Origin of the sequence: Streptomyces sp. WM4235 (assembly GCF_001279725.1) — a bacterium.
In the GTDB taxonomy this organism is placed as follows: Bacteria; Actinomycetota; Actinomycetes; order Streptomycetales; family Streptomycetaceae; genus Streptomyces.
Window position 1 is genome coordinate 1 of the sequence record NZ_LGDE01000249.1, and the last position, 54,260, is coordinate 54,260.

The following is a 54,260-nucleotide window of genomic DNA, read 5'->3' on the forward strand; positions in this document are numbered from 1 at the left end:
GGGGAGGGGGGCGTGCGCGTCGGACCGGAGCCGCGCGTCCCGGTGGGCTCGGCCGAGTCCGGGGTGTAGGGCGAAGGGCTCATCGGGGGGTCTCGGCTTCCGGGGTGAGGAGGTCCGCGATGTCCAGGACGTGGTAGCCCCGCATCGAGGGGAGGCAGCTGCCCCGGACCGGGCCGATCGCCGCCGCCCAGTCGGCGGGGATGGAGGGGATGCCGGACATGGCGCCGGCCAGGGCGCCCGCCACGGCGGCCGTGGTGTCGGCGTCCCGGCCCATGTTCACGGCCGTCAGGACGGAACCGGGGAAGTCCCCGCGGCAGGCGGCGAAGGCGCCGAACGCCAGCCCCACCGCCTCGGGGGCCAGGTCCGTCCACGGGTAGCCGCCGATGACCACCGCCGAGCGCACCGCCCGTTCGCCGCGCGGGGCGGCGGTGACGGCCCGGCGCAACGAGCGGGCCGTCCAGGAGTCGGAGGGGATGACGGACAGGGCCGCCGAGACCACGGAGGCGGGCGAGCCCCCGGCCATGGCCGCCGCGACGCCCGCGGCGACTGCCTGGCCCCCGTAGATGCCCTCCCCGTCATGGCTGACGGAGCCGTCGATGGCCACCAGTCGGGCGGCCTCCGCGGGCCGGCCCGCGGCGAAGACGCCGAACGGGGCGGCCCGCATGGCCAGTCCGTCGGACCAGGCGTGGCGGTGCTGCGCCGAGATGGGGGCCGCGAGTCCCCGGCGGAGGTTCTCCAGCGTGCCGCGTTCCGAGAAGCCGGCCCCCCGGAACGGGCCCTCGTCCAGGTCGGCGATCCAGTGGTGCCACGCCCGCTCGACGTGGGCCACGGTCAGCGCGGAACCGTGCCGGGCCAGCAGCAGGCCCGAGAAGATCGCGTACTCGGTGTCGTCCGTGCCCGCCGGGTCCTCGGACACGAAGCCCTCGATCCGACCCCACTTCGCCCGGATCTGCGAAGGCTTCATGTTCTCCGCCGGGGCTCCCAGCGCGTCACCCACCGCGAGCCCCAGAAGAGCGCCCCGGGCTCGTTCGAGGAGGACCTGCGGATTGCATGCAATCAGCTCCATGGCGCGCCTCTCCACTTGATGGGACTCATGATGAGCCCTTGGGGGATTTGTGCCATGGCATGTGGTTTGTCGCTTGCCGCGAAACACCACCCGAACGCTCCCGTCACCCGGTCGCCGATCCACGAAACCGCAGGTAAGTACGGCCTTCCTTGCCGGCGGAGAGCGAAAATCGTGCGTAGGTTCGAGGTGTTCAGGGGGAGTGGGTTTCTGCGCGTCGCCTTCGCGCGCCCATTCGCAGGAAAAGGGGAGATACGCCGCATGTCCATCATCGACACCGAAGCACCGCTGCACACCGCCCACCGCGACAACCACACCCACCGTGACGTCAACGGCGGATGGCTGCGGCCGGCCGTGTTCGGGGCGATGGACGGACTGGTCTCCAACATCGCCCTGATGACCGGAGTGGCGGGCGGCGCGGTCGCGCCGCAGACTATCGTCATCACCGGCCTCGCCGGTCTGGCCGCAGGCGCCTTCTCGATGGCCGCCGGCGAATACACCTCGGTCGCCTCGCAGCGCGAACTGGTCCTGGCGGAGCTGGACGTGGAGCGTCAGCAGCTGCGCAAGCACCCGATCGACGAGATGGAGGAGTTGGCCGAGCTCTACGTCTCGCGCGGCGTCGCCCCCGCCCTGGCCCGCGAGGTGGCGATGCAGCTGTCCCGCGACCCGGAGCAGGCGCTGGAGATACACGCCCGCGAGGAGCTGGGCATCGACCCCGACGACCTGCCGTCGCCGCTGGTCGCGGCCGTGTCGTCCTTCGGCTCGTTCGCCCTGGGCGCGCTGCTTCCCGTACTGCCCTACCTGCTCGGCGCCACCGCCCTGTGGCCGGCCGTCCTGCTCGCGCTGATCGGACTCTTCGCCTGCGGTGCGGTCGTCGCCCGGGTCACCGCCCGCTCCTGGTGGTACAGCGGACTGCGGCAGCTCGTCCTGGGTGGTGCGGCCGCCGGTGTGACGTACATCCTGGGAACCTGGATCGGCGGCGCCGTAGGCTAACCGGCGCGGGAGTGAGACACTATGCGGTACACAACATAAGTAGTCCGTTACCCGGCGGTTTCGATTCCGTGTCCGCGGGGCATCAGGACAGGGCGTCGGGCAATGGTGCCCGCTCCGTGCCGGGACAGCCGCGGCCCGTGACGCGTCCGCAGATGTTCATGAGATCCAAGGGACCTCCCGGCAGGCCCCTTCTCCCCCTTCGGGCATGTCCGCATGTTGGAATGCGATATCCGCTTCTCGGGATTGCCGTCATCATGTAACCTGCACGAAATTTTGCAGAGGGCCAACGTCGTCCCTCGGCCATGCACATATGCCACGACGACGACGGGAGAGCCGATGCGTTCCGCATCCACGCACTCCGCGACCGGCCTCAGCACCACCGCCTGGTCGCCCATGGACGGTCGCCCCGCCCAGCAGGGCATGTACGACCCGCGCAACGAGCACGACGCCTGCGGCGTCGGCTTTGTGGCCAACCTCAGCGGCGAGGCCAGTCACACGCTGGTCGAGCAGGCGCTGACCGTATTGCGGAACCTCGAACACCGCGGCGCCACCGGCTCCGAGCCCGACTCGGGCGACGGTGCCGGAATCCTGTCCCAGGTGCCGGACGCCTTCCTGCGCGAGGTGGCCGGTTTCGAGCTCCCCGAGGCCGGCGCGTACGCCGTCGGCATCGCCTTCCTCCCCGCCGACGGCACCGCACGGGCCGTCGCCGTGGAACGCATCGAGGCCATCGCCGTCGAGGAGAACCTCACGGTCCTCGGCTGGCGCGAGGTCCCGGTCACCCCGGACCTGCTCGGCAACGGCGCCCGCGCCACCATGCCCGCCTTCTCGCAGCTGTTCGTGAGCAACGGGGCGAGCGGCATCGAGCTGGACCGCAAGGCGTTCGTGCTGCGCAAGCGCGCCGAGCGCGAGGCCGGCGTGTACTTCCCGTCGCTCTCCGCCCGCACCATCGTCTACAAGGGCATGCTGACCACCGGCCAGCTGGAGCCCTTCTTCCCCGACCTGTCCGACCGTCGCTTCGCGTCGACGCTCGCCCTGGTCCACTCCCGGTTCTCGACGAACACCTTCCCGTCCTGGCCGCTCGCCCACCCGTACCGCTTCGTCGCGCACAACGGCGAGATCAACACGGTCAAGGGCAACCGGAACTGGATGAAGGCCCGCGAGTCCCAGCTCGCCTCGGACGTCTTCGGCGAGGGCGACCTCGACCGGATCTTCCCGATCTGCACCCCCGACGCCTCCGACTCGGCCTCCTTCGACGAGGTCCTGGAGCTGCTCCACCTCGGCGGCCGGTCGCTCCCGCACAGCGTGCTGATGATGATCCCGGAGGCGTGGGAGAACCACGCGTCCATGGACCCGGACCGCCGCGCCTTCTACCAGTACCACTCCACGATGATGGAGCCCTGGGACGGCCCGGCCTGCGTCACCTTCACCGACGGCACCCAGGTCGGCGCGGTCCTCGACCGCAACGGTCTGCGCCCCGGCCGCTACTGGGTCACCGACGACGGCCTCGTCGTCCTCGGCTCCGAGGTCGGCGTGCTCGACATCGACCCGGCCAAGGTCGTCCGCAAGGGCCGCCTGCAGCCCGGCAAGATGTTCCTCGTCGACACCGCCCAGAAGCGGATCATCGAGGACGACGAGATCAAGGCCGAACTGGCCGGCGCCGCCCCCTACGCCGAATGGCTGGAAACCGGCGAGATCGAGCTCGAAGACCTTCCCGAGCGCGAGCACATCGTCCACACCCACGCCTCGGTCACCCGCCGCCAGCAGACCTTCGGCTACACCGAGGAAGAGCTGCGCATCATCCTCGCGCCGATGGCCCGCACCGCCGGCGAGCCGCTCGGCTCCATGGGCACGGACTCCCCGATCGCGGCCCTGTCCGAGCGCCCCCGGCTGCTCTTCGACTACTTCACTCAGCTCTTCGCGCAGGTCACCAACCCACCGCTGGACGCCATCCGCGAGGAGCTCGTCACCTCGCTGCTGTCCTCGGTGGGCCCGCAGGGCAACCTGCTGGAGCCGACCGCCGCCTCCTGTCGCAGCGTCACCCTGCCCTTCCCGGTGATCGACAACGACGAGCTGGCCAAGCTGATACACGTCAACGCCGACGGCGACATGCCGGGCATGAAGGCCGCCACGCTCTCCGGCCTCTACCGGGTCTCCGGCGGTGGCGAGGCACTCGCCGCCCGCCTGGAGGACATCCGCGGCGAGGTCGACGCGGCCATCGAGAACGGCGCCCACCTGATCGTCCTCTCGGACCGTCACTCGGACGCCGAGCACGCGCCGATCCCGTCGCTGCTGCTCACCGCCGCCGTGCACCACCACCTCATCGCCACCAAGCAGCGCACCCAGGTCGGCCTGCTGGTCGAGGCCGGCGACGTCCGCGAGGTCCACCACGTCGCGCTGCTCATCGGCTACGGCGCCGCCGCCGTCAACCCGTACCTCGCCATGGAGTCCGTCGAGGACCTGCTGCGCGCCGGTACCTTCCTGTCCGGCCTGGAGCCGGAGCAGGCCATCAAGAACCTGATCTACGCGCTCGGCAAGGGCGTCCTGAAGGTCATGTCCAAGATGGGCATCTCCACGGTCGCCTCCTACCGCGGCGCCCAGGTCTTCGAGGCCGTCGGCCTCGACCAGGAGTTCGTCGACACCTACTTCGGCGGCACCGCCACCAAGATCGGCGGCGCCGGCCTCGACGTCGTCGCCAAGGAGGTGGCCGCGCGCCACGCCAAGGCGTACCCGGTCTCCGGCATCGCCGCCACGCACCGCGCGCTGGAGATCGGCGGCGAGTACCAGTGGCGCCGCGAGGGCGAGCCGCACCTGTTCGACCCGGACACGGTCTTCCGTCTCCAGCACGCCACGCGCAACCGCCGGTACGACATCTTCAAGCAGTACACCGACCGGGTGAACGAGCAGTCCGAGCGCCTGATGACGCTCCGCGGACTCTTCGGGTTCAAGACCGGCGAGGCGGGCGACCGGCCGTCGATCCCCGTCGAGGAGGTCGAGTCCGTCGCCGACATCGTCAAGCGCTTCTCCACCGGCGCCATGTCGTACGGCTCCATCTCCAAGGAGGCGCACGAGACCCTCGCCATCGCCATGAACCAGTTGGGCGGCAAGTCCAACACCGGTGAGGGCGGCGAGGACCCGGACCGCCTGTACGACCCGGCGCGCCGCTCGTCCATCAAGCAGGTCGCCTCCGGCCGCTTCGGTGTCACCAGCGAGTACCTGGTCAACGCGGACGACATCCAGATCAAGATGGCGCAGGGCGCCAAGCCCGGCGAGGGCGGCCAGCTGCCCGGCCACAAGGTCTACCCGTGGGTCGCCAAGACCCGGCACTCCACCCCGGGCGTCGGCCTGATCTCCCCGCCCCCGCACCACGACATCTACTCCATCGAGGACCTGGCTCAGCTGATCCACGACCTCAAGAACGCCAACCCGGCGGCCCGCATCCACGTGAAGCTGGTCTCCGAGGTCGGCGTCGGAACGGTCGCCGCGGGCGTCTCCAAGGCCCACGCGGACGTCGTCCTCATCTCCGGCCACGACGGCGGAACGGGCGCCTCGCCGCTCACCTCGCTCAAGCACGCGGGCGGCCCCTGGGAGCTCGGCCTCGCCGAGACCCAGCAGACCCTGCTGCTCAACGGGCTGCGCGACCGCATCGTGGTCCAGACGGACGGCCAGCTCAAGACCGGCCGCGACGTCGTCATCGCCGCGCTGCTCGGCGCCGAGGAGTTCGGTTTCGCGACCGCGCCGCTCGTCGTCTCCGGCTGCGTCATGATGCGCGTCTGCCACCTGGACACCTGCCCCGTCGGCATCGCCACCCAGAACCCGGTCCTGCGCGAGCGCTTCTCCGGCAAGCCCGAGTTCGTCGTCAACTTCTTCGAGTTCATCGCGGAGGAGGTGCGCGAGATCCTCGCCGAGCTGGGCTTCCGCACCATCGAGGAGGCCGTCGGCCACGCCGAACTCCTCGACACCAGCAAGGCCGTCACGCACTGGAAGGCCCAGGGCCTCGACCTGGAGCCCCTCTTCCACGTGCCCGAGCTTCCCGAGGGCGCGGTCCGCCACGCCCTGATCGAGCAGGACCACGGCCTGGAGAAGGCGCTCGACAACGAGCTGATCAAGCTCGCCGGCGACGCCCTGAACGCCGCCACGGCCGAAGCCGCCCAGCCGGTCCGCGCCCAGGTCGCGATCCGCAACATCAACCGGACCGTCGGCACCATGCTCGGCCACGAGGTCACCAAGAAGTTCGGTGGAGCGGGCCTGCCCGACAACACCATCGACCTGACCTTCACCGGTTCGGCCGGCCAGTCCTTCGGCGCCTTCCTGCCGCACGGCGTGACGCTGCGCCTGGAGGGCGACGCCAACGACTACGTCGGCAAGGGCCTCTCCGGCGGCCGTGTCGTGGTCCGCCCGGACCGCGGCGCCGACCACCTCGCCGAGTACTCCACCATCGCCGGCAACACCATCGGCTACGGGGCCACCGGCGGCGAGATGTTCCTGCGCGGCCGTACCGGCGAACGCTTCTGCGTCCGCAACTCCGGCGCCCTCGTCGTCTCGGAGGGCGTGGGCGACCACGGCTGCGAGTACATGACCGGCGGCCAGGCCGTCGTCCTGGGCGAGACGGGCCGCAACTTCGCGGCCGGCATGTCGGGCGGCGTCGCGTACGTCATCGACCTCGACCCGAACAACGTCAACGTCGGCAACGCCGGCGCCGTCGAGACCACCCTCTCCGACACCGACAAGCAGTGGCTGCACGACGTGGTGCGTCGCCACGAGGAGGAGACCGGCTCGACCGTGGCCGCGAAGCTCCTCGCCGACTGGTCCGTCGCGGTGGACCGCTTCAGCAAGATCATCCCGACCACGTACAAGGCAGTGCTCGCCGCCAAGGACGCCGCCGAGCTGGCCGGACTCTCGGAGTCCGAGACCACCGAGAAGATGATGGAGGCGGCGATCAATGGCTGACCCGAAGGGCTTCCTCACCACCCCGCGCGAGACCGCCTGTTCCCGTCCCGTGGCCGACCGGCTCAAGGACTGGAACGAGGTCTACGTTCCGGGCTCGCTGCTCCCGATCATCAGCAAGCAGGCCGGCCGCTGCATGGACTGCGGCATCCCGTTCTGCCACAACGGCTGCCCCCTCGGGAACCTGATCCCGGAGTGGAACGACTTCGCGTACCGCGAGGACTGGTCGGCGGCGTCCGAGCGCCTGCACGCCACGAACAACTTCCCGGAGTTCACCGGGCGCCTGTGCCCGGCCCCGTGCGAGTCGGCGTGCGTCCTCGGCATCAACCAGCCCGCCGTCACGATCAAGAACGTCGAAGTCTCGATCATCGACAAGGCCTGGGACAACGGCAACGTCACCCCCCAGCCGCCCGAGCGGCTGTCCGGCAAGACGGCAGCCGTCATCGGCTCCGGCCCGGCGGGTCTCGCCGCGGCCCAGCAGCTGACCCGGGCGGGCCACACCGTGGTCGTGTACGAGCGCGCCGACCGCGTCGGCGGCCTGCTGCGCTACGGCATCCCCGAGTTCAAGATGGAGAAGGTGCACATCAACCGCCGCATCGAGCAGATGCGCGCGGAGGGCACCAAGTTCCGCACGGGCATCGAGGTCGGCCGCGACATCACGGCCACCGACCTGCGCAAGCGGTTCGACGCGGTCGTCATCGCGGCCGGCGCCACCGTCTCCCGCGACCTGCCGGTCCCCGGGCGCGAGCTCAAGGGCATCCACTTCGCGATGGAGTACCTGCCGCTCTCCAACAAGGTGCAGGAGGGCGACTTCGTCACCCCTCCGATCACCGCCGAGGGCAAGCACGTCGTCGTCATCGGCGGCGGCGACACCGGCGCGGACTGCGTCGGCACCGCCCACCGCCAGGGCGCGGCCTCGGTCACGCAGCTGGAGATCATGCCCAAGCCGGGCGAGGAGCGGAACCCCAACCAGCCCTGGCCGACCTTCCCGATGCTGTACAAGGTCACCTCGGCCCACGAGGAGGGCGGCGAGCGGGTCTACTCCGTCTCCACCACCCACTTCGAGGGCGACGAGGACGGCAACGTCCAGTCCCTGCACCTCGTCGAGGTCGCCTTCGAGGACGGCAAGCTCGTCCAGAAGGCGGGCACCGAACGCGTCCTCCCGGCGCAACTGGTCACCCTCGCCATGGGCTTCACCGGCACCGACCAGGAGAACGGTCTGGTCCAGCAGTTCGGCCTGGACCTCGACGCGCGCGGCAACATCGAGCGCGACGCCTCGTACGCGACCAACGTGGGCGGCGTCTTCGTCGCCGGCGACGCCGGCCGCGGCCAGTCGCTCATCGTGTGGGCCATCGCGGAGGGCCGCTCGGCCGCCCGCGGCGTGGACCGCTTCCTGACGGGCGCCAGCGCCCTGCCGTACCCGGTCAAGCCGACGGACCGTTCCATCACCGTGTAGTACCGACGGTGCACCCTCCCCCGGGCCTTCCGGGGGAGGACCCCTCATACGGCCCGTACAACGACGTACGGAAACCCGACACCGCGCCCGCCATGTCCCCGACCAGGGATGGCGGGCGCGGTGGCGTTCCCGGCAGGCCGGCGGCCTCAGCGGGGCGTCGAGCGGACCGTCAGGGCTGCCAGGGCCGAGCGGCTGGTGACGCCCGTCTTGTGGAAGATGTGCGACAGGTGGGTGTCGACCGTGCGCGGGCTCAGCCGCAGGCGCGCTGCGATCACCGGGGTGGTGAGGCCCTCCGCGACCAGGGCGGCGATCTGCTGTTCGCGCCGGGTCAGGGCGGGGAACCCGGACCCCCCGGCGGGCGTGGCCGCGGGTGACCCCGGGGCCCGGGCAGGGCCCGCCGCGGGCGTCGGCGTGGCCGGGTCGGGTGCCGCCGCGGGTGCCGGCGGCGGTTCGGGGGTCGGGGGGCGGGCGAGGTCCGCGAGGCCCGTCAACAGCCCGGCCCCGCCCGCCGCGGCCAGCCGGTGGCCCTGCTCCCACAGCGGCGCGGCCGCCGCCGCGTCGGCCGTCAGGGAGGCCCCGAACAGCAGCGACAGGGCCTCCCACAGGGTGGCGCCCGAGCGCCCCGCCTCCTCGGCCGCCTCCACGAACCGACGCGCCGCCCCGGCCGTGTCGCCCCGGGCCGCCAGGAGCTGACCCTCGCCGCGCAGTGCCGCCGCCCGCTGGGCGGGCAGGTCGAGCAGGTCCGCGTCCCGGCGGGCCCGGGCGGCCCACGCCTCGGCGGCGGGCAGGTCGCCGTCGGCGACGGCGGCGGTGACCAGGGCCTCCAGGAACAGGGGCCGCATGGACGGCTGGAGTGCGGCCAGGTCCGGTCCGCCACCGGCTCGCAGCATCGCGGACCGGGCCCGCCGGGGATCGCCCCCGTGCAGCGCGGCGTAACTGAGGACGCACCACGCGAGGGAGGCCCACCAACTGGTTCGGGGGCCGGCCGCGGCGACGGCCTCCTCGGCGACGGTCAGCGAGGTCCGGTCGCCGGGCGGCAGCGCGGCGATCAACACCTGCGCCTTGTTCGACAGGACGAGCGCGAGCAGTTCGTCGCTCCCGATCCCGCGGGCGATGCTCTCGGCCTCGTCGGTCAGTTCCAGTGCCGACCCCAGCCGGCAGGTGTTCATGTGGACGATGGCCTTGCAGAGCAGCAGGTGCGGCAGCAGGTGCAGGGGGCCGCTGCGCCGGGCGATGGCCAGCCCCCGGTCGGCGTGCCGTTCCGCGTCGGTGTACCGCTCCAGGTAGAACTCGGCCCAGCCCAGCCGGGCCAACGGTTCGCACAGGTCGGCGAGGTCCCGGTCGGTGAGCGCGTCCACCCGGGCACCGGCGCGGTCGGTGAACTCCCGGGCGGACGCCAGATTCCCCTCGTACGCCTCGCCGAGCGCCGCGACGGCCAGCGCCGTGGCCGCGGCCGGCTCGTTGCCGAGGGTCCGGGCCAGCTCGAAGGTGCGCTGTACGTCGGCCCGTACGGTCGGGTAGGCCGAGGCGTGCGGGGCGGACGAGCCGAGCTCCAGGCCGAGGGCCACCGCGTCGGCCGGTCCGGGCGCGGGGGTGCGGGACAGCTCGCGCCGCAGCAGCGACACGGCGGCCGGGTAGTGCCCGAGGTGGCGTTCCATCGAGGCGCACAGGGTGACGGCCGCCGCGCGCACCCCGCCGTCGTCGCTCTCGGGCACCTCGGCGATCACCTCGTGCAGCAGGTCCCGGCTCTCCCGCAACGCGCCGCAGACGCTCAACGCCCGGGCCCGCCGCAGCCGCAGCTCCCGCCGCCGCACGGCGTTGTCGGGCGTGTCCGGGAGGACCCGCAGCACCACCTCCAGCCAGTGCGCGCAGCTCGCGGGGGCCGTTGTCGCGGACTGCTCGGCCGCGTCGAGCAGCACGGCCGCGAGGTCGGGGTCCCAGCGGGCGGCGAGGGCCCGTTCCACGTGGTGGGCCCGGACGGCGGCCGAGGCACCGGCCCCGGCCAGCGCCTCGGCCGCCCGCCGGTGCATGCCGGTACGGCGCCGGTGCTCGGTGTTCTCGTGGATCACCGTCCGCAGCACGGGATGGCGCAGCGACCAGCTGTCGCCGGGCCCGGGCCGCAGCAGGTCACGGCGGGCCAGCACGGCCAGGTCGGCGTCGAGCCGGGCCATGTCGGGTACGGCCGCCGTCAACGCCAGCAACGGCGCCGTGGCCTGGTCCCCGAGCACGGCGACGGCCTCGGCGGTACGCCGCTGCGCGGTGGTGAGCGGGGTCAGTTCGTCGAGGAGCAGCGCGGCGAGCCCGCCGTCGGGGACGGCCGCGCCGGCCTGTCCCTGGAGCAGGGTCAGGAAGTACAGCGGGTTGCCCTCGCTGGCGGCGTACAGCCGGGCGGCCCGGGCGGGGGGCAGGCCGGGCACGAGGTCGGGCGCGAGCCGGGCGACGCAGGCCTCCTCGGGGAGCGGTCCGAGGTCCAGGCGCAGGACGGCGGCGGTGTCCACGCCCCGGGTGAGCGCGGCGGTGAGCGAGGGCGAGGTCTGCCGGTCCCGCCGGGCCACGGCGATGATCACCGGGGTGCGCGGGGGATGCCGTACGAGGTGGTCGAGCAGCTCCAGCGAGGCCGGGTCCGCCCAGTGGAGGTCGTCGAGGGCGATGAGCAGGCCCGGTCCGCCGCGGCCCAGGCGGGTGAGCAGACGCCCCGTCGCCCGGTGCACGGCGAACCGTTCGGCGTCCGCGCCGATCCCGCCCGCGTCCACCCCGTACAGGACGGGGGCGGCCGCCGCGGCGTCCGGCCCGTCCGGCGGCCCCGCGTCGAGGTCGGTGAAGGCGTCGGTGAACACCCCGAAGGGGATGTGCCGCTCGAACTCGGCCGCCCGGCCGCGCAGTACGGTCATGCCCCGGTCGGCGGCCCGCGCGCACAGTTCCGTCAGCAGGCGGCTCTTGCCGATTCCCGCGGCGCCCGTGAGGTCGACGACGGCGGGGGCGCCGCCGTCGAGCACCTCGACCAGGTGCCGGAGTTCGGCGGCCCTCCCGACCAGTGGAGTCCTGCGCATCATCAGCCCCCCGAGTCGGCGCCGGCCCGGACCGGTACACCCGGATTGTCTCCCGTACGCCCGGCCTACGTAGGTGGTTCCACGGATGTGGGACGGCAGGCGGGCTGTCACGCTCGGAATCGACTCCGGCTGTGTCTGACGAGGAGGCCGCATGCGTCGATTACGCGTACTCGTGGTTGCGTTCCTGACCGTTCCCGCGCTCGCGCTCGCGGGCTGCGGAGGGCATGGGGCGCCCCGGTCCCTGCCCTCCGATCCGCTCGTGCCGAGCACGACGACGTCCTCCGCCGCCGCACCGACGCCCACACCCTCCCCGACACCCACACCCACCCCGACCCCCTGGCCGACCCCGACGTGCACGGTCACCTCCGGCATGGGCCCGGACGAGAAGGCCGACTACCTCAAGGCCCTCAGGAGCAAGGACCGCCCCGACTACAGCGCCCTGTTCATGACGGACACCGGGGTCTACCTGAGCCTGAAGGACGGCAAACGCCCGTGCGAGGCGGTGGAGGTGAAGATCAGCCACTTCCGGGTCGACATGACCCGCGCCACGAGCAAGCCGGGCTACTCCCACTCCTACAAGCCGATCAACACGGTCGTCGTCAAGGTCGGGCCCCGCGACGGGTTCGCCCCGGGGAGCGTCCCCCCGCCACCGCAGGGATGCGGGGGAACGCTGTCCGTCCTGTACGTCGGTGACGAGATCACCGAGGACGACCTGCCGGACGAACTCCGGCTCCCGAGCACCGATTCCTCGATCGACTGGACGCTGGTCGTGCTCACCGCGGACCGCGCCCTCGACGGGGTCTTCCAGCCGCCGGCCGTCCTACAGAACTGCTGAGCCGGCCCGGCGGGACGGCGCGCCGTGGGGGTGTGCGTCGACCGCCGGGCCACGGGGCCGCTCCTCGGCGGGGGAGCGGGAAACACGACGGGCGGTACCGCTGGGGGGCGGTACCGCCCGTCGTGACGGGTCGTCACGGCGCCCGTCGTGACGGGGCCGGGCCCGGTTCGCTCGTGCGGGTGACGCGTCGCGGGAGCGGCGAGGGCGCCGGTTCCGCCCGACGAGGGCCGGACACCGGTCCGGGGTTCGGCGGGCCGGATCCGGGAGGGGGCGGGGGCCGCCGTCCTGGCGGGTCCGACCGTAGGCCGTACGGCCCATGTGCGGCGGATCGCGGCGCGGTTGAGGGCACCTGCCGTCTGGTAACTGTGGCCCCATGCCCTCCCGAATGCTGCTGCTGCGCTGTCTGCTGGGCGCCGCCCTGCTCATGCCCGCCCAGGCCGCGGTCGCCGTCACCGCCCCGGGCGGCGAAGGACGCACCGTCGACTACCGCGGGCTGCGGCTCACCGTCCCCGCCGACTGGCGGGTCGTCGACCTCGACCGGACCCCCGACGCCTGCCTGCGCCTCGACCGGCCCACGCTGTACCTCGGCCACGCCGGGACCCAGGCCGAATGCACCGGCCGGGCCGCCGTCAACCGCGCCGACACCCTGCACCTGGAGCCCCTCGACGGTGCCCCGCCGCGCGCCGACGTCCCCACCCTGAAGGCGAGCCCCGGGGCTCCGCTCCCGCGGACCGGGAGCGACAGCAACGAGCTGCGGTACGCGCTGCGCGGCTCCGGGGTGATGGCCACCGTCTCGTACGGCACCGGGCCCGACGCGGTACGCGGCCTCCTGGAGCGGGCCCGCCGCACGCCCGCCGGCGCCCCCGGGACGGTGGTTGACGTCGTGACCGCCGTCCTGCCGGCGCCCCGCAGCGCCCAGGAACCGTTCACCGGCCTCGGCTTCGACGCCTGCACCGCCCCGACCCAGACGGCGATGACCGCCTGGCGGCAGGGCTCGCCCTTCGGCGCCGTCGGCGTGTACATCGGCGGCCTGGCCCGGGCCTGCGCGCAGCCGCAACTGACCTCCGGCTGGATCCGCAGGCAGACCGGGGCGGGCTGGCACCTGATGCCGATCTGGGTGGGCCCGCAGCCCTGGCGCAGCAACACCACCGGGCTGTCCACCGACCCCTCCCGGGCCAACGAGCAGGGCATCGCCGCAGCCGAGGGCGCCGCCGACGCGGCACGGTCACTGGGCCTGGGCGCGGGCACGCTCCTCTACAACGACCTGGAGCACTACACCGATCGGGCCACCTGGGACGCCCCGGTCGTGGCCTACCTCACCGCCTGGACGGTGCGGTTGCACGAGCTGGGCTACAAGTCGGCGGCCTACGTGCACGCGGCCTCCGGGGTGCCGGCGCTGAGCGCGCACCACCACCAGGCGCCGCAGGCCATGCCGGACGTGCTGTGGGTGGCCCGCTGGAACCTCTCCGCGAGCGCCTCGGACGCCGACATGGGCCTGCCCACCGGGACGACCAAGTGGGCGGGCCCGCGCCGGGCCCACCAGTTCCGCGGCGGTCACGACGCCACGTACGGCGGGGTGACGATCAACATCGACCGCAGTTGGATCGACGTCGATCCCCGCCTCCTCGTCGTCCCCGGGGCGATCGGGCTCGGCCCCCTGGCCTGAGGGGCGTCTCAGCCGGCGGGGGAGTCCCCGGCCGGGTCCTCGCGCGGCGGTTCGTCGTCGTTGCCCCGGCGCAGGGTGTGGACGCCGCGCGCCGGGGTCCACGTCCGCACCACCAGGTCGTCGCCCTCGACGGTGATCCGCACGATCTCCGTCAGGTCGGCGTGGAAGAGGTGGAAGGGGTGCGGGGTCTCGGTCTCCTCCGCGTACCGGTGGAGCTCCGGCGGGTCCACGAGCTCCAGCGCCCGCCCGGAGATCCGGACGTCCCCGCCCTCCATCTCCTCGCCGGGGCCCGGGTTGGAGTGCAGCGCGAAACGGGGGTCGCGCTGGAGGTCCCTGGCCTTCATGGAACCGGCCATCATGCCGAGCCACAGTTCACCGCCGCGGATGTCCACGTTCAGCCCGGCCAGTCGGGGCGAGCCGTCCTTGCGGAGGGTGCCGAGGACGTGGTGCGGATACCGTGCGAAGCGGGCTCGGACGGCCGCCGCGAACTCCGGCTCCGCCGTCTCGAACACGGCCCAGTTGTTCGTCGTCGTCATCCCTCCATCCAAGCGCGGATCGCGCGCCGCCGCCGCTCAGACGCGCACGATGCCGGCCGCCCGGGCCGCCGCCAGCCAGGACGGGAACTCCGCGACCAGCCGGTCGTACAGCACGTCGTCCGGGACCCGGCGCGGATCCTCGCCGGCGTGGAAGTAGCCCGCGTTGTCGACGACCCGCTTCGCGGGGACGGGCAGTTCGTCGAGGCGGCGCAGGAAGTCGAACTGGGTGCTGCGGGTGTTGCCGAAGCCGACGAACTGCCAGAACAGCGGCAGCCGGGCGGCCTTGCAGAGGTAGCGCTCCGCCGCGAGCTTGTTGATCGGGCCGCCGTCCGTCTGGAAGACCACCAGGGCCGGGGCCGAGGAGCCCGAGTCGAGGTAGTGGTCGATGACCGCGTCCATCGCCAGGTGGTAGGCCGTCTTGCCCATGTGGCCCAGGCCGGCGGCGATCTCGGTGACCCGCCCGGCGTGGTCGGCCAGGGAGACCTCCGCGACCGCGTCCACCTCCGTGGAGAAGAACACGACGGGCACCCGGCCGTCGGTGTCCAGGTGGGCGGAGAGCCCCAGTACCCGATCGGCGAGGGACTGCACGCTGCCGTCCTGGTAGTACGGGCGCATCGACCCCGAGTAGTCCAGGACCAGGTACACGCAGGCCCGACCGCCCTCCATGCCGTGTTTGCGCAGCGACACCCCGGCGCTCTTGTACAGGTTCACCAACGCCGGAGCGGCTTCTTCCAACTTGCGGAGGTTTATCGCGCTACCCGTCATGGCGCCGAGCGTACGGCAGCCGGCGGCGCCGAAACCCGGTGTCGCGCCGGCCGCTCCCAGGCCCCCGTGCGATCGGATCATCCCGCCCGCGAGGCGCGTGCGGCCGGCTCCGAGCGGGTGGGCCCCGCCGTCGCGGGGCGTTCCGGCGTTCCGGCGGGCCTACGGCCGTGTGCCGCGCTCCGTCGCGAGTGCCTCGATGTCGTCGAGCATCGCGGCCGCCAGGTCGCGCTCGGAGGCGTAGTACCGTTCGGCCCACTTGAGGGTCAGCGCCGGGTAGGCCCAGGAGGCCTCCTGTTCGGCCTCTTCCGCGTCCGCCACCGCACTGAGGCGCATCGTCTCCGCGAACTCCCGTTGCCGTAGCAGGACTTCGCGCATCTGCTCCGGCTCCAGCAGGTGGCCGAGCCACAGTCGGAGCATGGGGCCGTGCTTGAGCACCGGTGGGTCGACCGGCGCCTCGCGCGCCCATTCCCGTACGGCCGTCATGCCTTCGTCGGTGATCCGGTACACGCGTTTGTCGCGGGTGCCGGTCTCCTGGGCGATCAGGCGCGAGGAGGCGTATCCGGCCTTCTCCAGCCGCTTGAGTTCGCTGTAGATCTGACTGAAGGACGGGCTCCAGTAGAAGAAGCGCAGCGATCGGTCGGACCACTTCTTCAGGTCGTAGCCGGAGAGCTCCTCGCCGAAGGAGAGCAGTCCGAGCACTGCCCAGCCGGTCGCGGGGAGGGTGCGCCTGTTCGTCTCGTCTGCCACGCGGCGCAGTCTACGACCGGTCCGCGCGGGCTCTCTTCCCTCGACAGAACGTGACTGCTAGAAGTATTCCTCATAGGCATACCTGGCCCCGTCCCCCGGGAGGCGTGCGTGGAGACCAGCCGCCGGTGGGGCCGGAAGGTCATCCCGCGCTCACGTGCCCTGGAGGGCCGAACCGTGATCCCATTGGACGGCAAGGTCGTCGTCATCACCGGCGCCGGACGCGGGCAGGGCGCCGCCGAGGCCCGCCTGTGCGCGGAGGCGGGAGCCCGGGTCGTCGTCACCGACATCCGGGAGGAGGAGGGCCGGGAGGTCGCCGCGACCCTGGAGGACCAGGGGCTGTACGTCCACCACGACGTGGCCGACGCCGACGGCTGGGCCCGGGTCGTACGGGAGGCCGTGGCCGCCTTCGGCACGATCTCGGCGCTCGTCAACAACGCGGCCCTGTGGCGCACCGCCCACGTGGAGCGGCAGTCCCTCGCCGACTTCGAGGCGCTGCTGCGGGTCAACCTGCTCGGCCCCTTCCTCGGCATCCAGGCCGTCGCCCCCGTCATGCGCGCCGGCGGGGGCGGTTCGATCGTCAACGTGTCCTCCACCGCCGGACTGGTCGGCATCCCGGGCCACGCGGCCTACGGATCCACCAAGTTCGCCCTGCGCGGGCTGACCCGGTCGGCCGCCCTGGACCTGGCGGGGGACCGGATCCGCGTCAACTCCGTGCACCCGGGCGCCATCGACACCCCGATGATCTCCGCGGTGTCGGACAAGGACTGGTCCCACGTGCCGCTGGGCCGCATGGGCCGGCCCGAGGAGGTCGGGGAACTGGTCCGGTTCCTCTGCTCGGACGCCTCCTCGTACGTCACCGGCGGCGAGTTCACCGTGGACGGGGGGACGACGGCCCGATGAGCGACTCCCTCTCGCCCGCCGCCCGGCGGCTGTGCGACCTCATGGCCGCGGCCTTCCCCGGCCCCGGCGACCCGGACGCCCTACGGGCCGCGGCCACCGCCGGCGGGCGCGCCCCCGGACCCGCGGTGGCCGACGTGCACGACGACGACGCCCGCGGGGTCCCCGTCCGCGTGTACGACCCCGACCCCGGAGCCTCGGGGCGCCCGCTCGTCGTCTACCTCCACGGCGGCGGCTGGGTCATGTGCGACCTCGACACCCATGACCCCGGCTGCCGCCGGCTCGCCGCCGCCTCGGGCGCGGTCGTCGTCTCCGTCGACTACCGGCTCGCCCCCGAACACCCCTGGCCCGCCGCGCCCGACGACGCGCTGACCGCGCTGCTGTGGGCCCGCTCCCGAGCCGCCGCGCTGGGCTGCGACCCCGACCGGACGATCGTCGCCGGGGACTCCAGCGGCGGCACCCTGGCGGCCGTGACCGCGCTGCGGGCCCCCGAACTCCTCGCGGGACAACTGCTGTTCTACCCGCCCCTGGACGCGGCCATGGACACCCCGTCCGTGGAGAGGTACGGGCGGGGGTACTTCCACACCGCCGCCCACATGGCCTGGTACTGGGACCGGTACGGCGGGGACCCCGCGCACCCGCACGTCTCGCCGCTGCGCGCCCCCGACCTGACCGCACTGCCGCGCACCCTGATCGTCCTCGCCGACTGCGACGTGCTGCGGGACGAGGGGCTGGCGTACGCCCGCCGGCTGGGGGAGGCGGGCGTGGACTGCGGCGTCCAGCTGTACCCGGGCGTCTTCCACGGCTTCCTGGGCACACCGCTGCCGGCCGCCGGCGCGGCGTACGCGGCGGCCGCCGCGTGGATCAGGGGCTGAGGGGGCGGCACGGTCCGGCCCGTGGAGGCCGTGCGGTGCTCCCCGGACGCGCCCGGGCGCCGGCGAACCGCTGTCGAAGATCGGCGGCGGCGCGAAGAATGGGCCCATGACGATCCCCTCCCGCGCCCGCTCCTTCGACGCCGCCGCCGCGCTGTACGCCGCGCACCGGCCCGCCTACCCCGACGCGCTCCTCGACGCCCTGGAGGAGCTGAGCGGCCGCCCGCTCGCCGGCTCCCGGGTCGCCGACGTGGGGGCCGGGACCGGCATCGCGACGGCCCTGCTGCACGCGCGCGGGGCGCACGTCCTCGCCGTCGAACCCGGCGACGGGATGGCCGCCGAACTGCGCCGCGCGCACCCCTGGATACCGCTGGTGCGCGGGGACGGCGACCGGCTGCCGCTGGCCGGCGACGCCTTCGACCTGCTCACCTACGCGCAGGCCTGGCACTGGACCGACCCCGCCCGCTCCGTCCCCGAGGCCCGCCGCGTGCTGCGGCCCGGCGGCGCGCTCGCGATCTGGTGGAACGACATGGACGAGTCGGTGCCGTGGGTCGCCGAACAGGCCGCGCGGATCCGGGCCCTCTTCGGCGCCGACGGCGTGTCCTTCCGCACGCTGCCCGCCGGCCTCGACTCCGGTTTCCGCACCCGCACCGTGCCCTGGTCCCGCCGGATCACCCTCGACGAGCACCTCGCCAACCTCGCCAGCCACTCGGCGTTCCTGCTCCTCGGCGAGGCCGGCACCCGGGAGTTCACGGACCGGGAGCGGTCGGTGCTGGGCGCCCTCTTCCCGGACGGCACGGTGGAGGAGCCGTACGTGGTCAGCCTCCACGTGAGCGTCCTGTGACGGGTGCGGTGACGGTCGCGCCCCACGAACGCGACCGCGATCACGCCCGGGACCGTGACCGCGGCGGGGACCGCGGCCACCGCTACCGCCCGGCGGCCCCGAGCACCGCCGCCCGGCACGCCGACGGCGTCCCCCACGCGTCCCGCAGCGGGCGCGCCTTGCGCAGCCACAGCGACAGGTCCAACTCCTCGGTGTAGCCGACCGCCCCGTGGAGTTGGAGCGCCGTCATCGCCGCCGCGTACGAGGCCTCGCCCGCCGCGAGCTTCGCCGCCGCGACCTCGCCCGGATCGAGGGACAGCCCGGCCGCCCACACCAGCGGCCGGGCGAACTCCAGGCCCAGCAGGGTGTCCGCCAGCCGGTGCTTGACCGCCTGGAACCCGCCGATCCGCGTGCCGAACTGCGTGCGCTGCTTCGCGTACTCCACCGTCCGCGTCAACAGGGTCTCCCCGACGCCCAGGCACTGCGCCGCCGTCAGCAGCCGCGCCCACCCCAGGGCGCTGTGCGCCGCCGCCGTCACCGAGGGCCCGCGGGCCAGCAGCTCACCGCCCCCGGCCGGGGGGCGCAGCAGTCTGCGCGTCGGGTCGGTCGAGCGCAGGACCGGCGGTCCGCCGTCCGGGTCCGCCAGCCGCAGTTCGCCGGCCTCCGACACCGTGAAGCAGTACGTGGCCGCGTCCGCGTCCAGGGCGTACGGGGCCGCGTCCGCCAGGGTCAGCGAGGCCGAGGCGCCGCCCGAGAGAAGCCCCGGGAGGAAACGCTTCGCCGGCCCCTCGTCGTCCAGACCCGCCAGCAGCACCGAGGCCGCGACCGTCTCCACCACCGGACCCGGCACCCCGGCCCGCCCCAACTCCACGAACCCGAGGGCCGCTTCCAGCGGCAGCGGCCCGAGCCCGTCGTGTTCCTCGCCGGCGGCGAGCGCGAACAGGCCGGTGTCGGCGAGGCGGGACCACAGGGCCCGCCCCGGCGCGTGGTCGCCCGCGCCCCAGGCCCGTACGGCCGCCGGGACCTCGGACGCGTCGAGCAGCCGGCGCAGTGTCCGCACGAACTCGCGCTGTTCGTCGGTCGGCAGGAAGCGCATCAGCGGCGGCCCTTCGGGAGGCCGAGCAGCCGCTCGGCGATGATGTCGCGCTGGATCTCGTTCGTCCCGGCGTAGATCGGGCCGGCCAGGGAGAAGAGCCACGGTTCGGCCCACTCGCCGTCCGCCAGCTCCGCGTCCGCGCCCAGCAGGTCGAGCGCCGTCTCGTGCAGGGCGATGTCGTACCGGGACCAGAACACCTTGTTCAGGCTGGACTCGGCGCCGATCGTCTCGCCCGCCGCGAACCGCGAGGCGTTCCCCCAGGTGAACAGCTCGTACGCGCGCGCCCCGACCAGCGCGTCCGCGACCCGGTCCGACAGCGCGGTGTCGGCGGGATCCCCGACCTCCCGCCACAGCCCGAGCAGCCGGTCCGCCGCCGCCAGGAAACGGCCGGGGGAGCGCAGGGTCAGCCCCCGCTCGTTGCCGGTCGTGGACATCGCGATCCGCCAGCCCTGCCCCGGCTCCCCGATGACGTCCTCGTCCGGGACGAACACCCGGTCCAGGAAGAGTTCCGCGAACGCCGGTTTGCCGTCCAGGCGGCCGATCGGCCGCACCGTCACCCCCGGCGCACGCAAGTCGAACATCAGGTACGTCAGCCCCTGGTGCGGCTTCGGGGCCTGGGGGTCGCTCCGGAAGATGCCGAACGCCCGGTCCGCGAACGCCGCCCGCGAGGACCAGGTCTTCTGCCCGGACAGCAGCCAACCCCCCTCCGTGCGGACCGCCCTCGACGTCAGGGAGGCCAGGTCGGAGCCCGACTCCGGCTCCGACCAGGCCTGCGCCCAGATCACCTCGCCGCTCGCCATGGACGGCAGCACCCGCGCCCGCTGTTCGGCCGTCGCGTGGTCGAACAGGGTGGGGGCCAGCAGGTTGATGCCGTTCTGGGAGACCCGGCCGGGCGCGCCCGCCGCCCAGTACTCCTCCTCGAACACCAGCCACCGCTCGATGTCCACGCCCCGGCCGCCGTACTCCTCCGGCCAGGACACCACCGCCCAACGGTCGGCGTGCAGCCGGGCCTCCCACTCCCGGTGCGCCGCGAAACCCTCGGCCGTCTCCAGCGAGGGGAGGGGGGCGGCCGGGACGTGCCCGGCCAGCCAGGCCCGGGCCTCCTCGCGGAAGGCCTCCACCCGCGGCGTGTGGGTGAGGTCCATCAGCCGGTCGCCCCCTTCGCGGTGGCGCCCTTCGGGGTCGCGTGGAGCACCGGCGGTCCGTCGGTCTCGGGGGTGCGGGCAGCGGACATCGACACATCCTTCCCTAACAAGTGTTTGGTAGGTTAACGTACGGGCGGGAGCGGCGTCGAGGAGAGCGGCGCCGGCTCTTCTCCGCACCGACACCGGCCACGCGGCCCGGACGGGATCCAGCGCGACACCATCGCCGAGCGGCTCCTCGGCCTTCCCCAGGAGGTACGGGCGTGAACGCACCCGAGTACGTCACCGGGCACGGGCTGCTCGCCGGCCGAACCGCCGTGATCACCGCCGCCGCCGGGGCCGGCATCGGCGGCGCGACCGCCCGCCGCTTCCTGGAGGAGGGGGCCCGCGTCCTGATCGGCGACGCCCACACCCGCCGCCTCAAGGAGACCGAAGGCGCGCTGGCCGCCGAGTTCGGGGCGGACCGGATCGACTCCCTGCCGTGCGACGTCACCGACGAGGACCAGGTCCGGGCTCTGTTCACACACGCCGAACAGACCCACGGCGCCCTCGACATCGTCGTCAACAACGCCGGACTCGGCGGCACCGCCGCCCTGGTCGACATGACCGACGACCAGTGGGGCCGGGTCCTCGACGTCACCCTCAACGGCACCTTCCGCTGCACCCGGGCCGCCCTGCGCTCCTTCAAGGCCGCGGGCACCGGCGGCGGGGTCGTCGTCAACAACGCCTCCGTCGTCGGCTGGCGCGCCCAGACCGGTCAGGCCCACTACGCCGCCGCCAAGGCCGGGGTGATGGCGCTCACCCGCTGCGCCGCCCTGGAGGCCGCCGAGTTCGGCGTACGGATCAACGCGGTCGCCCCCAGCCTCGCCATGCACCCGCACCTGGTGAAGGTCACGAGCGAGGAACTCCTCGCCGAACTCACCGCCCGCGAGGCCTTCGGCCGGTACGCCGAACCCTGGGAGGTCGCCAACGTCATCGTGTTCCTGGCCAGCGGCTACTCGTCGTACATGACCGGCGAGACGGTGTCGGTCAGCAGCCAGCACGCGTAGGTCGAGAATGGGCGCGTGCCGACGAACAAGAAGAAGCCACAGGTGACCGCGTCCCCCGAGCGCAGACGGGAGCTCCTCGACACCGCCGCCGAGGTCTTCGCCGCGCAGGGCTACAACGCCACCACCGTGCGCAAGATCGCCGATGCCGCCGGGATGCTCGCCGGCAGCCTTTACTACCACTTCGATTCCAAGGAATCGATGCTCGACGAGATCCTCTCCGCCTTCCTGAACGAGCTGTGGGCGGGGTACGACACCGTCCTCGCCGCCGGTCTCGGCCCCAGGGAGACCATCGAGGCCCTCGTCACCGAGTCCTTCCGGGAGATCGACCGGCACCGCGCCGCCGTCGCGATCTACCAGAAGGAATCCCGCCACCTGTCCGCGCAACCCCGCTTCCACTACCTCTCCGACTCGCAGCAGAAGTTCGAGAAGGCCTGGCTGGGGACGCTGGAGCGCGGGGTGGCCGCCAAGGCCTTCCGGGCCGACCTGGACATCCGCCTCACCTACCGCTTCGTGCGCGACACGGTGTGGGTCGCGGCCTCCTGGTACCGGCCGGGCGGACAGCACAGCCCCGACGAGATCGCCCGTCAGTACCTGTCGATGGTGCTGGACGGGATCGCCCTGCGCGACTGACCGAACCAGAGGAGCCCCGATGCCCGAGGCCTACATCGTCGACGCCGTACGCACCCCCGTGGGGCGACGCAAGGGAGGCCTGGCCGGCGTGCACCCCGCCGACCTCGGCGCCCACGTCCTGCGGGCCCTGATGGAACGCTCCGGCGTGGACCCCGCCGCCGTCGAGGACGTGGTCTTCGGCTGCCTCGACACCGTCGGGCCGCAGGCCGGCGACATCGCGCGGACCGCCTGGCTCGCCGCCGGCCTCCCCGAGGAGGTCCCCGGGGTGACGGTGGACCGCCAGTGCGGCTCCTCCCAGCAGGCCGTCCACTTCGCGGCGCAGGGCGTGCTGTCCGGCACCCAGGACCTGGTCGTCGCCGGCGGCACCCAGAACATGTCGATGATCCCGATCGCCTTCGCCTCGCGGCAGGCCGCCGAGCCGCTGGGCCTCACCGAAGGCCCGTACGCGGGATCGCAGGGCTGGCGCGCCCGGTACGGCGACGCGCCCGTCAACCAGTTCCACGGGGCGCAGCTGATCGCCGAGAAGTGGAGGATCTCGCGCCTCGACATGGAGGAGTTCGCGCTGCGCTCGCACCGGCGGGCCCTGCGTGCGATCGACGAGGGACGCTTCGAACGGGAGATCGTGCCGTACGGGGACGTCCGCGTGGACGAGGGCCCGCGCCGGGACACCACCCTGGAGAAGATGGCCGGCCTGCGGCCCGTGGTCGAGGGCGGCACCATCACGGCGGCCGTCTCCTCCCAGGTCTCCGACGGCGCCGCGGCGATGCTGATCGCCTCCGAGCGGGCGGTCGCCGAACACGGCCTGCGCCCCCGGGCCCGTATCCACCACCTGTCCGTACGGGGCGAGGACCCGATCCGGATGCTGTCCGCCCCGATCCCGGCGACGGCGCACGCCCTGAAGAAGACGGGCCTCTCGCTCGACGAGATCGACCTCGTGGAGATCAACGAGGCCTTCGCCCCCGTCGTGCTGGCCTGGCTGAAGGAGACCGGCGCGGACCCGGAGCGGGTCAACGTCAACGGCGGCGCCATCGCGCTCGGCCACCCCCTGGGCGCGACCGGCGTCAAGCTCATGACGACCCTGCTGCACGAGCTGGAGCGCACCGGGGGCCGCTACGGCCTCCAGACGATGTGCGAGGGCGGCGGACAGGCCAACGTGACGATCATCGAGCGGCTCTGAGGCCCCCGGGGAACCGGACCCCTCCGGGGCGCTCGGGCGCTCCGGAGCCAGGTCACAGACCCGCGGGGGCGCGGGTGCGCCGGCGTGTGCTAGCTTAGAGCTCGTTGCAGTTGTGGTACCCATGAACTTTATGTGCGCCTGACGGGAATGCTCCGACAGGCGCTTTAATTGTTTTTACCGGGATCTCCGGATGGGGCCCTTGCCGCCTATTCAGGAGATTCAAATGGCACTTGGCACCGTGAAGTGGTTCAACTCGGAAAAGGGCTTCGGCTTCATCGAGCAGGACGGTGGCGGCCCGGACGTCTTCGCCCACTACTCGAACATCGCCACCCAGGGCTTCCGTGAGCTCCAGGAGGGCCAGCGCGTGTCCTTCGACGTCACCCAGGGCCAGAAGGGCCCCCAGGCGGAGAACATCCTCCCCGCCAACTGACGTAATCAGCACGCCGGGGTCCGCACCGTGAAGGTGCGGGCCCCGGCTTGTCTGCTGTTTCGACTGTTTGTTTTACCTGCCGGTTTCAGGAGGGCTTTCTCGCATGACCAGCTCCAGCTCCGCACGACCCAGCCGCCGCCCCACCCGGGGTCGAGGTGCGGCTCAGGGACGTCCGAAGGCTGGCGCGGGACGGCAGAAGTCCGCCCCCGTGGCCAGGCCCCAAGAATTCACCATGCCCGAACCGCTGACCCCGGCCCTGCCGCCGGTCGCCGCGTTCGAGGACATGGGCATGCCCGAGGCGCTGCTGAAGACCCTCGCCGCCCAGGGCGTCACCGACCCGTTCCCGATCCAGTCCGCCACGCTGCCGAACTCGCTCGCCGGCCGTGACCTGCTCGGCCGCGGCCGTACCGGCTCCGGCAAGACCCTCGCCTTCGGCCTGGCGCTGCTGGCCCGCACCGCCGGTCGCCGCGCGCAGCCGAAGCAGCCGCTCGCGCTGGTCCTCGTACCGACCCGCGAGCTCGCGCAGCAGGTCACCGACGCCCTGGCCCCGTACGCCACGGCCGTCAACCTGCGCATCGCGACCGTCGTCGGCGGCATGTCGATCAACCGCCAGTCCGGTGCGCTGCGCCGCGGCTCCGAGGTGCTCGTCGCCACCCCCGGCCGACTGAAGGACCTCATCGACCGCGGTGACGCCGACCTCTCGCAGGTCTCCATCACGGTCCTCGACGAGGCCGACCAGATGACCGACATGGGCTTCATGCCGCAGGTCACCGCGCTGCTCAAGCAGGTCGAGGCCGACGGCCAGACCATGCTGTTCTCCGCGACGCTCGACAAGAACATCGACAAGCTCGTCAAGATGTTCCTGCACGACCCGGTCGCCTTCTCCGTCGACCCGTCCGCCGGCGCGGTCAGCACGATGGAGCACCACGTCCTGTACGTCATGGACGAGACCGACAAGAAGGCCGTGGCCACGCGCATAGCCGCACGCGACGGCCGGGTGATCATGTTCGTCGACACCAAGCGCGGGGTCGACCGCATGGTCAAGAAGCTCCTCGCGGACGGCGTCCGCGCCTCCGGTCTGCACGGCGGCCGCTCGCAGCCGCAGCGCAACCGGACCCTCGACTGGTTCAAGACGGGCGAGGTCACCGCGCTGGTCGCCACCAACGTGGCCGCCCGCGGCATCCACATCGACGACCTCGACCTCGTCGTCAACGTGGACCCGCCCACCGACCACAAGGACTACCTGCACCGCGGTGGCCGCACCGCCCGTGCCGGCGAGTCCGGCAGCGTCGTCACCCTGGTGCTGCCCGACCAGAAGCGCGACATGACCCGGCTGATGTCGGACGCCGGGATCTCCCCGCGCACCGCGCAGATCAAGTCCTCCGACGCGGAGCTGTCCCGCCTGACCGGTGCCAAGGAGCCCTCGGGCGTCCCCGTGGTGCTGGACGCGCCGCAGCCCACCCCGCCGAAGCCGCGCAGCGCCGGCCGCTCCGGCGGCGGCTCCACCGCCGGCGGCGCGCGTCGTCGTTCCGGTGGCGGCCAGGGCGGCGCCGCGGCCTCGACCACGGCGGGCGGCGGCGACCGTTCGCGTCGGGCCCGTTCCGCCGGCGGCCAGGGTGGCGCCGGCCAGTCCGGCGCACGCGGCCAGGGCGCCCCGGCGGGCTCCCGCGGTCAGGGCGGCGGCCAGGGCGGTGCCCGCACCGGCGGCGCGCCCGCCGCGCGTCGTCGCTCCGGCGGCGGCCGTCCGGCGGCCGGGCGCGCGGGTTCCTGACCCTTCGCGAGTCCGACCCCCGCGAGCCCGACCGCTCGCGACACGAACACACCGGTACGCCGGGCGGCGCGGAACACGCGCCGCCCGGCGTTTCGCCGTTCCGGGCCCCGGGTGCCTTCGCCGACGGGGCCTAGCGGACCATCCTGGCCTGGAGCTTGGCGAGGGTCCGCAGGTCCAGGCCGAGGCCGTCAGTGAGGTAGCCGTAGAAGCCGCCGTAGTCCGCCTCCATGCGGGCGGTCGCGGCGGCGAGGTAGTCCGGCCGGACCTCCTGGAGCGGGATCAGCAGGTCCGGGTTCTGCATCCGGCCCGACTGCTTGAGGCCGGCCCGCACCTGGGCGTCGTACGCCGCGCGGAAGGTGTTCGAGGCGAGGTAGTCCCGCTCGGCGGTGTCCTCGGGCACGGCGAGGGCGCGCAGCAGGACGTAACTCATCCAGCCCGTGCGGTCCTTGCCCGAGGTGCAGTGGTACAGCAGCGGGCCCTGCCCGCCGTCGGCGATCTCCCGCAGCGTGGTCGCGAACTGCGCCCGGTTCTCGGGGCTCGTCACGAACGTGCGGTAGATGTCGCGCATGTAGGCCTCGGCGCGACCGCCGCCGAGCATCTGCTCCTGCGTGGCGGGGTCCCCGCTGGCGATGGCGCCGACCAGGGTCGCGTACAGGCCCAGGTCGCTGACGGGGCGGGCGGTGGGGAGGAGGCCGGCGGGCAGCTTGTCGGCGCCGTCGTACTGGACCTCCATCGGGATGCGGAAGTCGACGACCTTGCGCAGGCCGAGCCCGGAGACGGTGGTGAGGTCGGCGGCGGTCAACTTGCCGAGCGCGTCGGAACGGTAGACCAGTCCCTGACGGACCTGCCCACCGGTCCAGGTGCGGTACCCGCCCAGGTCACGGACGTTGACCGCGCCCTGGAGGGGGATCTGACGGATCGTCTCCGCCGACGGGCGGTGCCGCTCGGCGGAAGCGGCGGCTGCGGCGGAAGCGGCGGTACCGGGGGCTGCGCCGGGCGACGGCGCGGCGTACGCGGCGGCGGGCAGGGTTCCGGCGGCGAGGGCGGCGGCGAGCACCGCGGTCGCCAGGCGGATTCGGGCACGGCTCATCTGGGGCGACTCCTGTAACGGAGAAGGGGGATCACCCTGCGGGTGGCAGGACGCCGAGCGAGTGCGGGGGGTTGAGGTCGTGCAGTCGGTCCAGCACGGTGTGGGCCTCGGCCATGACCCGGGCGACGAGTTCCGCACACGACGGAAGGTCCTCGATCACGCCCGCGACCTGGCCCGATGCCATGACGCCGAGGTCCGTACGGCCCTCGACCATGGACGCCTTGAGGAGCATGGGGGTGTTCGCGGCGAGCAGGACCTGGCTCCAGGACAGGTCCTTGCCGTGTTTCATCGCCAGGCCGTCGCGCACCATCCGCGACCACGACATCCCCGACAGCTTCCGGAAGCCGGCCGCGTGCCGCACCGCCTTGGCGAGGGCCCGCGCGCGGCCCGCCCGCTCCAGGGAGGCGACCAGCTCGCTGCGGAGCATCCGGTGCGGCAGCCCGTCGACGGCGGTGGTGACGGTGACGTCCTTGACCGTGGCCTTCAGGTACTCGGCCTTGACGGCGTCCGGGACGGTGGAGTCCGAGGTCAACAGGAAGCGGGTGCCCATGGCGATGCCCGCCGCCCCGTACGACAGCGCGGCGACCAGCCCGCGACCGTCGTGGAAACCGCCCGCCGCGATCACCGGGATGTCCACCGCGTCCACCACCTGCGGCAGCAGCACCGTCGTGGCCACGTCCCCGGTGTGCCCGCCGCCCTCGCCGCCCTGCACGATCACCGCGTCGGCGCCCCAGGCGGCGACCTTCTCGGCGTGCCGCCGGGCGCCGATCGAGGGGACGACGACCACGCCCGCGTCCTTGAGGCGGGCGATCAGCTCCTTCGACGGGGCGAGGGCGAACGAGGCGACCCGGACCCCCTCGTCGACGATCAGCCGCACCCGCTCGGCCGCGTCCCCGGCGTCCGCGCGCAGATTGACCCCGAACGGGGCGTCCGTACGGGACTTCACCTCGTGGATCGCCGCACGCAACTGCCCGGTCGTCATCGTCGCCGAGGCCAGGATCCCCAGCGCCCCCGCGTTCGCCGCCGCCGACACCAGTCGGGGTCCGGCCACCCAGCCCATGCCCGTCTGCACGATCGGATGGCGGACCCCGACCAGCCTGGTGAATGCCGTCTCCATCCGTCAGGCCCGCACTTCCCGGTCGCGCAGCCCCTCGGGGTCGACGACCTCGCGGATCAGCCGCAGTTCCTCCGGCGTCGGCTCCCGCGTGTACGGGACCTCGTCGGCGATCGTCAGCTCGAAACCGGTGGCCTCCCGGACCTGCTCGACGCGCACGCCCGGATGCACGGACACCAGGCGCATGGCGTGGTCCGGGCCGGTGAAGTCGAAGACCCCGAGATCGCTGACCACGCGCGGCAGGCGGTGGAAGCGGGTCGCCCCGGCCGCCTCCGCGCGGTCGTACCCGACGCCGCAGACCATGTCGACCCGCTCCACGAACACCCGGCGGGAATGCTTGGGGATCCAGTAACTCACCGGATTGTTGAGGGTGTTGACGGGCGCGCCGCGCACCCCCAGGAGCTGGCGGGTCGGCTGCTCCCAGTCCCCGATACAGGAGATGTTCTGGTTGCCGTACCGGTCGATCTGGCTCGCGCCCATCATCACGTGCCGCCGGCCGCCGGTGACCATCGTGAGGTGACGGCGGTACGGCAGCCAGCCCTCGGGCGTCCCGTCGAGCCCGACCAGCGTGGCCTCGCCGTCGGTCAACAGCAGGTCGGGGGAGAAGGTCCGCTTCGCGAGACGGGCCCCGAAGGACGGGATCAGCCCCATCGGTGAGGCGAGCACCTCGCCGTCGCCCCGCCAGGCCTCGGCGCAGGCGATCACGCAGTACTCGGCGCGACTGACGCCCGCGGTGGCCGCCGCTTCTGTGCTCACTGCTGCTCCTCGTGCCAGGTCCGCACGGCGGACTGGTAGTCGTGCTCGCTCGCGCCGGACAGGAACCGGGCGGCGAACTCGGGCCAGGGGGTGCTCGCGTACAGCTTCTGGAAGGGCTCGTCGCGGTCGTGGTCGGGCACGCAGGAGGTGAAGTGCGCGCCGTTCGGGGTCTCCACCACCCCGGTGACGGAATGCCGGCTGACCAGCAGGGACTGCGGCGGACCGGCCTTGGACAGCTCGGCGGTTTCGACGAGCCGCTCGCAGGAGACGTACGCGGCGTCCGCGGCCTCGCAGAACAGGTCGTCGAAGTACGGGTCGGGGCCCAGGTACTGGGCGTTGCCGAGGCGGTCGGCGCGGTTGAGGTGCACGAGCGCGGCGTCCATGCGCAGCGCGGGGACGGCGACGAACTCCTCGCCGTCCTCGTAGGGGGAGGTGACGGTCCGCAGGTTCGGGTTGACCCGCATGAGGTCGGAGCCGAGGCCGGCGCGGACGGGCAGGAAGGGCAGCCGGTTGGCGGCGGCGTGCAGTCCCCACATGAACATGGCCTCGTCGAGCTCGGCGAGGGCGAAGGCGCCGCGTTCTCGGGCGGCCCGGTAGTGCGGCTCCAGCGGGATCGAGTCGAGGGTCACGAAGGGGGTGACGAGCCGGCGGATCCGGCCCGCGGCGGCCAGCAGGCCGACGTCGGGGCCTCCGTACGAGACCACGGTGAGATCGGTGATCTCGGATCGGAGCAGTGCCCGCACCAGGGCCATGGGCTTGCGCCGCGACCCCCAGCCGCCGATGCCGACGGTCATGCCGCTGCGCAGCCGGCCGACCACTTCCTCGGGGGACATCACCTTGTCCGACGCCGACGTGCCGCTCATGCCTCGTCCGCCTTTCCGAAGGTGTCGCGGACCCGGTCGGCCACCCCGCTGAGATTGGCCTCGAAGGTGAAGCCCTGCTCGAAGCGGTAGCTGCGTCGCACGTCCACGGGGTCGATGCCGTTGATGGCGGACTTGGCCAGCCGGATCAGCAGGCCGTCCTTGCGGGCGATCTCGGCGGCGAGTTCCAGTGCCGCCGCCCGCAGCCCGGCGGGCGGGACCACCTTCCACACCGAACCGTGCGCGTGCAGTTCGGCGGCGCTCACGGTCCGCGAGGTGTAGTACAAGGTGCGCATCAGGTGTTGGGGGACGAGGCGGGCCAGGTGCGTGGCCGCGCCGAGCGCGCCCCGGTCCAGTTCGGGCAGCCCGAAGACGGCGTCGTCGGAGGCGACGATCGCGTCGGCGTTGCCGACCAGGCCGATCCCGCCGCCCAGGCAGAAGCCGTTCACGGCGGCGACGACGGGGACCTCGCAGTCGTACACGGCGGCGAACGCCTCGTAGCAGCCCCGGTTGGCGCCGATGAGGGCGTCGTGGCCGGTGTCGCGCTGCATCTCCTTGATGTCCACGCCCGCGTTGAAGCCCCGGCCCTCGGCGGCGAGTACGACGCACCGGACGTCGGGGTCGCGGCCGGCGGCGCGCAGTGCGTCGGCCAGCTCGTACCAGCCGTGTACGGGCAGTGCGTTGACGGGCGGGAAGTCGACTGTGACGAGTGCGATGCCCTTGTCGGGGCCGGAGGTGGAGACACCCATGAGCGGATCAGCTACCTTTCCACCAAACATTTGTTAGGTGAGGAAGGTAGCAGCCGATGGAGCTCAACGGGAGGGTCGTCGTCGTCACCGGCGGAACCCGGGGCGTCGGCGCCGGCATCGCGCGATCGTTCCTCGCGGCCGGCGCGGAGGTCCTCGTCTGCGCCCGCCGCCCACCGGACGAACCGGTGGCCGCGGCGGGCCGGACGGCCGCCTTCACGGCGCTCGACCTGCGCGACCCGGCCGCCGTGACGGAGTTCTTCGCGGCGGCGGCGCACCGGTACGGGCGGCTCGACTGCCTGGTGAACAACGCGGGCGGCACCCCGTACCGGCTGCTGGGGGAGGGCGACGCCGAACGGCACGCACGGGTCGTCGAACTGAACCTGGTGGCCCCCCTGACCGCCTCACTCGCGGCGTACCCGTGGCTGCGGGAGTCGCACGGCTCGGTCGTGATGATCGGCAGCGTCAGCGGCACCCGCCCCTCACCCGGCACGGCCGCCTACGGCGCGGCCAAGGCGGGACTGGAGAACCTGGCCCGGTCGATGGCCGTGGAGTGGGCGCCCGAGGTACGGGTCAACTCGCTGATCCTCGGCATGGTGCGCACCGAACTGTCGCACCTGCACTACGGGGACGAGGCCGGGATCGCCGCGGTCGGCGCGACCGTGCCGCTGGGGCGACTGGCCGACCCGGGCGACGTGGGCGAGGCGGCGGTGTTCCTCGCCGGAGACCGGGCCGGATACGTGAGCGGCGCGAGCCTGCTCGTGCACGGAGGCGGCGAACGCCCGGCCTTCCTGGACGCGGCGACTGTCAACAAGGAGAACTGACATGGGACTTGCCGAAGGACGTGTGGTCATCGTGACGGGCGCGGGCCGAGGGCTGGGCCGCGCCCACGCGCTGGCCTTCGCGGCGGAAGGGGCGAAGGTCGTCGTCAACGACCTGGGGGTCGGCCTCGACGGGCTGCCCGGCCCGGACGGTCCCGCGGCGCGGGTCGTCGAGGAGATCCGCGCGCGGGGCGGGGAGGCGCTGGCGCACGGCGGGGACATCGCCACCGCGCGCGGCGCGGCCTCGCTGGTCGCGGACGCCGTCGCCGGCTTCGGGCGGCTGGACACCCTCGTCAACAACGCCGGTTTCCTGCGGGACCGGATGCTGGTCAACCTGGACGAGGACGACTGGGACGCGGTGATGCGCGTGCACCTGAAGGGGCACTTCCTGCCCCTCAAGCACGCCGCCGCGCACTGGCGGGCGCAGGCGAAGGCGGGCCGGCCCGTCGCGGCGCGGGTGGTCAACACCTCCTCGGGCGCGGGACTGCTCGGATCGGTGGGGCAGGGCAACTACAGCGCGGCCAAGGCCGGGATCCTCGGCCTGACGCTGGTCGCGGCGGAGGAGATGGGCCGGTACGGGGTCCAGGTCAACGCCGTCGCCCCGGCGGCCCGCACCCGGATGACGGAGGAGACCTTCGCGCGGACCATGGCGGCGCCGGCGGCCGGGGAGTTCGACGCGATGGCCCCGGAGAACGTGTCGCCGCTGGTGGTGTGGCTGGGCTCGGACGCCTCGGCCGGGGTGAGCGGCCGGGTCTTCGAGGCCGAGGGCGGCCGGATCACGGTGATGGAGGGCTGGCGGCCGGGCCCGACGGCGGAGCGCGGCGAGCGCTGGACCCCGGCGGAGGCGGGGGAGGCGGCGACGAAGCTCCTGGCGGCGGCGGAGGCACCGCAGCCGGTGTACGGGGCGCGGTAGTTCGGGGCGGCGAGCGCGTCCCCTCCCTCAGCTTCCCTCGGCTTCCCTCGAAGGGAGGGGAGTCGGGGGATTCGGGCCACCTCCGTGCGCAGGCCTGGTTACGCTCGGCCACGGACTGGACCCGACCGAACGCCGCACGGCGCCGCGAGCATGGGGGTGACCACCCGTGGTCAACATCCGCAACCTCGATCCCAGCGCATCGCCGCTGGACTACTACGGCTCCGAACTGCGCCGCCTGAGGGAGGACGCCGGGCTGAAACAGGCGCAGCTCGGCGACATCATCTTCTGCGCGGGCTCCCTGGTCGGACAGATCGAGACGGCGAGGAAGGTACCCACCCGCGAGTTCTCGGACCGGGTGGACGCGGCGCTGGTGACGGGCGGGGTGTTCTCCCGGCTGGTGGGGCTGGTGCTGAGGAGCCAGTTGCCGACGTGGTTCCAGGCGTACGCCGACATGGAGGCCAAGGCGACGTACATCTCCTCCTTCCAGGCACAGTTGGTGTACGGGCTGTTGCAGACGGAGGAGTATGCGCGAGCCGTGCTCCAGGCGGGCTGGTCGGACAAGCTCGATGAGGCGGTGGCTGCGAGGATGGAGCGCCAGCGAATTCTGGACAGGGACCACCCCCCGCTGGTGTGGGTGGTGCTGGACGAGGGAGTGCTGCACCGTCCGTTCGGTAGCCGCGAAATCATGCGAAGCCAACTTCTGCACTTGTTGGAGTTCGGGGATCGGCGTGAGATGCGCATCCAGGTGCTCCCCTTTGCGGCGGGCCAACACCCTGCAACGGTGGGATCGTTCAACGTCCTGAGGTTCGAAAAGGATCCGGACATCGTCTACGCAGAGAGCTATGGTCTGGCCAATGTGACCGCAAACCCAGAGACGGTCAGGGACTGTACGCACCGATACGATCACTTGCAGGCCGCGGCCCTGTCCGTGGAGCAGTCAGCGGCGCTGATCGCGCGCGTACGGGAGGAACGTTATGGGGATCGTCAAGAACCTGACAGGTGAGTTGTGGCGTAAGTCGTCGTACAGCGGAACCACCGGCGGTGACTGCGTCGAGTGCACCCCCCTCGGCGCCACCGCCTGGCGCAAGGCCTCGTACAGCGGAGGAACCGGCGGCGATTGCGTCGAGGTCGCCTCCCAGCCCTGCCTGGTCGCCGTGCGGGACTCCAAGGACCCCGACGGCCCCGTCTTCACCGTCGGCCGCGGCGCCTTCGCCGCGTTCGTCGGGGCCTTGTAGGCGCACAGCCGTACGCGCGGGCCGGCTGGTCGGGAGGGTCCGCGTACAGAGAAAGAAGCTCCGGGCCCGGCCCCCTGGCGAGGGGTCGGATCCGGAGCTTCTCTCGTGCGATGGAGTATGACTACCCGCTACATCCACCCGCTGAACCGCAGTCGGCCCATGATGTTGTCCCAACCTGTTCCGAGACCGCCGGCGCGGGGTTCCGGACCGGAGCCGGGAGCATCGTCGGGGCGGGGGAGTCGGTTCAGGTGTCGCACTCCAGGACCGTGTGGCACAGCCCGCAGCGGGCCCGGACGGGCCCGCCGACCGGTAGTCGAAGCCACTGCCGGCAGACCGGGCACGGGAAGCTCACCCGTTGCCCGTCCGCGTGCCGCTCGAAGCGGTACGAGGCGCCCGGCGCGGCGGATCCGGTCCGGCGGTCGCGCGCGTAACGCAGGCGTTCCGGCCAGGAGGCGACCGCCAGCGGGGCGCGGCGGTGGTCCCGGGCCGCGAGGGCGCGACCGCGCGCGTACGCCTCGTACGCCCGGGGGCTGGTGAACCGGGTGGAGAGGTCCTCGCCGATCAGCTCGCCGCGCTTGGCGAGGACGTAGCCGAACTCCTCCGGGGTGAGGTAGCCGAGCTTCTGGTGCGTCAACTCGTCCTCGCGGTAGGCGTCGAGGAGCAGCCAGCCGGCGCCCAGGTAGGCGGCGGTGGTGTCCGTGAGGATCTCGTTGTCCTCGGTGGTGGGAAACCGCAGGTCCAGGCGGTGCAGCAGGACGTGGGCGACCTCGTGGGCGAGCGCCGCGCCGAGGTCCCGGCGGTGGGTGCGGAAGCGCTCGTTGACCTCGACGAAGTACTCGGGCCCCGGGCCGAGTTCCACCGTGGCCGCCTCCGTCATCGCCCGGTAGCCGATCACCAGCCGGGCATCGGGCAGCCGCAGCGCACGCACCATCGCGCGGGCCACGCGCTGCGCCCCTAGGTGGGGGTCGTCGTCGGGGGAGAAGGCCGCGTCGGCGGCGGGGAAGCCGGCGTCGTAGGCGCGGATCCCGTCGTACGACAGGCGACGGAAGAGGGCCGTCAGAGCGCGGTGAACCGTGTCCAAGTGCGGAAAACCGTGCTCGACCGGGCTGCCGCGCCCGTGGTTCTGCGTCATGCGGGCCCCCACGCCGAAAGTTGTCCGAAAACGCGTTCTTGATGGCGGCCATACGCGAGATGTGTCATGGACTTGTCATTCACCCGATGACGCGCACGGCCCAACCCCCCACGAAAGGCAGTGTGTCGACTGTGTCCACCCTTGCCACGACCCTCAAGCGCGCCCTCGCCGTCGGCGCCGTCGCCCTGGCCGCCGTCAGCCTCCAGCCCGGCTCCGCCACCGCCTCCCAGGCGCCCGTCGTCGGCGGAACCCGCGCCGCCCAGGGCGAGTTCCCGTTCATGGTCCGCCTCTCCATGGGCTGCGGCGGCGCCCTGTACACCCAGCAGATCGTCCTCACCGCCGCCCACTGCGTGAACGGCTCCGGCAACAACACCTCCATCACCGCCACCGCCGGCGTCGTCGACCTCAACAGCTCCAGTGCCGTCAAGGTCAAGTCCACCAAGGTGCTCCAGGCCCCCGGCTACAACGGCAAGGGCAAGGACTGGGCACTCATCAAACTCGCCAAGCCCATCAACCTGCCCACCCTCAAGATCGCCGAGACCAAGACCTACGACAACGGCACCTTCACCGTCGCCGGCTGGGGCGCCACCCGCGAGGGCGGCGGCCAGCAGCGCTACCTCATGAAGGCCACCGTCCCCTTCGTCTCCGACGCCTCCTGCCAGAACGCCTACGGCAGCGACCTCGTCCCCGGCGAGGAGATCTGCGCCGGCCTGCCCCAGGGCGGCGTCGACACCTGTCAGGGCGACTCCGGCGGCCCCATGTTCCGCCGCGACGCCGCCAACGCCTGGATCCAGGTCGGCATCGTCAGCTGGGGCGAGGGCTGCGCCCGCCCGAACTACCCCGGCGTCTACTCCGAGGTCTCCACCTTCGCCACGGCCATCAAGAACGCCGCGGCGACCCTCTGACCCACCCTCGTCCTTCCGGCCGAACCGCGGTGCGGGGAAACGGCCGGAAGGACGAGGCGCCCCACCCCACGCGCACGTAACGTCGAACGAACCATCGCGGGACCGACACACCGCCGTGCCGGTCCCGCGGCACCCTCCCGACGGCCCGCCGAGCGGTTGCGGGACGCCACGCGCACCGGTCCCATGGAACGAATCCCTCCGGGACGACACCATCGGCAGCGGGCGACAGTGGGGCAGGCAACGCATGACGATCAGAGTGGTCATCGCGGACGACCAGGAAATGGTCAGGACCGGCTTCCGGATGATCCTCGAAAGCCAACCCGACATCGAGGTCGTCGCGGACGTCGTCGACGGCGAGGAGGCCCTCGCGGCCGTCGCCGCCCACCGACCCGACGTCCTGCTCCTCGACATCCGCATGCCCCGGCTCGACGGCCTCGAAGTCACCCGACGCCTCGCCGGCCAGGACACCCCACGCATCGTCATCGTCACCACCTTCGACCTGGACGAATACGTCCACGCGGCGCTCCGCGGCGGAGCGTCCGGCTTCCTCCTGAAGGACGCGAGCCCGGCCATGCTGGTTGAAGCGGTCCGCGCGGCCGCCGTCGGCGACTCCCTGGTCTCGCCCGCCATCACCGTGCGGCTGCTCCGCGAAATGGCCCACGCCCCGCCCGCCCGAGCCGCCCGCCGCCCCTCGGAACCCCTCACCGAACGCGAGGTCGACGTCGTGCGCTGCCTCGCCCGCGGCCAGACCAACGCCGAGATCGCCGGTGAACTCTTCGTCTCACTGTCCACCGTCAAGACCCACCTGGCCAACGTCCAGACCAAACTCGACGCCCGCAACCGCGTCGAGATCGCCGCGTGGGCCTGGGAAAGCGGCCTCGCCGCCGGCGCGGCGTGAGGCCTGCCGTCCGGCGCGGCGCGAGTCCCGGGGCGGGGTGCGGTGTGGGTCCCGAGGCGGGGCCCGGTGCGGGGCCCGGTGCGGGCCCCGGCCCCCGGCTCGACCGGCCGCGTCCGCCGCGATGAGTCCCCTCGCCTCCTGGACCCGCCGCCACCCCCGCGCCGCCCGGCTGCTCCGCGTCACCCTCTCGCTGCTCCTCCTCGGCCTCGTCACCTTCGAGGGCCTCGTCCTGGCCCGTCAGCCCAGCGCCCCGCACGCCGCCGTGTGGGTGTCCGGGATCCTCGTCTGCCTCAGCGCCGCGCCCTGGCCCCGCATCCCCCTGCTCGCCCGCGCCTGGTTCGCCGCCGCCACCACCTGGACCGTCACCCTCCTGCTGATCTTCGGCAACCATCCCCTCGTCGTCTGGGGCGCCGGCGAGGCCATCGCCCTGCTCGTCCTGCTCTCCCAGGTCCTGCTCCGCGCCCCCGCCCGCACCGCCGCCGTCCTCGGCCCCCTCCTCGGCCTCGGCTGCATGGCCGTCCCCGTACGCGACACCGACCCAGGCCGGTTCACCCTGCTCTTCTCCGTCCTCGCCGTCGTCGTCGGCGCGTACTCCCTGCTCCTGCGCCTCCAGTCCGTCCAACGCGTCCGCGAACTGCGAGCCGTCCGCACCGCCGAACGCCTGGAGCTCGCCCGCGAACTCCACGACCTCGTCGCCCACCACGTCACCGGCATCGTCGTCGAGGCCCGCGCCGCCCGCTTCACCGGAGTCACCGCCGACCGCGCCGCCGAGATCCTCGGCCGCATCGAGACCGCCGGCGACGAGGCCCTCGGCTCCATGCGCCGCCTCGTCAAGATCCTCCGCGAGGACGAGGCCGCCGCCGGAGGAGACACCGCCGCCGGAACCACCCCCGTCGCCGGCCTCGCGGACCTGCGCGCGCTCACCGAACGCTTCGCCGTCACCGGCCCGCCCGTCACCCTCCGCATCGAAGAAGGCCTGGAAGCCCGACTCCCCGCGGACGTGGCCGCCACCGCGCACCGCATCGTCCTCGAAGCCCTCACCAACATCGGCAAACACGCGGCGACGGCCACCGCCGTCCACATCGCCCTGCGCACCGTCCCCGCCGGCCTCGAAGTACGCGTCGAGGACGACGGCGGCCGGCCCGCCCGACTCTCCGAGAACGCCCGGGGCGGCGGCTACGGCCTCGCCGGAATGACCGAACGCGCCGAGGCCCTCGGCGGCTCCCTCACCGCCGGCCCCGCCCCGACGGGCGGCTGGCTCGTCACCGCCACCCTGCCCCTCCAGGCCCTGTAGGCCGGCCCTTTCGGGCCGTCCCGTGCCCGCAGGGCCCCGCCCCGACCCCGCCGGCCGTCTCACCGGTCGAGGTGGCGAGGAACCCGTCGCGTCCGCCACGTATTCTCGGGAACCATGAACCACAGCGACACCGACGAGGCCCACGAGAACGTCACCGCCGAACTGTCCCGCCTGCGCGACAGCATCGACAACATCGACGCGGCCGTGGTCCACATGCTCGCCGAGCGCTTCAAGTGCACCCAGCAGGTCGGCCACCTCAAGGCCCGCCACCAGCTGCCCCCCGCCGACCCCGGCCGCGAGGCCAGCCAGATCGCCCGCCTGCGCCAGCTCGCCGAGAACGCCAAACTCGATCCGGCCTTCGCGGAGAAACTCCTCAACTTCATCATCGCTGAAGTAATTCGGCACCATGAGACGATCGCCGAGGAGGCCGTGACCAGCGAGGGAGCTGCCGGGTGATCACTCGGAAGTCTCTCCGGAAAGATCGTTTAGGAGAGATTTAGGGGAGCCGGCCCGTTCCCAGATCGATTCCCACCCGAGGTTCCCCATCGCCCGCTCGTACAACTTCTGGAGTCCATCGAGGCGCTCCTGCCGCATGGTGGGAGTCGGGTGCCGGTACGTCCCCTTGATGCCAGGGTACTTATGCCCCATCTGCTCGTACCCCAACACCGGCCGCACGTCGATCTGCTCCTGCCAAGTGTCGTGCGTGTGCCGCAGGTCGCGCATCGTCAGACCCGGCATGATCGGCTCCCACTTCTCCTTGAGGGCGGAGCCGCGGGCGTTCGGCCGCGCGTCCCGTCCGTCCGCCGCGGGGCGGATGACCCGGAACCACTCGGAACGCCACCACCACTTGCCGGTGGGTGTGCAGAACACGAAGTCGTACTTCCAGTCGTCGAGGTGCCCCCGCAGCAACTGGGCGAGGAACGGGGGGAGGTCAACGTCGCGGGCCGATGGTCCGTTCTTCGGAGGCTCCAGCCCCCGGAAGATCTTCCTCTTGCCCTCTTCGTTGCGCACGTAGTACTCGGCCAGCACACCCTTGTCCTCGTCGACCCGAATGATCGGGCAGGTGAAGACGCCTCCGTCGTGGCGCTGCTTTCGTGCGAGCAGTGCGTTCTGTCGATGGAGACCGACCAGCTCCTCCCACCGGAGGCCGGTGAAGGCGGTCGTCAGGATGTGCATTCCATAGGCCGGGCCCAGTCGACGCGACAGTTGGAGGACCACCTCGGGCGTGGCCCATCGCTCCTCGTCCGGCTTCTTCTTCGCCGTGTCCGCGGGGAGGCCTGTCAGTCGCCGGCCCGCCAGGGGATTCACGGTCAGGTGCTTGGCGTCCACGGCTCCGTTGAGGATGCGGGCCATGAGCTGAACGCAGTCCTTGACCGTGCTGCGGGCCGCGCTCTTGGCGACCTTCCTGGCCCAGGCTTCCACGTCGAACCAGTTGAAGGCGATCAGGGGAGTGTGCTCCCACTCAGGGAGGATATGGGCCTCAAGCCTCTCCCACTGGTTCATCGTGGTGCGCCCGCGGACGGCCTGGGCGGGCATCCACGTGTCCTTGGTAAAGGTTCCGAACTTCTTGGTGGACAAGTTCGGGTCGATCCAACGACCCTCCCGCATCGCGGTTTCCTGGGCGTCCCCCCACTCTTCGGCGAGCTTCTTCGTGGGGAACCCGGGCTGGCTCCCCCACTTGCCGTCCGGCCGCATGTACCGGCAGCGCCAGGTGAACTGCTTGGTCTGCTGGCCTTTGCGTACCTTGTAGACCTTCTCCGCATACGCCATCTACAAGCATCCTTCCGCGAGCCGTCAGCCGGCCACGGCGTGCAGGAGGGGCCGGTGGCAGGGTGCGGCAGAGTCGAGTGTCAGGCCGGGCGCGCCGGTTCCCAGGGCCTCGTTGATCGATGCCACCGCCGCAGTCGAAAGTCGCCCAGACGTGAGCAGTGTCGGGTCGACGTAGACACAGGTGTGAGAGCTCAGATGCTCGACCCAGAGAAGTGCGTCATGAGGCATTTTGCCCGGTACGCAGAAAACGTGAACACACATCAGCCACCCCTCGTCCCGTACTGGTGGCCCCATGGTCGACGTTGTGTTATCGAATCACACGTATGGGTCACGGGGGAGAGGCTTGGTCGAAGTTCTTCAACCCTCAAGCTTCGCTGGCGACCGACGGCGGACTGTCGTTCCCGTCCCGGTCGTACTCCACGGCCTCAAGCAGGTGCTGGTGCGCCGAGCGCCACGCCTCCAGGTTCCGGCGGATCTCCTCCGGACTGGCTCCTGGCCTCCCCTTGACGACCACGACCATGCGCGCGTCGCCACCGAGGGGAACCACCACCGTGTCCAGGAGGGCGCCGTCATCGGCAAGCTCGTCCACGATGCGCAACGGGAGTCCAGCTGGCGGCTCGGCGGCGGCTTCCGGCTGGGCGGCTAGTCGGGGTTCACGGCCGGCGAGGACTTCGTCGATGGAGTCCGTCGCCCATCCGACACGCCGGGCGTAGGCGCGCATCGTCAGCGACGGCTTGCTGTGCGGCTTGCCCCGCTCGATTCCTTGCACGACGGAACGGCTAACGCCGAGTTCGGCGGCCAGCTGCTCCTGCGTGAGGCCGATTGCCTGTCGGGCGGCCTTGAGTGCCTTACCCAGCCGTGCCCAGTCGCGGTCCATGGCCACATGATGCCGCACGTCTGTGCAACCAAGAAGCCTACTTCCCGCGCTTTGACCTGCTCCGTAGTAAGCATTTCGGCCGTTTGGGGTTGCACGCCGCGCTCCGAAAGTGCGCCCCTTGCGCGCCTGTCACGCAGTGTCGCGCTCTGAAAGTGAGCTGAGAGTGTCCGCAGAGTGCTTGCATCTTGAGGGCTCTTGGGCTTACTTTCTAAGCGTGAGACCGAACGGAGCCGCAATGCGGGCCATACGGAAAGCTCAGAACATGAGCCTTCGAACGCTCGCGCTAGTAACCGGATTGGACCGCGGATACCTGTCCCGTCTTGAGCGAGGACTCATCCGGTGCACGTCGGCCAGTTCGGTCATGAGAGTCGCCAATGCCTTCGGGGTTCCACCCGAGGCCATTACGCACGAGGAGAAACCGTGACCGACGAGGCCAGCAAGGCGCCGCCGGCCAAGCCCGCCCGCCAGCCCCGCAAGCGCGTCATGAAGGCGGTCGAAGCCGAATCCGAGCTCGTCCGCTGGACGCCCGAGGAAGTGGCGGCGAAGAAGCTTCTGCCTTACACCGCACGGGTGCTGCGGCGGAAGTGCAACCGCCGGGAGATCTTCCACCACCAGGACGGCGGAAAGATCACGTTCACTCCGGACGACATCCGCCGCGAGAACGCCCGCACTCAGGTCGCCCCCGTCGCCGCCTAGCTGCGGCAAACGGCCCCAACCGCCGGGCTACCACACACCGACGGCCAGGGCCTCCCGATCCACCCCTCACCTGCAGATACCGCAAGGAGACGAGGACCGATGTCAGACATCATCGCCGGTGATCCGGCAGACACCAACCCCACCCCTCCGGCTCGCGTTATGACCGCCCGCGACCGCCTCGGGGTGATGATCCGCACCAGCCACGGAGACATGACCGTCTGGTCCGCCCCCGAGGTCGACGAGATGCTCGACGCCTACCGCGCCGAGATCCTCGCCGAGGCCATCAAGGCGGCCCAGTGCGAGGTCACCACGGATGGCACCGGCCAACCCGAGGACGTCGCCTACGACTGGGGCGTCATGGACGCTGCCGCCGCGATCGGCGCGCTGCTCGAAGGCGGTGAGTCCCGTGGCTGATCTCCTCCCCGTGGACACGACGTCCGCGTCCCTCGCCGACCTGACGCCGCCGATCGCCCGCCTGGATGTGCCGCTGGCCCAGCTGGTGGCCGCTCTCAGCAAGCCGTACCAGCCGTCCCCACAGGAACTGGCCCGCCAGGCCGCCGCCGAGGAGCACCTCGCGCAGGTTGCCGCCGGGCTCGGGCTGACGCCGGAGGAGTACATCGCGGCCGGCGGACGCGCGGTCGAGGCCCACCTGCTGCACCACGCCGACGCCGACGACGTCACCCGCCCGTTCCCCGACCTGCGCAAGGGCATCCCCGCCCGACTCATCGACGGAAGCGCGAAGCCCGGAGGCCAGTCGTGAGCGACTACCCCGAAGCAGCTGCCCGCTTCGCCCGGGAGACCGACGGCCACGAGATGACCGTGCTCCACGAGGCTGACGGCTACCGGCACCTCCGCTTCGAGAACCCGCAGTACGGCGCGATCTACCGCTTCGATCTGATCACGTGGCCGCATGGCCTTCTGATCCGAGGCGACGGCCCGAACTTCGTCTTCTCCCTGTACCCGACGGTCGACCTCTTCGAGATGTTCCGGCGGACGGCCCAGGTAGGCGACATCAACGCCGGCTACTGGGCGGAGAAGGTGCTCGCCGGGAAGATCCACTCGTGGTCGGAGGATCTGTTCCGCTCCTGGGTGATCGACGAGACGGACAACTACGAGGACCACTACCCGGGCCTGGCCAAGGCGATCGACGAGCAGATCCTGAACAGCGACGAGCACAGCCTGGAGTACCGGGGATCCGCCGAGTACGCGGTCGCCTCGTTCACCCACCTCGACTACCGGCTCCGCTTCCCGGACCGGTGGGAGGAGTCCTTCGAGGACTACTCGTGGGAGTTCCTGTGGGCCTGCCACGCGATCCGCTGGGGCATCGCCCAGTACGACGCCGCGATGGCGACGCAGGCGGTGGCGTCGTGACCTCCGTGACCGTCTCGTCGCCGCTGCTATCCGACCCGCCGCCCGTCCCGCCGAAGCCGGTCCGCCCGGTCGACCCGGACTTCGCCGCCACCGAGGACGCCGGATACATCGAGTCGCTCGAAGCGTTCGGCGCCCGCATCGACCTGCGCCACGCCGCCGGGCTCGCCATCGGTGGCGCCCTGTTCTTGATCGCCGGCTACTACATCCAGACCTGGGGAACCCATGCCTGACCAGAAGCCCACCCGCATCGTGATGGACGTTGACCGGGACGGCTGGACCAGCGGCCTCCAGCTCAACATCGTGTCTCTCGACGAGCGCGACTGCGGCTGGGGATACCGACTCGCTGGCCCCAAGTACAACGGCTCCAGCAAGAACCTGCTGCGCGTTGAGCTGGACGAGCGCGACGCGGCAGAAATCCGGAAGATGCTGGACAAGGCCTTCCCTCCGGTAGATGCCGAGGTGGCCTCCGATGGACGCTGACACCCGCCTCGCCGAGATCGCCGCCCGCGAGCAGGCCGCCAGCCAGGGGCCGTGGACCGTCGAGTCGGACCACCCGTCCTTGACCCGATGGGTCGTCTCCGAGGGCGGCACCCTCAGCGCGAACCTGGGCTACCTCGGCAACAACAACCAGGACGACGCCCGCTTCATCGCCGCCGCCCGCGACGACATCCCGTGGCTGCTGAACGTGATCAAGCAGCTGAAGGCGGAGAACCAGCAGCTGGTCATCGAGAACGACGTCCTCGAACGCGCCCTCGGTATCGGCGAGGCGGCGTGATACCGACCACCGCCACCCCGCCCGTCCGCCCGATACGGGTGATGACGCTCCCCGAAGCCGCCAAGAAGGGACTCCTTCGATGACCGTCCGCCCGCCCATCGTCGGCGCCGCCCTCTGGACCGCCGTCATGAAGGCCGCCGAGAACCGGTGCGAATGCCGGGGCGCCTGCGGCAAGAAGCATGACCCGGACCGCACCCGCAGCCAGCAGCGATGCGACGTCCGCAACGGTGACCACGTCAGCAAGATCGGCGTGATCGTCCTGATCGCGACGCCGCGAGACCCGATCAACGAGGGCGACTTCGCGACCGCCGCCCAGCTGCCCGCCAAGCGCCTGGCCGCGATGTGCCGACCGTGCCACGACGCGGTGCTCCGCAAGATCCGCAGCGCCGCGAAGAAGTTGGCGCCGAGCGACAGCCTCTTCGACGTCGAGGAGTACCGCGTCGCAAAGCCGACAGCCGGCGCCGCCTGAAGACCGCCGGGCCGGCGGATGTCACCCGGCCCCCGAGCCCGGCCACCAACCACCAAGCCGGCCGTCGAGCGCACTCCCTCGCGCTCCGGCCAGGGGCACCGCCCATCCTCCCCCCGCCAGGCGGTGCCCCACCCATCCCTCAACCAGGAGAAACGCCATGCCCGACAGCATCGAAATCAGCCGCGAACTCGCCTGCCAAGTCCTGTGGGTCTTCGGCTACGAGGGTTTCCCGGGCGGCACATTCCAGAGCAAGGTCCTCGACCTGATCGCCCACGCCGACAAGGTGAACGAAGCCCGACTCACCCTGGCCTTCCCGGCCGAGGTCGCCGCCGTCCGCATCGCCAAGCATGACGAGGACGGCATCGCAAAGTTGCGGGCCATCGCCGACGGGCAGGCCGCCGCGTGAGCCGCATCGAATGCGTCCGCTGCCATGACCCGGCCGGACCGTTCGTCCGCACCCCAGAAGGCCCCGTCTGCGAGGACTGCGCCGAAGCGGAGGCCGAACGGTGACCGACGCCGCCGCGGTCGAGCCCGGCCTGTACGACATCCCGGCCGAGCTGTACCACTCCGACCCGGTCCCCGGCGGCAGCCTCTCCTCGTCCGGCGCCAAGCTCCTCGCCGACTGCCCCGCCCGATTCAAGTGGCAGCTCGACAACCCGCAGCCCTACAAGGCGGCGTTCGAGTTCGGCACCGCGGCGCACACCGTCGTCCTCGGCGACGGACCGGAGCTCGTCGTCGTGGACGCCGACCTCTGGAACACCAACGAGATAAAAGCCAAGGTCGCCGCCATACGGGAAGCCGGCGGGATCCCGCTCAAGCAGGCCGCCTATCAGCGGATCTGCGACATGGCCGAAGCCCTCGCCGCCCACCCGATCGCCTCGGAGATCTTCACTCCAGGGACCGGCATCGCCGAACAGTCGGCGTTCTGGTTCGACGGATCGATCTGGCGCCGCAGCCGCTTCGACTGGCTCCGCGACAACGAGATCGACGACTACAAGACCACCGCCTCCGTCCACCCCGACGCCCTCCAAAAGACCGTCCACCAGTTCGGATATCACCAGCAAGAGGACTTCTACAGGGCCGTCGCCATCGGCCTCGGACTCATCCCGCCGACCGGCATCTTCCAGTTTGTCTTCCAGGAGAAGCAGCCACCGTACCTGGTGGAGGTCGCCGAGCTCGACCCCGTCGCCAAGTCGGTCGGCCGATACCTGAACGACTTCGCGATCAGCCGCTACCTGTCCGGCCGCGAGACCGGCCACTGGCCCAGCTACTCCGAGACCTCCACCGTCATCTCGCTGCCGCCGTACATCGAGCGCCAGTACTCCTAGGAGACACCGTGTCCCAACTCCCCCCGCCCGTCCGGGCAGCCCGCCCCCAGCAGGACAACCCCACCTCCGACAAGCCGTTTGCGTTCCAGCCCGCAAGCAAGGCCGGACGCAAGGTCCGCCTCTCGATCCAAGGCGTCTCCGGGTCCGGCAAGACCTGGACCAGCCTGTCCACTGCGGCAGGCCTCGCCGAAGGAGAGCGGTTCGCCGTCATCGACACCGAGCACGGAGCCTCCTCCCTGTACGCCGGGGAGCGCGGCATCCAGTTCGACGTCCTCCCCATGGACCGCTACGACCCCCGCGACCTCATGAAGGCCCTCGACGCCGCGGCCAGCATCGGCTACCCGGTCGTCACCATTGACTCGCTCAGCCACTACTGGAAGGGCACCGACGGCACCCTCGACCAGGTTGAAAAGGCGGCCAGCCGGTACGGCGGCAACAGCTTCGCGGGCTGGAAGGACGGCACCCCGCTCCAGAACGACATGGTCGAGAAGCTCCTCACATACCCGGGCCACGTCGTCGCGACGATGCGGTCGGCCACCGAGTGGGTCCTGCAGGAGAACGCCCGCGGGCGCAAAGAGCCGGTCATGGTCGGCATGCGGGCCGAACAGCGTAAAGGCATCGAGTACGAGTTCGACGTCGCCGCCGAGATGAACATCGAGAACCGGCTGCGCTTCCTCAAGTCCCGTTGTCCGGCACTGCACCAGCAGATCCTCGAACGCCCTGACGGAGCCCGGGACATCGCCAAGCCGCTCCTCGACTGGCTGCGCTCCGGCGCCCAGCCCCAGCAGCAGTAGCCCCGGGCCGCCCCGCCCGCCACTAACAGGCGGGGTGGCCCAGCCCAGAACAGCACACGTGAGAGGACCACCGCTATGACCCGTCGCCTCACCGTCGCCGAACGCCACGCCGCCGTCGAGAAGGATCTCCTCCTCACCGAGATAGCCAGCCGATCCAGCTGGGACCAGTTCCTCGTCGAGCAGGCCCTCTTCGCCGTACTGCGCGAACGCGGCACCGCTTCCGCCAACGACCTGCGCGTCCTGCTCCCCGAGCTCGGCCGCGGCTTCCTCGGCGCCGCGATCACCGCGATGCGGGCTGGCGGTCTCATCCAGCACACCGGCGAGACGGTCCCCTCGACGCTGGACAGCACCAACGGGCACCGCCTCGCCGTCTGGCAGCTCACCAACAAGGGCATCGCCGTCGCCACCCGCAACAACGCGGCCCGACGGAGGGCGGCATGAGCTGGCTGTGGTGGGGCCTCGGAGCCTGGATCGCCGTCGACATCGCCGCTGCCGCCCTCTGGGCCGCCCATGGACGCCGGGTCAAGCGCCGCCAAGAGATCCGCGACGCGCTCCGGTCGATCGGCCGGGAGCGCGCCCGCGAGGCCGCCCTCGAACGCAACCTCACCATCGCCCTCGCCGGCCGCCGACGAATCGTCCAAGCCGCCCTCGACCGCATCCCCCAGCAGACCCGCCGGACGGAGGAAGACCAGTGACCAGCAACCCCTCTAAGGGTCCGCTAGTCGAAGTGGAACCGACCCGACAGCACGTGCGGGCGCTCATGGCGGCTGGCGTGTCTGTGCTGCGCCTGTCCATCCACGCCGGAGTCAGCACCGCCGTGATCGCCAACATCCTGTACCCCAGCCCGGGACGGAAGCGTTCGCAGACCATCCGCAAGGGCAACGCCGCCGCGCTACTGGCCGTCGGCCCCCGGGACGTCGTGCAGGGACGCGTTGACGCCACAGGTACCAAGCGGCGGATCCAGGCCCTGGTGGCCAACGGGTGGCCCCTCCTGCAGATCGGCCCGCACGTCAAGCGACACCCCTACTACCTGAGTGACCTGCTCAAGCAGGACCGCGTCTACGCCTACACGGCCCACGATGTCGCCGTCGGCTATGAGCGGCTATGGAACGCGAACCCGCAAGCCCACGGCGTCACCGTCCACGCGTCAGCCATCGCCCGGACGCACGCCGCCAAGAAGGGCTGGGTCCCGCCGGCCGCCTGGGACGACGAGCTGATCGACGATCCCGAAGCCCAGTCGGCCTTCGCCCCCGAGATGAGCCGCGCCGAACTCGCCGCATACCGCCGGCAAGAGATCGCACACCTCGCCTCGTTCGGCATCCCCGAGCACGACATCGCCAGCCGCCTCGACATGGCACCCCACTACGTCCGGGACCTGATCCGCGACATGCGAAAGGCCGCCTGATGACGAACCTCTCCCTGTGTTCCGGGTTCGGCGGGCTGGACTTGGCCGTCGAGCAGATCACCGGCAACAAGACCACCGTCTACGCCGAGAACGACCGTTTCGCCGCCCAGGTCATGGCCGCCCGCTTCCCGTGGGCCACCAACCTCGGCGACATCACCACCACCGACTGGGCCGACCTCGCCGCCCAGTACGAGTTCGACACCATCTCGGCCGGGTTCCCGTGCCAGGACATCAGCAACGCAGGTAAGCGGAAGGGAATCACCGGTGCCCGGTCAGGGATCTGGAAGCAAGTTGTTGAGGCTGTTCGCCACACTCGACCGCGCCTCGTCTTCCTGGAAAACGTGGAAGCGATCCGGTCGCGGGGCCTCGACGTCGTCGTCGCAGACCTGGCCTCGATCGGGTATGACGCGAGGTGGACAGGCGTACCAGCTCGTGACGTCGGCGCCCCGCACCTCCGCTGGCGCTGGTTCTGCGTCGCGTACCCCACTGCTACCGACCCCGAGCGCGGCGGACGGTACCGGTGGCCCCGGGACATCGCCGAAGCGGAAGGGCGGACTGAACCTGCGGACGGCCGTCACCAGGCTGCCGGCGCCGACGAGCGAGTGAAGCTCCTCCCCACCCCATCCGCCGGCAACTTCAACGACGGCGAGGCACTCGAATCCTGGATGGCGCGCCGGGATCGACTGAAGGCCAAGGGCGTGAACGGGAACGGCATGGGCACCCCGCTGTCCATCGCGGTCCAGCTCCTCCCCACCCCGAAAGCCTCCGACGGGCCGAACGGCGGGCCGAACCAGCGTGACACGAAGGGCAACTACTACCTGCCCGGCATCGCGGTCCGTCTCGATCGGGACTGGGTGACGGTCGACGGCGTCGACTACGGGCCGGCGATCCGCCGCTGGGAAGCCATCCTCGGCCGGCCCGCACCCGAGCCCACCGAGCCCGGCCAGCGCGGCAACCGGCGCATCACCGCCCGCTTCGTCGAGTGGGTCATGGGAGCCGACGCGGGCTGGATCACCGACCTCGACATCCCGCGCGCCCAGCAGATCAAGATCGGCGGCAACGGCGTCGTCACCCGCCAGGCCGTCGAGGGATACCGCCGGTTGCTCGTCCCCGACCTCGCCGCCATGGCCGCGGCCTAGCCCCTCCCACCACCCGCACCAGCCAGAGAGAAGCATCCGATGGCCGAGAAGGACAAGCGCACCTACGTGAAGGTGCACGACGGTCTGCCGGACCACCCGAAGATCATCAAAGCGGGCGGAGAGGCGGCCTGGATGTACGTCTGCGGGCTCGCCTACGCCTCCCGTCAGCTGACCGACGGCGCGATCCCGAAGCACCTTGTCCGCCGGCTGACGGATGGAAGCAACCCTGAAGCAAATGCTTCGGCACTGCTTCGCGTTGGCTTGTGGCACGAAGCCGAACACGACTGCCCGAAGTGCCCGCCAGCCGAGCCCGACACCTACGTCATCCACGACTACGTCATCCACCAGCGTTCCGCTTCGGAGGTCGAAGACCTTCGAGCCAAACGCTCCGCCGCAGGCCAGAAGGGTGGCAGGCGGTCCGGCGAGTCTCGGCGTTCCTCCTCCGAACGTGAAGCAAACGCTGAAGCACTTGCTTCGGATTTGGTGAAGCAAAACGGAAGCAAAACCGAACCAGAGACAGAGACAGAGACAGAAGTAAAAGAAAAGACTTCTCGAACTCCTGCGGAGTCCGCCGATGCCCCCCCTCGACACGACGTCGAACGGGTCTGCAAGCACCTGGCGACCGTGATCGAGAAGGGCGGCGACAAGCGCCCCCGCATCACGGACAAGTGGCGGACCGACATGCGCCGCCTGCTCGACCTTGATGGCGTCACTCCCGACCGGGCCATTGCGGCGATCGACTGGGCGCACGCCAACAAGTTCTGGAATGCCCACATCCTCAGCCCGGCCAAGCTCCGGGAGAAGTACCCCACCCTCCGCCGCCAGGCCATCGCCGAGCGCAGCCAGGGTGCCGGCCCCCAAACCACCGAACGCAACCTCACCGACGAGGAGATCGAAAGTGCCTCCCACTTCGCCTGACGACAGCCCGATGGACTCCTGGCGCAACGAGCGTCGAGACCAGGCCGTCGCCGCCTTCCAGGACCGCATCCCGGCCCTGTACTCCAACGAGATCAACCTGCACGACGACGTCAACACCTGGGCCGACTGCGAGACGGGAGCACCGACCAGCCTCTTCATCTGGGGGCCGCTCGGCGTCGGCAAGACCCACACCGCCTGGCGTGCCGCCCGCCGCTGGGTCGCCGCCCAGTTCGCCGGCGAGTACCGCGGCACCCCCGTCGTGCAGACCTGGCGATCCACCGCCCTCTTCGACGCGCTCCGCCCCGACAGCGAGGGCGGCACCCCGAAGAAGCTGATGCGGGACCTCCAGACCGCGCACCTGCTGTACATCGACGACCTGGCCGCGGCCCGCGTCTCCCCGTCCGGCTGGACCCAGGAACGCCTGTACGAGATCTTCGACGAGCGTTACGTGAACCGACTGCCCGTCCTGATCACCAGCGACGTCAAGCCCAACCAGATCAGCCACATCGTCGGCGAGCGCGTCACCTCCCGCGCCGCCGAGATCTTCCGCGGCGGAGTCGTCCACCTCGCCGGCAGCGACCGCCGCCAGGGCGGTGCCGCGTGAACGACGACCTGTGGAACGCCACCACCAACGACCCGAACGGCGCGCCCGTGTTCACGCACGGCGACCTCGACGCCGAGAGGATCCTCGCCGCAACCGCCATGGCCCGCCCCGACGTCGTGGACGAGCTCGCCATGCAGGGCTTCGACCCCGCCGACTTCACCCGCGACCAGTACCGGTGGGTCTGGTACGCCGTCGAGGAACTCCGCGCCAGCTTCAAGAGCGGCGAGATCCGCTACATCGCCGTCGACCGGCAGCTCCAGGCGTGGCGGGCCGACGGCCGGATCCCCAGCGTGCCGCTCAATCAGGACCAGCTCATCGAGCTGTACGCCCACGCCCAGCACGGATCCGCCGACTGGTACGCGGCCCGCATCAGCGAGAAGGCCGTCGCCGCCCGCCTCGACGGCGTCGGATCCGACGCCAAGGGCCGGGCCCGGTCCGCCACCTTCAACGCCGACGACGACGTCGCCGCCATCCAGACCGCCCTCGACGGCGTCGTCCGCACCAGCGCCCAGGACGAGACCCGGCTCGTCGGCACCCTCCTCGAGGACGTTTTCGCCGAGGCCGTCACGCCGCCCACCAACGAGGACCGCATCCCGACCGGTTTCACAGACCTCGACAGCCTGTTCAGCGGGGGGTTCGCAGCCGGCCAGCTTGTCGTCGTCGGCGCCCGCCCCGCGATGGGCAAGACCACCCTTGGCCTCGGGTTCGCCAGGGCAGCCGCCATTCGGCACGGCATCCCGACCCTGTTCGAGTCGCTGGAGATGGACAACAAGGATCTCGGTCGCTGCGTCGTCTCCGCTGAAGCGCGCGTCGGGCTCCATCACATCAAGCAGGGCATGGCCACCGACGATGACGTGCAGCGCATGGCCCGCCGCGCACCGGCCATTGCCGCGGCACCGCTGCACATCAACGACGGGGCCAACCTGTCGATGCCGCTGCTCCGTGCCCGAGTGCGGAACCTCGTCCGGACCGTCGGCCTGCGACTCGTGGTCGTGGACTACCTGCAGCTGATGCAGGCCCCCAAAGCGGAGTCCCGGCAGGTCGCCGTCTCCGAGATGTCCCGCCAGCTGAAGCTCCTCGCCAAGGAGTTCCAGATCACCGTCGTCGTCCTCGCCCAGCTGAATCGCGGGCCGGAGCAGCGGCAGGAGAAGGTCCCGCAGGTCTCCGACCTCCGCGAGTCCGGGGCCATCGAACAGGACGCCGACATCGTGATCCTGCTCCACCGACCGGACGCCTACGAGAGGGAGTCCCCGCGAGCCGGCGAGGCGGACTTCATCGTCGGCAAGCACCGCGGCGGCCCCACGGCCACGATCACCGCAGCCTTCCAAGGGCACTACGCCCGTTTTGTGGATATGGCCAACACGTGAAGGGCGTGAACGCGATGGATGATCAGCGTTGCGTGGAATGCGCAAGCTCCAAGCTGTACGCGCGCAGCCGGTGCCAGACCTGCTACGGCAGGCATCGTAGGGAACTCAAGAGGGCGGGCGAGTTTGCCCCGCTGCTCATCATCGGCGCCCCGCTCGACAGGCTGATGATGCGCACGGAGCCAGGGCCCAACGACTGCCTGCTGTACAGCGGCACGCTGAATAACGGCGGGTACGGCCAGATCATGGTCGACGGGTCACAGATGCTGGCACACCGGGCGGCATACGGGCTCCAGTTGGGACCGATACCGGACGGCATGGTTCTCGATCACACGTGCCATAACCGAGATGCATCCTGCCTTGGAGGCCGCGCATGCCTTCATCGCCGGTGCGTCAATGTGGCTCACCTGGAGCCCGTGTCCGGGGCGGAGAATACGCGGCGCGGCAGGACTTGGGCGATCAACGGAACTAAGACCCACTGCCCCTCTGGGCACCCCTACGACGAAGCGAACACGCACGTCTGCGGCGGCCGTAGGTACTGCCGAGCATGCAATCGGGCCCTGAAGACGGCGTCATGACCGACCTAACACCCGAGGACATCGCCGCCGCCCGCCGAGAAGGCGACCTCGTGGCCCTGTTGCTCATGTCGGCTGGCCTCACCCCGGCCCCCGTCCCCAAGCAGCGGACTACGGAACCCGAGACGGACAACGTCCACATCGCCCACCCCGGCGCGTGGCCGACCGGAGCCAGCCGCCCCACTCCCGTGCCGCCGCCGACCGCACCGCAGATCGACGCCGCCGTCGACGATTACCGCCGCTGGCTCGTCGCCGACCGGCCCCCCGCCAGCACCAAATGTCCGTGCGCCGGATGCACGCCATGACCGGCACCGAGTGGCACGACCCCATCCCCGCCCGCCGACCCCGAAAGGCCGCCCGATGATCCCCTACTGGTCCGATGATCACGTCGCGCTGTACCTCGGCGACATGCGAGAGGTGCTGCCCGCGCTCGCAGTACAGGCCGACCTGGTCGTGGCCGATCCTCCGTACCAGGAGACCACCCTCGCCTGGGACCGGTGGCCCGAAGGCTGGCCGCAGCTCGTCGAGACGGTCGCCAGCAGCATGTGGTGCTTCGGCAGCATGCGGATGTTCCTCGACCGGCGCCACGACTTCGACGGCTGGAAGCTGTCCCAGGACGTCGTCTGGGAGAAGTCCAACGGCAGCGGCTTCGCCCGCGACCGCTTCCGCCGCGTTCACGAGATCGCCACCCACTGGTACCGCGGCGACTGGCGGGACATCCACCACGACACCCCGCGCACCGCCTACAGCGGCCCCGACAAGTCCGCCCGCGGCAGGAACTCGGTCACCCCGCACACCGGGGCGATCGGCGCCCACACCTACGTCGACGACGGCACCCGCCTCGCCCGCTCGGTGATCAAAGCCGGGGCCGTCCGATACCAGCGCCGGCACCCCACGGAGAAGCCGATCGAACTCCTGACGCCGCTCATCGAGTACGGCTGCCCGGAAGGCGGGCTGGTGATCGACCCGTTCGCCGGATCCGGCAGCACGTTGGACGCCGCCCGGATGCTCGGCCGCCGCGCCATCGGCATCGAAGCCGACGAACGCTACGTCGAAGCCGCCGCACGCCGGCTCGCAGCCAGCCCGCTCACGCTCGCCCAGTGACAGCCGTCCCCGCCCGACCGACACCACACCAACCCTGAGGAGCAGACCGATGACCACCAAGCTCATCCGCGACCGCATCCCCGAGATCGCCGCAGCCCGCGGCCAACAGCTCCAGGTCCACACCGCCGGCACCAACGAGATGGTCAGCCTCCTCCTCGACAAGCTGGACGAGGAAGCCCTCGAAGTCTCCGAGGCCGCCAGCAACGAGGAACTCCTGGGTGAACTCGCCGACGTCCTCGAGGTGGTCCACGCGCTGACCCGGCTGAACGGCTGGACGCTCGACGACCTCGAGGCCGCCCGGACCCGCAAGCACCAGGAGCGCGGCGGCTTCGACGGGCAGCTCGTGCTGACCGTGGCCGACGAGGAGGACGACCGATGACCGAGCAGCCCGACCCCCAGGTTCGCCAGCTCCTCGTCCACCCCGCCGTCTGGCCGCGCCTTGAACTCTGGCTCGAAGCCCACGGCATCACCCTGGCGTGCGCCGGCCAGATCGGCGACGACGACCTGCCGACATGGGTCATGACGCTCACCAGCCCTACTCCGTGACGCGAACGGCCAGCCGCGGGCTATGCGGCTGGCCGTCCACCCCGAGCCTCTCACGAACGGAGATTCCGATGGCTGTCTGCAGGAACGGCCACCCGCTCACAACGGCCACCACCTACCGGGCGCCCTCCGATCCCACCCCCCGATGCCAGCAGTGCCGACGCGAGGCGGTAGCCCGATACAAAGCCCGCCGCCGCGGCTGCCCCAAGCCGACCCTCGACTTCGAACGCCAGCTGTTCCTCCTCGCGGCCAACGGCGCCACCGACCAGGAGATTGCCGACCGCACTGGGGTGAGCCTCGGCAAGGTCACGTGGGCCTGGCGCCGACTCAAGCGGGAACTAGGCGGCCGGGACAGGACTCACACGGTGATCCTCGCGATCCGCTCCCGCCGCATCAGCCTTGCCGACGTTCCCGACCGGAAGGTGCAACAGGGCCATCCGGCAGCCTGAGTGCCCCTCTCCGGGCCTGTCGACCCGGAGGTGACCCGTTCCAGCTCCGGGCTCCCGTGAGGCGCTTACAGGCCCCACAGGGGCCCGCCACCCGAACCAGACACCGAAAGGCCTGACATGTCCGATCCGTCCATCCTCCGCCAGAACGCCATCGACATGGTGAACCTGACCAGCCGCCGTCTTGACCTGATCACCGGCTACCCCGACGGCACCTCCCGCTCCGTCCCCGGCGACGTCGCAGCCGGAGTCCTCACCGCCCAGTCCAACCTCGCGATTGCCACCGCACTGATCGCCGTCGCCGACGCCATCCGCGCCACGGCCGCCGAGCCCCAGCCGTGACCGCGCTACCGCCGCTGTGGCTGCCGGCCGAGCA

General features: G+C 71.6%; 62 protein-coding genes (1 of these 62 running past the window's edge). 47 read left to right on the forward strand and 15 right to left on the reverse strand.

All coding sequences use genetic code 11. From position 1 onward, the window contains the following. Nucleotides 1–79: 79 nt before the first annotated feature. Nucleotides 80–1,066: an ADP-ribosylglycohydrolase family protein gene (locus tag ADK55_RS18170; RefSeq protein ID WP_053680037.1), complete on the reverse strand. Its 987-nt coding sequence runs from the start codon at nt 1,064–1,066 to the stop codon at nt 80–82. Nucleotides 1,067–1,324: 258 nt separating this feature from the next. Here ADK55_RS18170 and ADK55_RS18175 point away from each other — a divergent pair, with 258 nt between their 5' ends. From ADK55_RS18175 to ADK55_RS18185, 3 genes are all read left to right on the forward strand, one after another. Beyond that, a complete protein-coding gene (locus ADK55_RS18175; protein ID WP_053680039.1) occupies nt 1,325–2,056 on the forward strand; it encodes a VIT1/CCC1 transporter family protein in 732 nt (243 codons plus the stop codon). Nucleotides 2,057–2,392: 336 nt separating this feature from the next. After that, entirely contained in the window at nt 2,393–7,003 is a 4,611-nt protein-coding gene (gene gltB, locus ADK55_RS18180; RefSeq protein ID WP_053680041.1) for a glutamate synthase large subunit, read from the forward strand. After that, the gene (locus ADK55_RS18185; RefSeq protein WP_053680043.1) at nt 6,996–8,456 is read left to right on the forward strand and encodes a glutamate synthase subunit beta; all 1,461 of its coding nucleotides are present in this window, start codon (nt 6,996–6,998) and stop codon (nt 8,454–8,456) included. The genes gltB and ADK55_RS18185 overlap by 8 nt, the downstream gene beginning before the upstream one ends. 146 nt (nt 8,457–8,602) lie before the next feature. Here the strand turns inward: ADK55_RS18185 and ADK55_RS18190 are convergent, their stop codons facing one another. Continuing rightward, nucleotides 8,603–11,509, reverse strand: a complete 2,907-nt coding sequence (locus ADK55_RS18190; RefSeq protein WP_053680045.1) for a helix-turn-helix transcriptional regulator — start codon at nt 11,507–11,509, stop codon at nt 8,603–8,605. A 148-nt stretch (nt 11,510–11,657) separates the two neighbouring features. Between ADK55_RS18190 and ADK55_RS37755 the strand changes: the two genes are divergently transcribed. Together ADK55_RS37755 and ADK55_RS18200 are read left to right on the forward strand one after the other, a co-directional pair. Next, on the forward strand, nt 11,658–12,341 hold the full coding sequence (locus tag ADK55_RS37755) for a hypothetical protein (protein WP_159041447.1): 684 nt from the start codon (nt 11,658–11,660) through the stop codon (nt 12,339–12,341). A gap of 373 nt (nt 12,342–12,714) precedes the next feature. After that, the gene (locus ADK55_RS18200) at nt 12,715–14,007 is read left to right on the forward strand and encodes a glycoside hydrolase domain-containing protein (protein WP_078999092.1); all 1,293 of its coding nucleotides are present in this window, start codon (nt 12,715–12,717) and stop codon (nt 14,005–14,007) included. 8 nt (nt 14,008–14,015) lie between these two features. Here ADK55_RS18200 and ADK55_RS18205 read toward each other — a convergent pair whose 3' ends face one another. The 3 genes from ADK55_RS18205 to ADK55_RS18215 all read right to left on the reverse strand — a co-directional run bounded on the left by ADK55_RS18205 (nt 14,016) and on the right by ADK55_RS18215 (nt 16,055). Then, nucleotides 14,016–14,543: a pyridoxamine 5'-phosphate oxidase family protein gene (locus ADK55_RS18205; RefSeq protein WP_053680050.1), complete on the reverse strand. Its 528-nt coding sequence runs from the start codon at nt 14,541–14,543 to the stop codon at nt 14,016–14,018. 36 nt (nt 14,544–14,579) lie between these two features. Next, complete coding sequence (locus ADK55_RS18210) at nt 14,580–15,308, reverse strand: VWA domain-containing protein (protein WP_053680188.1); 729 nt, start codon at nt 15,306–15,308, stop codon at nt 14,580–14,582. A gap of 159 nt (nt 15,309–15,467) precedes the next feature. Further along, a complete protein-coding gene (locus tag ADK55_RS18215; RefSeq protein ID WP_053680052.1) occupies nt 15,468–16,055 on the reverse strand; it encodes a PadR family transcriptional regulator in 588 nt (195 codons plus the stop codon). A 174-nt stretch (nt 16,056–16,229) separates the two neighbouring features. Here ADK55_RS18215 and ADK55_RS18220 point away from each other — a divergent pair, with 174 nt between their 5' ends. The 3 genes from ADK55_RS18220 to ADK55_RS18230 all read left to right on the forward strand — a co-directional run bounded on the left by ADK55_RS18220 (nt 16,230) and on the right by ADK55_RS18230 (nt 18,668). Next, the gene (locus ADK55_RS18220; protein ID WP_078999102.1) at nt 16,230–16,955 is read left to right on the forward strand and encodes an SDR family NAD(P)-dependent oxidoreductase; all 726 of its coding nucleotides are present in this window, start codon (nt 16,230–16,232) and stop codon (nt 16,953–16,955) included. Continuing rightward, a complete protein-coding gene (locus ADK55_RS18225; protein ID WP_053680053.1) occupies nt 16,952–17,827 on the forward strand; it encodes an alpha/beta hydrolase in 876 nt (291 codons plus the stop codon). Before ADK55_RS18220 ends, ADK55_RS18225 begins: the two co-directional genes overlap by 4 nt. A gap of 106 nt (nt 17,828–17,933) precedes the next feature. Continuing rightward, on the forward strand, nt 17,934–18,668 hold the full coding sequence (locus tag ADK55_RS18230; RefSeq protein WP_053680055.1) for a class I SAM-dependent methyltransferase: 735 nt from the start codon (nt 17,934–17,936) through the stop codon (nt 18,666–18,668). Between the two features lie 82 nt (nt 18,669–18,750). On the opposite strand, the gene ADK55_RS18235 is transcribed toward ADK55_RS18230, so the two are convergent. Together ADK55_RS18235 and ADK55_RS18240 are read right to left on the reverse strand one after the other, a co-directional pair. Continuing rightward, nucleotides 18,751–19,743 (reverse strand): acyl-CoA dehydrogenase family protein, encoded by a 993-nt coding sequence (locus ADK55_RS18235; protein ID WP_053680057.1) that lies wholly within the window; start codon nt 19,741–19,743, stop codon nt 18,751–18,753. Beyond that, nucleotides 19,743–20,888, reverse strand: a complete 1,146-nt coding sequence (locus tag ADK55_RS18240) for an acyl-CoA dehydrogenase family protein (protein WP_053680059.1) — start codon at nt 20,886–20,888, stop codon at nt 19,743–19,745. The genes ADK55_RS18235 and ADK55_RS18240 overlap by 1 nt, the downstream gene beginning before the upstream one ends. A 260-nt stretch (nt 20,889–21,148) precedes the next feature. Between ADK55_RS18240 and ADK55_RS18245 the strand changes: the two genes are divergently transcribed. From ADK55_RS18245 to ADK55_RS18265, 5 genes are all read left to right on the forward strand, one after another. Next, complete coding sequence (locus tag ADK55_RS18245; RefSeq protein ID WP_053680061.1) at nt 21,149–21,934, forward strand: SDR family oxidoreductase; 786 nt, start codon at nt 21,149–21,151, stop codon at nt 21,932–21,934. A gap of 15 nt (nt 21,935–21,949) precedes the next feature. Then, nucleotides 21,950–22,564 (forward strand): TetR/AcrR family transcriptional regulator, encoded by a 615-nt coding sequence (locus ADK55_RS18250; RefSeq protein WP_053680063.1) that lies wholly within the window; start codon nt 21,950–21,952, stop codon nt 22,562–22,564. 19 nt (nt 22,565–22,583) lie between these two features. Further along, nucleotides 22,584–23,741, forward strand: coding sequence for an acetyl-CoA C-acetyltransferase (locus tag ADK55_RS18255; RefSeq protein WP_053680065.1), 1,158 nt, complete (start codon nt 22,584–22,586; stop codon nt 23,739–23,741). A 223-nt stretch (nt 23,742–23,964) separates the two neighbouring features. After that, nucleotides 23,965–24,171: a cold-shock protein gene (locus ADK55_RS18260; protein WP_030707191.1), complete on the forward strand. Its 207-nt coding sequence runs from the start codon at nt 23,965–23,967 to the stop codon at nt 24,169–24,171. Between the two features lie 103 nt (nt 24,172–24,274). After that, entirely contained in the window at nt 24,275–25,942 is a 1,668-nt protein-coding gene (locus tag ADK55_RS18265; protein WP_053680067.1) for a DEAD/DEAH box helicase, read from the forward strand. A 130-nt stretch (nt 25,943–26,072) separates the two neighbouring features. Here the strand turns inward: ADK55_RS18265 and ADK55_RS18270 are convergent, their stop codons facing one another. From ADK55_RS18270 to ADK55_RS18290, 5 genes are read right to left on the reverse strand one after another with little or no spacing between them, the layout of a single operon-like run. Next, nucleotides 26,073–27,032 (reverse strand): tyrosine-protein phosphatase, encoded by a 960-nt coding sequence (locus ADK55_RS18270; protein ID WP_053680069.1) that lies wholly within the window; start codon nt 27,030–27,032, stop codon nt 26,073–26,075. 31 nt (nt 27,033–27,063) lie between these two features. After that, on the reverse strand, nt 27,064–28,149 hold the full coding sequence (locus tag ADK55_RS18275) for an NAD(P)H-dependent flavin oxidoreductase (protein WP_053680071.1): 1,086 nt from the start codon (nt 28,147–28,149) through the stop codon (nt 27,064–27,066). A 3-nt stretch (nt 28,150–28,152) separates the two neighbouring features. Further along, the gene (locus ADK55_RS18280; protein ID WP_107089223.1) at nt 28,153–28,902 is read right to left on the reverse strand and encodes a CoA-transferase subunit beta; all 750 of its coding nucleotides are present in this window, start codon (nt 28,900–28,902) and stop codon (nt 28,153–28,155) included. Beyond that, nucleotides 28,899–29,765, reverse strand: coding sequence for a CoA transferase subunit A (locus ADK55_RS18285; RefSeq protein WP_053680072.1), 867 nt, complete (start codon nt 29,763–29,765; stop codon nt 28,899–28,901). Before ADK55_RS18285 ends, ADK55_RS18280 begins: the two co-directional genes overlap by 4 nt. Continuing rightward, nucleotides 29,762–30,511 carry an enoyl-CoA hydratase family protein gene (locus ADK55_RS18290; protein WP_053680074.1) on the reverse strand — a complete coding sequence of 250 codons (750 nt, stop codon included), beginning with the start codon at nt 30,509–30,511 and terminating at the stop codon, nt 29,762–29,764. The genes ADK55_RS18285 and ADK55_RS18290 overlap by 4 nt, the downstream gene beginning before the upstream one ends. A 56-nt stretch (nt 30,512–30,567) precedes the next feature. Between ADK55_RS18290 and ADK55_RS18295 the strand changes: the two genes are divergently transcribed. The 4 genes from ADK55_RS18295 (at nt 30,568) to ADK55_RS18310 (ending at nt 33,477) form a co-directional block, all read left to right on the forward strand. Further along, a complete protein-coding gene (locus tag ADK55_RS18295) occupies nt 30,568–31,332 on the forward strand; it encodes an SDR family oxidoreductase (protein WP_053680076.1) in 765 nt (254 codons plus the stop codon). 1 nt (nt 31,333) lies between these two features. Beyond that, a complete protein-coding gene (locus ADK55_RS18300; protein WP_053680078.1) occupies nt 31,334–32,242 on the forward strand; it encodes an SDR family oxidoreductase in 909 nt (302 codons plus the stop codon). Nucleotides 32,243–32,408: 166 nt separating this feature from the next. Then, complete coding sequence (locus ADK55_RS18305) at nt 32,409–33,245, forward strand: helix-turn-helix domain-containing protein (protein ID WP_053680080.1); 837 nt, start codon at nt 32,409–32,411, stop codon at nt 33,243–33,245. Then, a complete protein-coding gene (locus ADK55_RS18310) occupies nt 33,217–33,477 on the forward strand; it encodes a DUF397 domain-containing protein (protein WP_053680082.1) in 261 nt (86 codons plus the stop codon). The genes ADK55_RS18305 and ADK55_RS18310 overlap by 29 nt, the downstream gene beginning before the upstream one ends. Before the next feature lie 244 nt (nt 33,478–33,721). Here the strand turns inward: ADK55_RS18310 and ADK55_RS18315 are convergent, their stop codons facing one another. After that, nucleotides 33,722–34,609, reverse strand: a complete 888-nt coding sequence (locus ADK55_RS18315; RefSeq protein WP_053680084.1) for a hypothetical protein — start codon at nt 34,607–34,609, stop codon at nt 33,722–33,724. Between the two features lie 86 nt (nt 34,610–34,695). Between ADK55_RS18315 and ADK55_RS18320 the strand changes: the two genes are divergently transcribed. From ADK55_RS18320 to ADK55_RS18335, 4 genes are all read left to right on the forward strand, one after another. Next, entirely contained in the window at nt 34,696–35,514 is an 819-nt protein-coding gene (locus ADK55_RS18320; RefSeq protein ID WP_371591352.1) for a serine protease, read from the forward strand. Between the two features lie 244 nt (nt 35,515–35,758). Next, on the forward strand, nt 35,759–36,412 hold the full coding sequence (locus tag ADK55_RS18325; RefSeq protein WP_053680089.1) for a response regulator: 654 nt from the start codon (nt 35,759–35,761) through the stop codon (nt 36,410–36,412). Nucleotides 36,413–36,533: 121 nt separating this feature from the next. Continuing rightward, entirely contained in the window at nt 36,534–37,706 is a 1,173-nt protein-coding gene (locus tag ADK55_RS18330) for a sensor histidine kinase (protein WP_053680092.1), read from the forward strand. A gap of 114 nt (nt 37,707–37,820) precedes the next feature. Continuing rightward, nucleotides 37,821–38,162: a chorismate mutase gene (locus ADK55_RS18335; RefSeq protein ID WP_053680093.1), complete on the forward strand. Its 342-nt coding sequence runs from the start codon at nt 37,821–37,823 to the stop codon at nt 38,160–38,162. Here the strand turns inward: ADK55_RS18335 and ADK55_RS18340 are convergent, their stop codons facing one another. Continuing rightward, nucleotides 38,163–39,476 carry a hypothetical protein gene (locus ADK55_RS18340; protein ID WP_053680096.1) on the reverse strand — a complete coding sequence of 438 codons (1,314 nt, stop codon included), beginning with the start codon at nt 39,474–39,476 and terminating at the stop codon, nt 38,163–38,165. It lies immediately after the preceding gene. A 364-nt stretch (nt 39,477–39,840) separates the two neighbouring features. Next, nucleotides 39,841–40,353 carry a helix-turn-helix domain-containing protein gene (locus ADK55_RS18345; RefSeq protein ID WP_078999103.1) on the reverse strand — a complete coding sequence of 171 codons (513 nt, stop codon included), beginning with the start codon at nt 40,351–40,353 and terminating at the stop codon, nt 39,841–39,843. Nucleotides 40,354–40,588: 235 nt separating this feature from the next. On the opposite strand from ADK55_RS18345, the gene ADK55_RS40985 reads away from it, so the two are divergent. From ADK55_RS40985 to ADK55_RS18465, 26 genes are all read left to right on the forward strand, one after another. Beyond that, complete coding sequence (locus ADK55_RS40985; protein ID WP_078999093.1) at nt 40,589–40,777, forward strand: helix-turn-helix domain-containing protein; 189 nt, start codon at nt 40,589–40,591, stop codon at nt 40,775–40,777. After that, nucleotides 40,774–41,049, forward strand: a complete 276-nt coding sequence (locus ADK55_RS18350) for a DNA-binding protein (protein ID WP_053680100.1) — start codon at nt 40,774–40,776, stop codon at nt 41,047–41,049. The genes ADK55_RS40985 and ADK55_RS18350 overlap by 4 nt, the downstream gene beginning before the upstream one ends. A 99-nt stretch (nt 41,050–41,148) precedes the next feature. Next, nucleotides 41,149–41,463, forward strand: a complete 315-nt coding sequence (locus ADK55_RS18355) for a hypothetical protein (protein WP_053680102.1) — start codon at nt 41,149–41,151, stop codon at nt 41,461–41,463. Further along, a complete protein-coding gene (locus tag ADK55_RS18360) occupies nt 41,456–41,809 on the forward strand; it encodes a hypothetical protein (RefSeq protein ID WP_159041449.1) in 354 nt (117 codons plus the stop codon). Before ADK55_RS18355 ends, ADK55_RS18360 begins: the two co-directional genes overlap by 8 nt. Continuing rightward, nucleotides 41,806–42,420, forward strand: a complete 615-nt coding sequence (locus ADK55_RS18365; protein WP_053680106.1) for a hypothetical protein — start codon at nt 41,806–41,808, stop codon at nt 42,418–42,420. The genes ADK55_RS18360 and ADK55_RS18365 overlap by 4 nt, the downstream gene beginning before the upstream one ends. Next, nucleotides 42,417–42,650, forward strand: coding sequence for a hypothetical protein (locus ADK55_RS18370; RefSeq protein ID WP_053680108.1), 234 nt, complete (start codon nt 42,417–42,419; stop codon nt 42,648–42,650). Before ADK55_RS18365 ends, ADK55_RS18370 begins: the two co-directional genes overlap by 4 nt. Further along, nucleotides 42,643–42,900: a hypothetical protein gene (locus tag ADK55_RS18375; protein ID WP_053680110.1), complete on the forward strand. Its 258-nt coding sequence runs from the start codon at nt 42,643–42,645 to the stop codon at nt 42,898–42,900. Before ADK55_RS18370 ends, ADK55_RS18375 begins: the two co-directional genes overlap by 8 nt. After that, nucleotides 42,890–43,195 carry a hypothetical protein gene (locus tag ADK55_RS18380; protein WP_053680112.1) on the forward strand — a complete coding sequence of 102 codons (306 nt, stop codon included), beginning with the start codon at nt 42,890–42,892 and terminating at the stop codon, nt 43,193–43,195. The genes ADK55_RS18375 and ADK55_RS18380 overlap by 11 nt, the downstream gene beginning before the upstream one ends. A 79-nt stretch (nt 43,196–43,274) precedes the next feature. Beyond that, nucleotides 43,275–43,664, forward strand: a complete 390-nt coding sequence (locus tag ADK55_RS18385; RefSeq protein WP_053680114.1) for a hypothetical protein — start codon at nt 43,275–43,277, stop codon at nt 43,662–43,664. 157 nt (nt 43,665–43,821) lie between these two features. Next, on the forward strand, nt 43,822–44,070 hold the full coding sequence (locus tag ADK55_RS18390) for a hypothetical protein (RefSeq protein WP_053680116.1): 249 nt from the start codon (nt 43,822–43,824) through the stop codon (nt 44,068–44,070). 100 nt (nt 44,071–44,170) lie between these two features. Then, on the forward strand, nt 44,171–44,992 hold the full coding sequence (locus ADK55_RS18395; RefSeq protein ID WP_053680118.1) for a PD-(D/E)XK nuclease-like domain-containing protein: 822 nt from the start codon (nt 44,171–44,173) through the stop codon (nt 44,990–44,992). A gap of 8 nt (nt 44,993–45,000) precedes the next feature. Further along, the gene (locus ADK55_RS18400; protein WP_053680120.1) at nt 45,001–45,786 is read left to right on the forward strand and encodes an ATP-binding protein; all 786 of its coding nucleotides are present in this window, start codon (nt 45,001–45,003) and stop codon (nt 45,784–45,786) included. Between the two features lie 75 nt (nt 45,787–45,861). Beyond that, nucleotides 45,862–46,227 carry a hypothetical protein gene (locus ADK55_RS18405; RefSeq protein ID WP_053680122.1) on the forward strand — a complete coding sequence of 122 codons (366 nt, stop codon included), beginning with the start codon at nt 45,862–45,864 and terminating at the stop codon, nt 46,225–46,227. Further along, a complete protein-coding gene (locus ADK55_RS18410; RefSeq protein WP_053680124.1) occupies nt 46,224–46,481 on the forward strand; it encodes a hypothetical protein in 258 nt (85 codons plus the stop codon). Before ADK55_RS18405 ends, ADK55_RS18410 begins: the two co-directional genes overlap by 4 nt. Before the next feature lie 77 nt (nt 46,482–46,558). After that, entirely contained in the window at nt 46,559–47,191 is a 633-nt protein-coding gene (locus ADK55_RS18415) for a hypothetical protein (protein WP_159041450.1), read from the forward strand. Further along, complete coding sequence (locus tag ADK55_RS18420) at nt 47,191–48,330, forward strand: DNA cytosine methyltransferase (RefSeq protein WP_053680128.1); 1,140 nt, start codon at nt 47,191–47,193, stop codon at nt 48,328–48,330. The genes ADK55_RS18415 and ADK55_RS18420 overlap by 1 nt, the downstream gene beginning before the upstream one ends. A 39-nt stretch (nt 48,331–48,369) precedes the next feature. Then, complete coding sequence (locus ADK55_RS38610) at nt 48,370–49,248, forward strand: hypothetical protein (protein ID WP_159041451.1); 879 nt, start codon at nt 48,370–48,372, stop codon at nt 49,246–49,248. Beyond that, on the forward strand, nt 49,229–49,852 hold the full coding sequence (locus ADK55_RS18430) for a DnaA ATPase domain-containing protein (protein ID WP_159041452.1): 624 nt from the start codon (nt 49,229–49,231) through the stop codon (nt 49,850–49,852). The genes ADK55_RS38610 and ADK55_RS18430 overlap by 20 nt, the downstream gene beginning before the upstream one ends. Next, on the forward strand, nt 49,849–51,219 hold the full coding sequence (locus ADK55_RS18435; protein ID WP_053680134.1) for a replicative DNA helicase: 1,371 nt from the start codon (nt 49,849–49,851) through the stop codon (nt 51,217–51,219). Before ADK55_RS18430 ends, ADK55_RS18435 begins: the two co-directional genes overlap by 4 nt. 571 nt (nt 51,220–51,790) lie before the next feature. After that, the gene (locus ADK55_RS18440) at nt 51,791–52,096 is read left to right on the forward strand and encodes a hypothetical protein (protein ID WP_053680136.1); all 306 of its coding nucleotides are present in this window, start codon (nt 51,791–51,793) and stop codon (nt 52,094–52,096) included. 55 nt (nt 52,097–52,151) lie between these two features. Next, entirely contained in the window at nt 52,152–52,895 is a 744-nt protein-coding gene (locus ADK55_RS18445; RefSeq protein ID WP_053680138.1) for a DNA-methyltransferase, read from the forward strand. Nucleotides 52,896–52,944: 49 nt separating this feature from the next. Continuing rightward, nucleotides 52,945–53,274: a nucleoside triphosphate pyrophosphohydrolase gene (locus ADK55_RS18450; protein WP_053680140.1), complete on the forward strand. Its 330-nt coding sequence runs from the start codon at nt 52,945–52,947 to the stop codon at nt 53,272–53,274. Continuing rightward, nucleotides 53,271–53,441: a hypothetical protein gene (locus ADK55_RS38615; protein WP_159041453.1), complete on the forward strand. Its 171-nt coding sequence runs from the start codon at nt 53,271–53,273 to the stop codon at nt 53,439–53,441. Before ADK55_RS18450 ends, ADK55_RS38615 begins: the two co-directional genes overlap by 4 nt. 68 nt (nt 53,442–53,509) lie before the next feature. Beyond that, nucleotides 53,510–53,887, forward strand: coding sequence for a hypothetical protein (locus ADK55_RS18455; RefSeq protein WP_053680143.1), 378 nt, complete (start codon nt 53,510–53,512; stop codon nt 53,885–53,887). A gap of 117 nt (nt 53,888–54,004) precedes the next feature. Continuing rightward, nucleotides 54,005–54,226: a hypothetical protein gene (locus ADK55_RS18460; protein ID WP_053680145.1), complete on the forward strand. Its 222-nt coding sequence runs from the start codon at nt 54,005–54,007 to the stop codon at nt 54,224–54,226. Beyond that, nucleotides 54,223–54,260, forward strand: partial view of a hypothetical protein gene (locus ADK55_RS18465; RefSeq protein ID WP_053680146.1) — the start only. Its footprint extends 145 nt past the window's final position; the window shows 38 of its 183 coding nt (coding positions 1–38); the start codon lies at nt 54,223–54,225; its stop codon lies off the right edge, out of view. Before ADK55_RS18460 ends, ADK55_RS18465 begins: the two co-directional genes overlap by 4 nt.

Coding starts and splice junctions, on each gene's coding strand:
- ADK55_RS18170 (WP_053680037.1), bottom strand. CDS start 1,066: ATGGAGCTGATTGCATGCAATCCGCAGGTCCTCCTCGAACGAGCCCGG.
- ADK55_RS18175 (WP_053680039.1), top strand. CDS start 1,325: ATGTCCATCATCGACACCGAAGCACCGCTGCACACCGCCCACCGCGAC.
- gltB (WP_053680041.1), top strand. CDS start 2,393: ATGCGTTCCGCATCCACGCACTCCGCGACCGGCCTCAGCACCACCGCC.
- ADK55_RS18185 (WP_053680043.1), top strand. CDS start 6,996: ATGGCTGACCCGAAGGGCTTCCTCACCACCCCGCGCGAGACCGCCTGT.
- ADK55_RS18190 (WP_053680045.1), bottom strand. CDS start 11,509: ATGATGCGCAGGACTCCACTGGTCGGGAGGGCCGCCGAACTCCGGCAC.
- ADK55_RS37755 (WP_159041447.1), top strand. CDS start 11,658: ATGCGTCGATTACGCGTACTCGTGGTTGCGTTCCTGACCGTTCCCGCG.
- ADK55_RS18200 (WP_078999092.1), top strand. CDS start 12,715: ATGCCCTCCCGAATGCTGCTGCTGCGCTGTCTGCTGGGCGCCGCCCTG.
- ADK55_RS18205 (WP_053680050.1), bottom strand. CDS start 14,543: ATGACGACGACGAACAACTGGGCCGTGTTCGAGACGGCGGAGCCGGAG.
- ADK55_RS18210 (WP_053680188.1), bottom strand. CDS start 15,308: ATGACGGGTAGCGCGATAAACCTCCGCAAGTTGGAAGAAGCCGCTCCG.
- ADK55_RS18225 (WP_053680053.1), top strand. CDS start 16,952: ATGAGCGACTCCCTCTCGCCCGCCGCCCGGCGGCTGTGCGACCTCATG.
- ADK55_RS18230 (WP_053680055.1), top strand. CDS start 17,934: ATGACGATCCCCTCCCGCGCCCGCTCCTTCGACGCCGCCGCCGCGCTG.
- ADK55_RS18235 (WP_053680057.1), bottom strand. CDS start 19,743: ATGCGCTTCCTGCCGACCGACGAACAGCGCGAGTTCGTGCGGACACTG.
- ADK55_RS18240 (WP_053680059.1), bottom strand. CDS start 20,888: ATGGACCTCACCCACACGCCGCGGGTGGAGGCCTTCCGCGAGGAGGCC.
- ADK55_RS18255 (WP_053680065.1), top strand. CDS start 22,584: ATGCCCGAGGCCTACATCGTCGACGCCGTACGCACCCCCGTGGGGCGA.
- ADK55_RS18260 (WP_030707191.1), top strand. CDS start 23,965: ATGGCACTTGGCACCGTGAAGTGGTTCAACTCGGAAAAGGGCTTCGGC.
- ADK55_RS18265 (WP_053680067.1), top strand. CDS start 24,275: ATGACCAGCTCCAGCTCCGCACGACCCAGCCGCCGCCCCACCCGGGGT.
- ADK55_RS18270 (WP_053680069.1), bottom strand. CDS start 27,032: ATGAGCCGTGCCCGAATCCGCCTGGCGACCGCGGTGCTCGCCGCCGCC.
- ADK55_RS18275 (WP_053680071.1), bottom strand. CDS start 28,149: ATGGAGACGGCATTCACCAGGCTGGTCGGGGTCCGCCATCCGATCGTG.
- ADK55_RS18285 (WP_053680072.1), bottom strand. CDS start 29,765: ATGAGCGGCACGTCGGCGTCGGACAAGGTGATGTCCCCCGAGGAAGTG.
- ADK55_RS18290 (WP_053680074.1), bottom strand. CDS start 30,511: ATGGGTGTCTCCACCTCCGGCCCCGACAAGGGCATCGCACTCGTCACA.
- ADK55_RS18295 (WP_053680076.1), top strand. CDS start 30,568: ATGGAGCTCAACGGGAGGGTCGTCGTCGTCACCGGCGGAACCCGGGGC.
- ADK55_RS18300 (WP_053680078.1), top strand. CDS start 31,334: ATGGGACTTGCCGAAGGACGTGTGGTCATCGTGACGGGCGCGGGCCGA.
- ADK55_RS18310 (WP_053680082.1), top strand. CDS start 33,217: ATGGGGATCGTCAAGAACCTGACAGGTGAGTTGTGGCGTAAGTCGTCG.
- ADK55_RS18315 (WP_053680084.1), bottom strand. CDS start 34,609: ATGACGCAGAACCACGGGCGCGGCAGCCCGGTCGAGCACGGTTTTCCG.
- ADK55_RS18320 (WP_371591352.1), top strand. CDS start 34,696: ATGACGCGCACGGCCCAACCCCCCACGAAAGGCAGTGTGTCGACTGTG.
- ADK55_RS18325 (WP_053680089.1), top strand. CDS start 35,759: ATGACGATCAGAGTGGTCATCGCGGACGACCAGGAAATGGTCAGGACC.
- ADK55_RS18330 (WP_053680092.1), top strand. CDS start 36,534: ATGAGTCCCCTCGCCTCCTGGACCCGCCGCCACCCCCGCGCCGCCCGG.
- ADK55_RS18335 (WP_053680093.1), top strand. CDS start 37,821: ATGAACCACAGCGACACCGACGAGGCCCACGAGAACGTCACCGCCGAA.
- ADK55_RS18340 (WP_053680096.1), bottom strand. CDS start 39,476: ATGGCGTATGCGGAGAAGGTCTACAAGGTACGCAAAGGCCAGCAGACC.
- ADK55_RS18345 (WP_078999103.1), bottom strand. CDS start 40,353: ATGGACCGCGACTGGGCACGGCTGGGTAAGGCACTCAAGGCCGCCCGA.
- ADK55_RS40985 (WP_078999093.1), top strand. CDS start 40,589: ATGCGGGCCATACGGAAAGCTCAGAACATGAGCCTTCGAACGCTCGCG.
- ADK55_RS18355 (WP_053680102.1), top strand. CDS start 41,149: ATGTCAGACATCATCGCCGGTGATCCGGCAGACACCAACCCCACCCCT.
- ADK55_RS18375 (WP_053680110.1), top strand. CDS start 42,643: ATGCCTGACCAGAAGCCCACCCGCATCGTGATGGACGTTGACCGGGAC.
- ADK55_RS18380 (WP_053680112.1), top strand. CDS start 42,890: ATGGACGCTGACACCCGCCTCGCCGAGATCGCCGCCCGCGAGCAGGCC.
- ADK55_RS18385 (WP_053680114.1), top strand. CDS start 43,275: ATGACCGTCCGCCCGCCCATCGTCGGCGCCGCCCTCTGGACCGCCGTC.
- ADK55_RS18390 (WP_053680116.1), top strand. CDS start 43,822: ATGCCCGACAGCATCGAAATCAGCCGCGAACTCGCCTGCCAAGTCCTG.
- ADK55_RS18405 (WP_053680122.1), top strand. CDS start 45,862: ATGACCCGTCGCCTCACCGTCGCCGAACGCCACGCCGCCGTCGAGAAG.
- ADK55_RS18410 (WP_053680124.1), top strand. CDS start 46,224: ATGAGCTGGCTGTGGTGGGGCCTCGGAGCCTGGATCGCCGTCGACATC.
- ADK55_RS18420 (WP_053680128.1), top strand. CDS start 47,191: ATGACGAACCTCTCCCTGTGTTCCGGGTTCGGCGGGCTGGACTTGGCC.
- ADK55_RS38610 (WP_159041451.1), top strand. CDS start 48,370: ATGGCCGAGAAGGACAAGCGCACCTACGTGAAGGTGCACGACGGTCTG.
- ADK55_RS18440 (WP_053680136.1), top strand. CDS start 51,791: ATGACCGACCTAACACCCGAGGACATCGCCGCCGCCCGCCGAGAAGGC.
- ADK55_RS18445 (WP_053680138.1), top strand. CDS start 52,152: ATGATCCCCTACTGGTCCGATGATCACGTCGCGCTGTACCTCGGCGAC.
- ADK55_RS18450 (WP_053680140.1), top strand. CDS start 52,945: ATGACCACCAAGCTCATCCGCGACCGCATCCCCGAGATCGCCGCAGCC.
- ADK55_RS38615 (WP_159041453.1), top strand. CDS start 53,271: ATGACCGAGCAGCCCGACCCCCAGGTTCGCCAGCTCCTCGTCCACCCC.
- ADK55_RS18455 (WP_053680143.1), top strand. CDS start 53,510: ATGGCTGTCTGCAGGAACGGCCACCCGCTCACAACGGCCACCACCTAC.
- ADK55_RS18460 (WP_053680145.1), top strand. CDS start 54,005: ATGTCCGATCCGTCCATCCTCCGCCAGAACGCCATCGACATGGTGAAC.